This is a genomic window from Helcococcus ovis (genome assembly GCF_004524775.2).
GTDB lineage: Bacteria > Bacillota > Clostridia > Tissierellales > Peptoniphilaceae > Helcococcus > Helcococcus ovis.
Window position 1 is genome coordinate 1,211,099 of the sequence record NZ_CP119081.1, and the last position, 57,671, is coordinate 1,268,769.

A 57,671-nucleotide genomic window follows, 5' to 3' on the forward strand; every position below is an offset into this window, starting at 1 on the left:
TGATAAAATCTCTTGTGATATATTTTTTAATTCGCTTAATTTACTAATTTCCTTTAAATCTTTTCTTTCAGAATTATCTATCTGATTTATTTGTTCACTTAATAATATTTTTCTTGAATTTAATGAGTCATTTTTATTTTCTAAAATTTTTATTTGTTCTTCAATAGCTGCAATTTGTTCAATTTTTAAATTTTTTAATAAAATTTCTTTTTCATTTTTTATATTTTTGATATTTTCATTTAAACTATTTATTTTTTTATCTATCTCATAAATATTGTCATTGTTCTCTAAATTTAACTTTTGATTTTCTAAACTTTTAATTTCATCATTTAATAAAGAAATTTTATTATCAAAATTAATTTTATTTGAGTTATAATTTGATAAATACCTATTTACAATACTATAGTAATAAATTTGCGATTTATCAAATTTATTAACTCCATTTTCTATATTTTTCTGCACTTTTCTTAAATTTGTTATTTCAAAATTATTTTTTTCATTTTCATTTTTAAGAGTATTTACTTCAGATTTATGTTGAGATTTAGTATTTTCAACACTATTATCTTTATTATTTTTTATACTTAGTTCCAATAACTTCTTTTTATTAATAAATTCATCATAATATTTATTATTTTTATACTCGTCTAATGAATTTATATCTCCATTTAAATATTTTTCATAGGCTTTTAATATTTCCAATCTCTTTTCGATATCATCTCCTATACTTTTTCTATCATTAATATTTTTATCAATAGAAGATGAATCTAATGCAATTAAAACATTTCCTTTTTTTACATATTTTCCTTCTGACATATCAACTTTAACAACTTTTCCACTTATTTCACTACTTAACTCTGTTTGCTCAACACTACTTCTAAAAATTCCATTTGCCTTTACAACTACATCTATTTTTAAGAAATACATCCATCCAAATGCTATTAAAATCATAAGCAATACGAAATAAATAAAATATATTAGAAAAGGATTTGGTTTTGAATTATAAACCTCTGTACTATCTGACATTTTATCCATATCAATTATTATAGGTTTCATTATAAATCCTCCTCTCTTCCTTCAAGCTCTAAAGACTGTTGTTTAGATAATTCAGAATATTTTCCACCAAGTTTTATTAGTTCTTCATGAGTTCCTCTCTCAATTATTTTTCCTTTTTCAAATACATATATCATATCACTATCTTTTATAGTGCTTAATCTATGAGCAATAAAAATTGTTGTAATATCTTTTGCAAACTCATGAATTGTCCTATCCAGTGCTTTTTCTGTAATAGAATCTAGATTACTTGTAGCCTCATCTAAAATTAATATATCAGGATTTTTTAACATAGCTCTAGCTATTGCAAGTCTTTGCCTTTGTCCTCCAGATAAATTAGAGCCATTTTCTTCAAGTCTAGTTTCATATCTAAGTGGTAACTCATTTATAAAATCATGAGCTTGTGCCATTTTTGATGCCTTATATATATCTTCTAATGTATAAGTGTCTAATCCTAATGCAAGGTTTTCTAAAATACTTCCACTGAATAAAAATGTTTCTTGTGGTATATAGGCTATTTTTTCTCTTAATTTTTCTAACTGTATATCCTTTATATTATTTCCATTTATTAAAATATCTCCTGATTCAGACTCATATAAATTTAATAATAATTTAGACAAAGTAGTTTTTCCTGAACCACTTTCTCCAACAAATGCAATCTTTTGTCCTTTTTTAATATCAATATTTATATTTTCTAATACTAACTTTCTTGTGCCATATCTAAAATTAACATTTTTTATTTCTATATCTCCAGATAAACTATCAGGTTTTAACTTTTTATATTCTTTTTCTGTTTTTTCAGCTTCCAAATCTAATATTTCCCCAAGTCTATCAGCAGCAACTACAGCAGTTTGCATTTGTGGTTGTAGATTAACTAAATTTTTCACAGGATCTAAAAAATATACTAAAAGTGAGTTAAATGTAATCAATGAACCTATTGTCATTTCCCCATTAATTACACTAATTCCTCCAACCCAAATAATAACAACTCCACCTATTAATTCAACAAATGTTTTTAATGATGTTTGAAAATTACTTACCCAGCTTAAGTTAAATACACTTTTTAATAACTTAATAAATTTAGTTTCTGTTTCTTGCTTAACTTTTCTTTCAGAATTATATGCTTTTACAGTTTGAATACCATTTAACGACTCTACCATATACGATGTAAGCTGTGCATTATCTTCCATCTGATTTCTGTTTAATTTTTCATACCATTTATTAAATAGAACTACAATAATAACATATAAAATAATCATAATTATAGTAATGAAAAATAGCTTAGAATTTTGATTAAATAATATAATAGCTCCGGCAATAGCCATCAAGGTATCAATCATAATTGTAAGGGTAGCTCCGGATATTGCATCTCTTACTTTTCCCGCATCATTAAACCTGGATATAATTTCCCCTACCTTTCTAGTTCCAAAAAAGTTCATAGGTAAATCAATTACATGTCTGTAGTATCCTAAGAGTAATGCTATATCTAATTTTTGACTTAAATATAATAATAAATGTGTCCTAAAAGTATTTAATAATACCTTAAATATATTTAGCAAAATAACACCTATAGATAATGTCATAAGTGTTTTATATAATGCATTCGGTAATACATTATCTAACAATTCTTTAAAATAAAAAGCTCCTAATATACCTAAAAATGTATATATAAGTGATGCAATAAAAATATTAAAAATTAAGGCTTTTTGTGGTATTAACAAGCTAAAAAATCTCGAAAATAATCCTTTTGTTTCATCTCCCTTTTTAAAATTTTCACTTTTTACAAGTAATATTAAAACGCCAGTCCATTGATATTTAGGTGGTTTCCCATTTTCATAAACCTCACCAAAAAATTCTTCCGGTCTAAGTTTAACTATACCACTACCAGGGTCTGCAATTATTACTTGTTTTTTTGTTATTTTGTGAATAACAACATAATGCAGTAAACTTCCATTTACTACTACATGAGCAATACATGGGAGTGGAAACTCTGTAAAGAAAGCTTCTTTATTTCCTTTAACTCCCTTAGCACTAAAACCTAATTGTTCAGCTGCTTTTATAATTCCATATGCATTTGTACCTTGTTTATCAGTGCCTGCAACTTCTCTTATTTTTGTAATTCCAATTTTATATCCATTTTGTTTACTGATTGTTGCCAAACATGCTGCTCCACAATCAGTTATATCATGTTGTTTAATACAGTAATATTTCATTCATAATCTCCCGGAAATAAAATAGCCCTCACCAAAGTAGGGGCTATATTTTAGTAAAAAGTTGACTTAATATGAATATTTTATAAACCAATATCTGCGTCAATTTTCTTGTGATACTTCAAATATGATATAGCTGATAATTCTAATTATACTGCCCATAAAAATATAGCATATTATCCATTTGAATTACTAATAAACTATCTAAAAAACAATATAAAATTAAATACTTACTTGTTTTTTTTGTATTTGTTAATTAATAACAAGACAATTGTTGCGAATAATGGAGGAACCAAAAAACTAAAATCTGTCATAATAACGCTAAATCCTAAAAGTGAAATAATTTTAAATACTATAATATTAATCACAAATAACGAAATAAATAGCAATACAATTTTAAAAACTCTAAGTATTTCTGTTTTCATTTATTTTCCTCTACAAGTATGCTGAATTGTAATTGTAAATTATTTTTTAATTTATTTTTGACCAAATCCAATCACCAACTTTTTTCACTGCTTTACCAGATACATAAACAGTTGTGGCTGTTCCAGCAACAATTCCTACAGCCTTTGTAATTCCCCAAGCTAAAGCTAAAGCACCAGATATGGATCCACCTTCTATCTCTATTAATTCAAAGTTGTTTAAATCTTGAAAATTCTTATTCATCTCTACCTCTCTTCCTAGTTTGTTGCTAATGCACCAAATCCTAACGCTACACCTGCTGACAATGCATGACCAACTAAAACTTTAGTTCCCCAAATTGTAAATAAAACCGGTCCGAAAAAACCGCCATCTATTTCCATCATTTCATTATCTTCAAGAGCATTAAAAACTCCCATATTCAAATTCATTTCCATAATATTCCTTCCTTTTTTTATATTTTATATATTTTATATTAAACAATAAATTATGTCGACCTAATCTATTGAGTTTAATACCATAATAAATTTTTATTTATATTGAAGTTTTATACTTTTTCAACCTCAACATATATGTCTATTTCTACTTTTTCTAACTCATCTATCGTTTTTATTTTACTAAAATCTGTTATTGTTACTGTATATACTGGTGTTTTTTGTATAAATCCATTTTCTTCAATATAATTTTTTAGTTTATTAAATGCATCTTGACTTTTATTTGGATTTCCTACCATTTTATATTTTAGTGCATTTTCTAAAGTAAACTCTTCGATAAAATTATAGTTATCTCTTACATCTATTTTTCTATCTACCGAAACAAATACTTCCATATCTATAATCGAACTATCAAATAAATATACAGTAGAAAATTTATGCCCTATCTCTTGTAAGTTATTTTTTTTTATGTAATTTTGTAATTCTAATATTTTATTATTAAAATCATCAACTGTCATTTTTGCCCTAAAACTCAAAACATTAGTTGCCTGAAATTTTTGATTTTCTAAAATCATATGTCTTTACTTTAATTTAAATTTGTTGTCACATATATTCTGATTCATTAAATATGGAATAAATATAATTTTTTTATTTTATAATTGTATGATAGATGATTATTTTTCTTTTGTCAATACTTGGGATGGTACTTGTTTGTCCCATTTTAAATTTTATGATATCTATTTTTTTGTATTATAATAGCCTCACTTTTATATGAGGCTATTATGTATAAATTATTATTTATTTTATAATTTATATATTTGCAAAAACTTTTCTAAAATATATCCAAACTTATATAAAATAACGCAATTATTAATCACCAACTATCTTAATATAATTAGACTGTGATTTTATAAATTTCTTCATTGATTAAATCAAAATATATCTCTTTAATCTATCTTTTTACAAAAATATTCTTCAAAAATTTAAAATATCCTTTATAACTTAGACTTTCTATTTCCTCTAAATTTGTCTTTTTTATTTCATATCTATACAAAAATAAAATAATTCCCATTATTCCTCCTATATATAAATATATATCCTTTACATCAATAATATATCTAAAGAATAAAATAAAATCTAAGCTTCCACCCCAAAATATTTTATCGAATAAAGAGCATATTGTAGCTGCAATTACAAGAATCATACAAAATTTTATTGAGAAATTTAACGCATTATTCTTCAGTATGTATATATAATATGTTGTTAAAAATAATAATATAATAAAATTTATCAAAATTAAAATTTCTATACTTAAATTCAAATTTAAGTCATGATTAAACATAGACATATATTTTTTATTTAAATAAACATAAAACCCTAAATTCTCATTAAATATATTAAATTTCACATCATAAAAAAATTTATTTATAATAATTTTTGTCAATTGTTCAAAAAAAACTAAAACTATTATAATTAAACTGCTTTTCTTTATTTTCTCCATAATCTACTAATCGGTTGCCAAATATAAGGATAAAAGACATCTCTACCAAACTGATTTCCCCACTCCCATGGACTAATCTTTCCAAAATCAATTTTAATATCTAATCCTCCTCCATTAATAATTTGCTTTTCATCTTTAGTTAATTCTATAAATTCTTTTTCCATTTTATTTAAATCCTTCTAAAATTTATTTCTTAAATTTATTTGTATCCTTTTTCGCTATCTTTTGCTGCACAACCTCGTACTCCACCTAAAATAAAAGACCCAACAACAATAAATCCAATCACAACTCCTACACCAATTCCTCCATCTACATCTAATAATTCATTTTCTTTTAATTCTACAAACTTATTATTTTCCATTATATTAATTTCCTTTCAATTATATTTTTATATTAAGCAATTAATCATGTCGACCTGAACAACTGCATTTAATACCATAATAAAATTTTATAAATGTTGTAGTTTTAATTTTTTCTTTCAACCTCAACATATATGTCTATTTCTACTTTTTCTAACTCATCTATCGTTTTTATTTTACTTAAATCTGTTATTGTTACTGTATATACTGGTGTTTTTTGTATAAATCCGTTTTCTTCAATATAATTTTTTAGTTTATTTTCTAAAATTAATACTTAATTAAAATTTATAATTTAATATATACTATGTTAAATTATTATTTTTTTATTGTCAATAATTAGGCTGGTACTAGTTTGCCCCATTTATTTTTTATTATTCGGTTTATTTTAACTTTTATACATTATTTTTACTTGTATTTATATGTTATGTTATTATATAAGCTATTTTGTATTATAGAATTCTACAATAAATATCCATAGGGCATAGGTAGTGTTGGTGGATTAATTCACATTGTCAAAAAGCTTTGAAAAACTTTAAACGAAACAAAGATTGAAATGGTAAAAAACTTATTTTTTCTTGTATGAATACAAAAGAGAATTAGAATTTTTACACTCTAATTCTCTCTATGTGTTACTTTAATTATTTACCAACTCTACTTGTGTTTTATGAACATTTAACCAATAGCAAATATAATCAACAAATTCTTACTTATTGTTTTTCTCCAAATATTGTATTTGAAATTTCTAAAATAAATCCTTGCGGATCTCTAATCTGTATAGAAATCCATAATCCTTTTTCTTTTTCTAATATTGCTTTATGTTCTTTTTTAGTTAATAAATCAGAATTTTTATCAATTAAAATCTCTGTTACTCTCGGAATTCTATTATTTACTAAAGGTATCTTAAATAAAGATTTATCATCTATATTTTTTTTATATTTAATCTCTCCATTATTTAAACTATCGCTGGATATATTTATATCTGCATATACATTTTGATTTTCCGTATTAAAAGTTATATCATCTTTTTGTTCAATTCTAATTTTTAATTTATATGAATTATCATCCATATAATCTATCATGGCAACTATATTAGAATACTGTTTATCTTTAAGAGTTCCTTCAGCAAATAATGATTTTTTTTCTATTTTTTTTATCTCTGTATCTTTTATATTTTTAGTATTTATTTCTTTAACATCATTATTACCACATGATACAAATATTAAGGACAAAAATATAAATAAAATAAGCTTATGTTTTTTCATATTCGCTCTCCCCTAAAATATTACATATTAATTTTTAATTATAATGATTTATTTATACTATAATAAAATAATATAAATATCATGTCAACGTTTTCTAAATTTTTATAATAAAGTACTAAACCCATATATTTTATTCCCATTGAAAATTATTATTTATAAAATCTAAAAAAATGCTAAATTATAAGGAATATAAAATGATAGTCATTGCGACCAACAATAATCTCATAAATTAATTTTTAAAACTTGTATTAAAATTATTCTTACTAACTTGAATAAACGTTTACAAATAATGTTTTAAGTACTATAATATACGTGAATGTTCCTACTTACACTAAATATAAAAATTTGAGGGGGGATTTTAATGAAAAAATTAGAAGGTAAGGTTGCACTAATAACCGGTGCTGCATTAGGTTTAGGTGAAGGAATTGCACAGGTATATGCGAAATATGGTGCAAAATTAATAATGGTTGACTTAGATCCGATTGTCGAAGAAACAGCCGAAAAAATCAGAGAAACATACAATACAGAAATAGTTACATATATAGGAAACGTTGCTGATAAAGCTCAAATGATTGAAGCAGCTAAAAATGGGGTTGAAAAATTTGGAAAATTGGATATAGCATGCTGTAATGCAGGAGTATGTAGATTAGCTCCATTTGAAGAATTTACTGACGAAATGAGAGATTTTCATATCGATGTAAATATTAAAGGTGTATGGAACACATGCCAAGCAGTTATTCCATATATGTTAAAACAAGGAAAAGGGGCAATAGTTATAGCCTCCTCTGTAACAGGAGATATCGTTGCAGACGCAGGTGAAGCAGCGTATGCCATGACAAAATCAGCATTAGTTGGATTAACAAAATGTTTAGCGATAGAATATGCAAACAGAAATATAAGAGTTAACTGCTCACAATTGGGTTATGCAAGAACTCCCATGGTTGAAAAAATGGCTGTTGAATCAAATCCTGAAAATCCAGAAGCAGCAATTAATGATATAGCAGTAGGCGTACCAATGAAACGTTTAGCTAGACCTACAGAAGTTGGTGAATTATTTGCATTCTTAGGTAGTGACGAGGCCTCATATATAACCGGAGAACAAATTGTAATTGATGGAGGTGCAACACTTCCTGAAACAATGTCAATCGGCACAAATTAAAATTGGTAAATTTTTTATAAAAAAGAGAATTACTAAAGGTAGCATTTTAATTGAAATTAGTACTAGCTTTTTTCTATATCCAAAGTTAGATAGGCCATAAAAAGTATAAAAAACAATAATTCGCCCTAGCTTTTTTTATATTCAAAATTAGCTAGGGCTATTTTTATCTACATTTTTTCATTGTGCCCCCTGCTTTTTTCCATATCCGAAATTTGCTAGGGCTATACTTCAATTTTCCAACAAAATTCGGCCCATCCTTTTTTCCATATCCGAAATTTGCTAGGGCTATTCTTCAATTTTCCAACAAAATTCGACCCCTTCTTTTTTCAATATCCGAAATTTGCTAGGGCTATTCTTCAATTTTCCAACAAAATTCGACCCCTGCTTTTTTCAATATCCGAAATTTGCTAGGGCTATTCTTCAATTTTCCAACAAAATTCGACCCCTTCTTTTTTCAATATCCGAAATTTGCTAGGGCTATTCTTCAATTTTCCAACAAAATTCGACCCCTGCTTTTTTCAATATCCGAAATTTGCTAGGGCTATACTTCAATTTTCCAACAAAATTTGGCCCCTCCTTTTTTCCATATCCGAAATTTGCTAGGGCTATACTTCAATTTTCCAACAAAATTTCACCTCAGCTTTTTACCACTTTCTTATTTCCTTAAAACCACCTATTACTTCATTATTTAAATTAAATCCCAACTTTTCTACGTTTCTATCTTTTTATAGGGCATTTACAAAATAAAATTAGAGAAAAATATAATACAAAATATATAGCTAATTCTTTCTTCTAAAAATTCAAAAGGAATTACGTAAAGCAATATATTTTTGTAATTTTGTTTTATATTTTTTTTAATCTCGCTAATTTAGCATTTAATCTTTTTAGTCCGTTATTATCAAAGCTTACTAAAAGTTCGTCGCCATCATGTTTTGGAGTCACAGATATAACCATTCCATTTCCAAATTTTTTATGAGATACTTTATCTCCAATATTAAAATTCATATTTAATGAATCATCAAATTGTTGTTTTTTGTCCAAAACTTCTCGTTTAATTCGCTCTCTTTTTTCTTCAAATGTTCCATAAAAGTTAGCATAATTAAAGCCTTTTGGTTGATCATCAAAAGATTTTGGGGTTTCTTCGTCTAAATGAGATTTTATTTCATCAATAAATCTGGATTTTTTAGAATATTGAGATCTGCCAAATACCATTCTTGTTGAGGCTGATGAAATAAATAGACGTTCTTTGGCTCTGGTAATTGCTACATAGGCAAGTCTTCTTTCCTCTTCTAATCCACCTTCTTCTACTGTTCTTAAACTTGGAAATATCCCCTCTTCCATACCGCTTAAAAATACTACATCATATTCAAGCCCTTTAGCTGCATGAATGGTCATTAAACTCACTCCGTCTTCATCATTGGTTTTATCAATATCTGAAAGCAAGTTAACACTTTGTAAGTAATCGTGTAATTTAGCAGACTGATTTTTACTTTCAAATTCAGCAACGGCGGTTGCAAGTTGAGAGATATTTTCTATTCTGGCTCTATCCTCTATTTTTATAGAAGATTCCAACATTTTCTTATATCCGGTTTTTACATAAACATCTTCAACTAAATCCGTTATCAAATAATCATCGACTAGATTTATAAATGACAACATTTCATCAGCAAAACTTCTCAATTTTGTAACAGATGCTTTTGAAATCTCTTTTTCTAACTGTTCAGAATAAATTGCATCAAAGATGCTTTGATTTGTTTTCTTTGCAAAAATATCTAATTTAGAAATTGTAGTAGCTCCTATTCCTCTTTTAGGAATGTTTACTATCCTCTTAAATGACAAGTCATCATCAGGATTTGCTATAAATGCCAAATACGAAAGTATATCTTTAACTTCACGTCTATCATAGAATTTAAGCCCACCGACAACTTTATTAGGTATGCGTTCAGCCATCAATTTTTCTTCCAACACACGAGATTGGGAGTTAGTTCTATAAAGTATCGCCATATCTTTATAGTTATATCCGGCACTATACATTTGATGTATTTTCATTACAATATCATCCGCTTCATCATATTCGGATGAAGAATTTCTATATACTATGCTGTGCCCATCATGATTTTCAGACCATAATATTTTCTCTTTTCTCTCAGTATTATTTTTAATTAAATCATTAGCCGTATTCAAAATATTTTTTGTAGATCTGTAATTTTGCTCCAATAATATAACCGAAGCATTTTTAAAATCTTTTTCAAAATTAAGAATATTTGTAATATCTGCCCCTCTCCATGAATAAATGGATTGGTCACTATCGCCTACAACGCAAATATTTTGATACTTTCCGGCAAATAATTTAATCAGTTCATACTGAGATTTATTTGTGTCTTGATATTCATCTACAAATACATACTTAAATTTTTCAGCATAATAATCTCTTGTTTCTTGATCTTTTTTTAGTAAACTGACAGTTTTTAGAATTAAGTCATCAAAATCCAAAGCATTATTTGATTTTTTTCTTCTTTCATAAATCTTATAAATTTCTCCAATATTACGCTGTCTTTCGTATATTGCTTTATCAATGACTTCTTCCGGCGTTTTAAATTTATTTTTATAATCTGAAATAGCCGAAATAATTGAATTTATCGGATTATATTTTTCATCAATATTTAATTCCTTCATTATTTCTTTAATTAAAGCTTTTGTTTCTGAGGTATCATAAATGCTAAAATTACTTTTGTAGCCTATTTTATCAATATTTCTTCTTAAAATTCTCGAACAAATGCTATGAAATGTACCAATCCACATATGGCTAATGTCCTTGCTCAACTCTTTTCCAATTCTTTCTTTCATTTCATTAGCAGCTTTATTTGTAAATGTGAATGCTAAAATATTAAATTCACTAATATTTTTTTCTTCTATTAAATATGCTATTTTTCTGGTAAGAACGGTAGTCTTTCCTGAACCGGCTCCGGCAACTATCAAAATAGGTCCATTAGTTGTAAGAACAGCTTCTTTTTGTCTATCGTTTAAATTTTTAAGTAAATTAGTCATTGTTCTCCTTTTCTAAACCTAAATTCGGAATTACATTAACTCTTAAATTATCAGCACCATATTTTAGATAATTATAATATCCCGCAGATGCAATCATTGCCGCATTATCAGTACATAATTTTAATGATGGATAATATAATTTAACATTCATTTCAGATAGTTGTGATTTTAAATTTTCTCTTAAGTCTTTATTTGCCGCAACCCCACCTGATAACACAAATTTATCTCTTCGAGTTTCTCTTAAAAGTCTTAGCGATTTTTCAACTAAAACATCATTAACAGCTTTTTGAAAACTTGCTGCAACATCATAAGGATTTATATCATTTCCTGCCATTTTTTCTTGATTTAAATAATTTAAGACAGAGGTTTTTAATCCACTAAAACTAAAATCGTAAGAATCTTTTTCTAACATTACTCTTGGAAAAAATATTGCATCCTTATTACCTTTATAGCTTGCATTTTGTATAGCAGGTCCTCCGGGATATCCAAATCCCAAAGCTCTTGAAACCTTGTCAAAACTCTCTCCCGCTGCATCATCTCTAGTCTTTCCTATAACTTTATAATCTGTATATGATAACACATCTACTAAATAAGTGTGCCCTCCTGAAACAACTAAAGAAATAAACGGCGGCTCTAAATCAGGAAATTCTAAATAATTGGCACAAATATGCCCTTGCATATGATTCACACCGATTAAAGGTTTATCGAGTGCTAAGGATAATCCTTTCGCATATGAAATACCTACCAATAATGCTCCTACTAAACCGGGGCCTTTTGTAACCGCAATCAAATCAATATCTTCAAATCCTAATTTTGCTTCTTCCAAAGCTTGCTTTGCAACATAACTAATCGCTTTAATATGCTCTCTTGATGCAATTTCCGGTACAACTCCACCATATACCTTATGAGTATCTATTTGAGTAAAAATCACATTTGATAAAATTTTTCTTCCATCTTCAATTATTGAAATACTTGTTTCATCGCATGATGACTCGATTCCCATAATTCTCATAATTCTTCCTTTCTATCTCTTTGCATAATATATGCATCTTGTCCATCAGTGTAATAATTTTTTCTGGTATTAATAATTTCTAATCCAAATTTTTTATATAGATTTATAGCAGCGATATTGTCAGTTCTTACTTCTAAATAAATTAATTGTTTTTTATTTATTCTCTTTAACAACTCTTGCATTATTTCACTGGCATAGCCTTTTTTTCTATATTTTGTATCAATAACAAAATGATTTATATTTACTTCATCTAGATACTCACTATAAAACATATATCCAACTAAAATGCCGTCAATACACAGCCCGATTGATTTAGTAAATTCATTTTCCATTTCCAAGAAAAACCCTTCTAATGGCCAAGGATTTTGAAAATCTTTTTCCATTTCTACTAAAAAATCTATGTATTTTTCATCTATTTCTACAAATTCTCTATTACTCAAAACTTCCTCTTATTTATTAATCAAATTAACTTCTGCTTGAGATTTTCTCAAGTAATTTGGTGCAATATCAAAATAACTTTCAATTTCTCCAGATTTAAACCTTTGCTTTGCAATTACACATAAATTTCTCCCTATTGCATTATTTAAACTGGCAGGTGCTAAAACTACCTTTTCGCTATTTTTAAGTATATCCGGCAATTTTCCAATAGCTTCACCAACAATGGTTATTTTTTCATTTTCTTCAACAATTTGCATTAACTTATTTTCTTGAATTATGTCTTCAAAATAACAAACTAATTTTCCATTAACATATTGATAAAGTCCGGTAAAATATCTCTTTCCTCTAGCATCTATAATAGATAATATTTTATTATCATTTAATATTGAAAATGCCATAGCTTCTAATGTTGAAATTCCTATAATTGGCTTATCAAAAACTTGAGCCATTGCTTTTATTGAAGCAACCCCAATTCTCAATCCTGTAAATGAACCCGGTCCTTTAGCAACAGCATAAACATCAATTTCGGATAAATTAATCTTCAAATCTTCAAGCATTCTTTTAACTAATGGTACAAGCATTTCTGAATGAGTTTCTTCTTGACTAATACTAAAATCTCCAATTATTCTATTATCTTCCATGATAGTTATTGATGACATCATAGTTGATGTATCAATCGCCAAAATCTTCATTTAATTTTTCTCCAATTTCTTTAGCTCTAATATTATTTTCTTCTATATAAATAATTCTCTTATTCAATCCTATTTCTATTGAAATTTCAATCATATCTTCAGGTAGATAATATTCCCCTTTTTCCGCCCATTCAATAAAAGTAATGCCCTCAGGATAGAAATAATTTTCAAAATCTATTTGTTCCAATTCTTCCGGATCTTCCAATCTATATAAATCCATATGATAAATTTTTTGTTGTCCCTCATATATATTTACGATAGAAAATGTTGGAGATGTAACATAATCCTCAACACCTAATTCCTTTGCAACAAATTGAACCAGTGTAGTTTTACCTGCTCCCAAATCACCTTTTAAGGATATGACATCCCCAAATTTTAATTCTTTTGCTAATTTTTTTCCAAAATTTTCTAATTCTCTTAAATCTTTTATTTCTCTTTTCATAACTTCCTATTTTTAAAAATATATTTTTCTCTCAAAAATTCTATTAAGTCTTTCATTATAACATATAAAATTGCCCTATTTTCAAATTCATTTCTTGTTTTAGGCAAATCATTACTCTTAAATTCACTAATTAACAATTTAGCTTTAGTAATCAATCCAACAACAGTATTTTGCTCATCAAAATCATCAATAATTTCTAAAATAAACTCTGAAATTACATGTGTTTGTTCAAAATTTGAATCTAATCTTTTTGACTCAAAATATATTTTAGTCAAAATATTTATCTGTTTTTTTCTCATCTGTAAATATTCTATATCATAAACATCATTGTTAAATAGCGTATTTTCAAAATTTCTAATAGTTTTAATTTCTAAATCGTTTATAAATTCATTTATAATTTTAATTTCTTTATCTATATACATTTGATATATTTCTCGATCAATAACTTTACTATTTATCATATATGACTGTTTTAATAAATCAGATATATAAAGCAGTAACTTTTTGACATGATTATCTAATTTATTTCTATCAGTATTACTATCTTTTTTAGTTATTGGAATTATTAAGTTTACAGCAATCGCCATTGTTAAACCAATTAAATAGATAGCTAATTCATTAATTATGAAATTAAATTCGGTACTCATCTTCACATAAAAATGGCCTGCCATAACAACATTTGGTGCAAGTCCAACAGAGATATTAAAAAAAGAATTCAGTATCGCAAATACAAATACAAATAACCCAAATGAATACAAATTATACCCTATGAAATTAAAAAATATTAATATCAAAGCCAACATCAAAAAAAATCCAAATACTCTTTTTATAGCAATAACTATTGTTTGTTTTTTTGTTATTTGAATTGAAAGTAAAGTTATCACTCCTGCTGTAATTGAATTTTCCAGATTAAAAAATTGAGAAAATATTATAGATAAACTGAAGGCGATTGCTATTTGTACATTTAATATTAAATCAAACTTCTTAAATCTTTCCATATTTCCTCAATCTAAATTGTTTTTTCTTCCAATTCATCTAACATATCTTTTTTATTTTCAGGTAATAAGCCCCATTTTTTGAAATAGGGATATTGAAACTTCATAGAAACTCCCAATATTGGAGAAAAAATCACCAACGCAATAATGGTTCCTTCCCTTATTATATATTGAGAATTAAATATAAATGACAACAGCAAGCACATCACAACCGCAAAAACGTCAAATGCCCATCTATACTTGAGAAAATCTCCATGGGTTCTTAATGCTAAAGCATCTAAAAATCCTTCAAGAGCTGTATAAACTACATTTATGTTCATAATAGCTCCTACCGCAAATCCGCATATAGCCGTAGCTAAAACAAATAATAATACTCTATTAAAATATGATGTTACTTCAAAAGTAAATACATTATAATAAAAAATATTAATTACATATCCCAATACAAATATTACAACTAATTGTAAATACTGTAATTTATTAAACTTTTTCCCTAAAAGCAATATCTGTAATAAAATACACATGCCGTTTATAATAATAGTTATAGTGCCGACTTTTATGAGTGAAATATTAGATAATGTCGTAGACAATGCATCATACGGTCCTAATCCTATTCCTGCTTTTATCGACAATGCAATTGCCATCCCTATAACACAAATACAAACTAACATAGCTAAAAATCTTTTAAACATCTATCTCTCCTATCTATTAAATTATATCAAAAAAGAAATTGTAATACCACTTTAACGCTGTAATCTTAATCATTTCTAAGCAACTTTCGATAGGTAGTTTCTATCCCAATAGCTCCAACGGGTGCCGTAATTAAAATCCCCAATACTGCAATAGATAAAATTAATGTGCCATTAGGTAGCCCCAGTGATAGCGGTATTGCCCCAATAGCGGCTTGTACCGTTGCTTTTGGCAAATACGAAATCATACAAAACATTCTTTCTTTAAGGTTTAGATTTGTACCAATCAAACAAATATTTACTGCCAAGGTTCTAAACACAAGCGTAGCAAAAATTAATAATAATCCTAACGCACCCGCTCCAAGAGTATATCTTATATCAACCTGTGCTCCGATCAATACAAATAATAACACCTCGAATCCACTCCATATTCCACTAAATCCATTTTTAAGAGAATAGATAACATCATTTTCAGATTTTAGTGAATATACAAGTGCAAGAGTCATAACGCTCAACATTTCTGAAAAAGCAAATAACTTCCCTATTTCATTTTTAAGTCCAACGAGTAATATAGATGTGGAAAAAATAAATAAAACTTTAATATTATTAGTTAATTCTATCTTTGATAAAACGATACTTAATACATATCCTATAATAGCACCTATAAAAATTCCGCTAACTATAGAAATGGGAATATCCAATAATTTATATACCGAAAAATTCCCTCCCGTACTAAAACCAATCAAACTTGAAAAAATAGCCAATACAAATACATCATCCAATGAGGCACCGGCTAAAACTAATTGACCTATTCCTTTTTTGTTTCCATAACCTTTTTCTATAACATTTATCATTCCCGGGACTACAACCGCAGGCGAAACAGCTGATAAAATCGCTCCCATAATAGCAGCACTTAACACATCAATTCCAAATATAAATTTTGCTAAAAATGTATATGCCAAAATTTCAAATGTTGCCGGTAAAAACGACATAAGTAACGCAGGGCGTCCCACCTCTACCACTTTCTTAAAATCTAAAGTCAATCCCGCTCTTATCAAAATTACAACTAAAGCAATTTTTCTAAGATCTGATGAAATCCTTAAAACACTTAAGTCAATTAAATTAAAAACAAAAGGCCCAATCAAAATCCCAGCTATAAGCATACCTAGCAATCTAGGTAACTTAAATATTTCTGAAATCTTAGCAAAAATTAGACCACATAAAAAAATAATTGCTAATGATATAATCATAATATCCTCCATAAGCATTATTATACTATATATTATCTTAAAAAATGTACAAAAATGACAACATAAAAATGTACAAATTTGATTATATAAGAATGTACACTATTCCTCCATCATATATTATTTCTCTTCTGTATTTTGGTGAAAATACTATATGGTACTTACAATTCTAACTTGTATGTGATAAACTGTTATTATTCATATGATAACTCCTTTTGTGTTATTGTGCAGTTTGGTAGACTACATATTATAACATTAGGAGTTTTTTACTTGGAGATTAGACTAATAATTTTCCCGATATCCGGCAGTTTTATTGTGGTCAACCCACAACTAAACAAATTTTGTTTTCGCAGGTTTTAATAAAATCACAATAATTTTCATTTATATTTTAAAAAAATTAAATTGTATTTCAAAATTTTAATTATTTTTTAATCTCTTATATGATAAAATTATTGTAAATAAATTTTCGGAGGATATATGAAATTATACGTTGCAGGCTCACTTTTTAATGAAGCCGAAGTTGCTCAAAGAAAACTAGAAGGAAAATTGTTAAGGGAAAATTTTCCACAATTAGACATTTTTAACCCAATCGATCAACCATTTAATGAAAATAAGCAAAGCTTGCCAACCCCAATATCAATATTCGAAGGTGATACCAAAGCCGTAGAAGAAGCCGATATATTTATCGCTGATCTTACAAATGAAGATCCAGGGGTGATGGTGGAACTTGGAATTGCAATATATACTAACACAAAACTAATCATCGGAATTAATTCCGATATTAGACTTAGCTCTTCAAATAAATATGACATTCCCACATATGGTATGAACCACTATGTACTTGGAGCTATTTTAAAGCACGGACATTTTGTGAAAAATTTTGATGAGGCAATCGAGATTATAAAAAACTTTATAAATTAATACAATTATTTTTTATATTTGATAATTAAAAATTTTAGGTGTATTATTATATATTGTTAACAAAAGAAAGAGGAATGAAATGAAAGATAAATTGTACTACAAGAGAGCATTACAAATGGCATGGCCTTCTGTTTTAGAAAGTTTTTTCCTAGCAATGGCAGCTCTAATAGATACCATGATGGTTGCAACTCTTGGAAGTTATGCGATTGCTTCAGTAGGCTTAACAAATCAACCCAAATTTATAGCATATGCTATATTTTTCGCGATAAATACAGCAGTATCTGCTTTAATAGCCAGAAGAAAAGGTCAAAATGATAGAAAAGGTGCAAATAGAGTTTTCATAACAGCAATCTCTATAAGCATTATCTTGTGTATACTTATAACAATTGTTACGATTTATTTTTCAAATGATTTAATGATTTTCGCAGGAAGCAATTCCGACACACATATCCCGGCTAAAACTTATTTTGACATAATAATTGCCGGCATGTTTTTTAACATTATCGCAATGTGTATAAATGCAGCCCAAAGAGGTACAGGAAATACAAAAATAGCATTTTCAACAAATCTTACATCATCAATAATTAATGTGATTTTTAATTTTCTATTGATAAATGGTAATTTTGGATTTCCAAAATTAGGCATAAAAGGTGCAGCTTATGCAACAGTATTAGGCTCATTAGTCGCATGCTTCATGAGTATTTCCTCTATTTTTAAAATTATAAGTTTTGTAAATGTTAAATATATTATAAAGCATAAAATTAAACCAAAAATTGACGCTGCTAAATCAATTTTTAATTTAAGTATAAGTTTATTTATTGAAAACATATTTATGAGAATAGGTTTCTTAGCTACAGCAATCACAGCTGCCAAATTAGGTACTGCACCATTTGCAGCACACAACGCAGCTATGGGCTTATTATCAGTAAGCTTCTCATTTGGTGACGGAATGCAAGTTGCAGCAGTTGCACTATCAGGCAACGCATTAGGAAAAGAAGATAAAAATCTGGCATTCAAATTCGGCCATATATGTCAAAGAATCGGTTTTGCAATATCCATTATTTTATCAATAATACTATTTATTTTTTCACGAGAAATAATGATGAACTTTTTTAAAGAAGAAAATATAATTCAAATGGGCATAATGACCATCAGATTTATCATGATCATTCTTATTTTACAAATTTCTCAAATAATTTATGGCGGATGCCTAAGAGCAGGCGGAGATGTAAAATATACACTTATAACATCAATAATATCTGTTACTATAATTAGAACAGGTGCAACAATACTATTTACTTCTGTATTAGGCCTTGGCTTAATGGGAATTTGGATAGGTATAACATTCGACCAACTTTCAAGATACATCCTTTTAAGACACAGATTTAAGCAAGGTAAATGGGTAGATATTAAAATCTAGGCCATTAAGAGTAATTTAAAAATGAGCAAATACACTGATTTTCTATAAATGCGTAGATGTTAATGGTTAGGCTGTTAAAATGTGACTTTAAAATGGGCAGATACACTGATTTTCTATAAATGCTTAGATGTTAATGGTTAGACTGTTAAATGCTCAAAGGAAAAATTTTAAGGAATCATCTCTTAAAATATATAGCCAAAATATCATTTTATCTGTCTTGCTTAAAGATTGTGGTTTAGTAGTAATTTTAAGTAGTGGTTTTAGTAGTGGTTTTAGTAGTGGTTTTAGTCGTTTAAGAGCTCACATTACCTGTAAATCAAAGAAATATTCATTATACATGAACAAGGCGACTCACATTACCTGTAAATTGTAAAAATATTTGATATACATGAATTTGTGGAGCAGCCATTACCTGTAAATGAAAGAGATATTTCTAATACATGAATTGTCGAAGGCTGCCGAGCTCACATTACCTGTAAATTGTACAAATATTTGAGATACATGAATTTGCGGGGCAGCCATTACCTGTAAATTGTAAAAATATTTGAGATACATGAATTTGTGAGGCAGCCATTACCTGTAATATTAAAAAATAATCGCAGTACATGAATTGTAGAGCACTGCCGAGCTCGCATTACCTGTAAATTGTACAAATATTTGATATACATGAATTTGCGGGGCAGCCATTACCTGTAAATGAAAGAGAAATTTGCAGTACATGAATTGCCGAAGGCTGCCGAGCAGCCATTACCTGTAAATTGTACAAATATTTGATATACATGAATTTGCGGGGCAGCCATTACCTGTAAATGAAAGAGAAATTTGCAGTACATGAATTGCCGAAGGCTGCCGAGCTCACATTACCTGTAAATTGTAAAAATATTTGAGATACATGAATTTGTGAGGCAGCCATTACCTGTAAATCAAAGAAATATTCATTATACATGAACAAGGTGACTCGCATTACCTGTAAATTGTAAAAATATTTGAAATACATGAGCACCGTCCTCACATTACCTGTAAATCAAAAAAACATAAAAATTACATAATTTATTATTTTCGATTTCAAAATTAATATAGAATTTAATATAACATTGTTATTTTATCATTAACACCATAGTTAAATATTGCAATCATAATTACCGCTTATTTTGTGGTTATTATTATGGTAGATGGACAATAAAAGGTTCTACAACAAATAGTGCAAGAAAATTTTATACTCAACACTATTTGACAAAGAACCCAATAAAAACCAAAGACAGAGTTAAGGGTTATTTTCGGAGAACCGAATCCTTATCTCTGTCTTTGGTTTTTTCTTAAAATTTTGTATAAATGATTAAATCAAATCAATGTTTTTTACAAATTGCTTAATTGTGGAAACATATGTGGAAATTTTTTGTTTAAGAGATTTATTTTCTCTTGTAATTTCACTATTTGTTTCTTTTAATTTTACTATTTCGGCATTTTTTTCATCTAAAATGTTTTTGTAATATTTTCTTTCATTTTCAAAGTCTTCTACTAATTTTTTGATTTCTAGTAGATGATTACTTTTTTCTTCTGCTAATTTTTTCTCGAAATCAATGATTTCTAAGTTTAATTTATTTTTTTCCTCGGTTAATTTATTTACTTTTTTATTTAATAACTTAACTTCAGATTCTGATTCTTTGTTTTTTGCAATCATTGCTTCTAAGTCATTTTCTACTTCATTTAACTTAGAAATGACTTTTTCTAGTTCTAATGTTTTAGAGGATAATTCATTTCTTAAAATACTTAAATCATTTGATGATAGGTTTTCTGTATTTTCACTGAAAGATTTTATATCTTTTTTAAGTTTCTTATTTTCTGTTTCTAATTTTTTTATCTTTTGGTTAAGTTTTTCTTCTACATGATTATCTTGATTTGCAAGGAAATTTTTGTATTCTTTTTCTATATCATCAATAATTACTTGTAACTCTTTGACCTTATTATCTGATTCTTCTTTTTTCTTATTGATACTGTTTATTTCTTCATTTAATTGTTCTATTATTTCGTTTTCTTTTTGTTTTTCTAAGGAACTGTTTTTTTCAAATTTTTCCAATAATTGTGATGTTTCGGATAGATGTGCTTCCAAAACTTCCTTTTCTTTTAATAAATTATCTTTTTCTTCTAATAGTTCATTATATCTTTCGTCAAAACTATCTTTTTGATATTCTTTTTCATCAAGTAATACTTTTACATAATTTTTAACACTTTCTTTAGAGTATCCTTTTTTGAAATATACAGTTTCTAACTTATTTTCCAACAAATTATCTAAACTTCTGTTCTTAATTTTTTCAAAAATACTAATATTAGAAGCATTTGATTTTTTTTCTTCTTCATTAGTCAATTCCGAATCTAACTTTTCATCCTTATCAGACATAACACTTCTCCTTATCTCTCAATCTTTACAAACTCACCTATTCTAAAATATTTTCCCATTCCACTATTCAATTCTAATAAATGATGAGCTCCTTTTACCTTGGAACCGATTTTCCAAGGTTTCACCTCTTCTATATATAAAACTTTATAATTTTCGTCAAAATAAATAACATCTATTGTAAATCTCATAAAACATGTATGAATTCTATTAACTTTTTCAAAAAATATTCCTTCTTCATCTTTGATACTTTTTTTCAACATCAAACCCTTAAATCTTGAAAAGAAACTATCAGCTAAAAATATAGGACCTTCTAATTTTTTAGTATTGCTGTAAACATTAACTATCATATACTTGTTCCTGACAAAGTACCTAAAACTGATGTGATTGCAGGATATAGCAATACTACAAATATTATTGGAAATATGAAAAACAACATTGGAAACAGTATTTTTACCGGAAGCTTTTGAACTTCTTCTTCAATTTTTTGTTTTCTTGTTTCTCTTGCATTATATGACTGAGCATTTAAAATCTTCTTTAGTGAAATTCCCATTTCGTCAGCTTGAATAACTGCTGAGTTAAATGTTTTTAACTGTTCAAATGTTGCTCTTTTTTGTAATTCAAGCAATGCGTTTTTTCTTGTACTACCTAAAGAAATATCTCTTACAACGGTCTTAAACTCGTCGGATAACTCTGATTTATACTCTTTTACAACATATTGTACCGCTTGGTCAAATCCTAATCCCGATTCAATACAAACACATAATAAATCTAAAAACTCCGGAAATTGCTTTTCCATATTTTCTTGTCTTATTCTTAATCTTCTTTGTAATAAATAAACCATTATTATATATCCGAAAAGTGTACCACCGATAAATCCTAGGATATTTTTAAATATATTAACTCCACCGTTAAATGAAAAAAATACTGATCCAAATACACCAAATAATAAGGAAACTAATATTTTCATTATATTATATTCTCTCGCAGGCATTTTAATCCCCGCTTGGAATAAAGTTTCTTGTAATTGATTTTGTTCATTTTCGCCCTTAGGAAATATATTTGATATCGCCTTGATTATTTCTTCAGCAATAGGTTTTATAATTCTCTCAGAAAAAGGCAAATCTTCATCAAAATCATCTTTTCTGTCTACACTTACTTTTCTATATTTATCTATTCTATCTTTTAACATCTGTGTTCTGTAAGACTTTTTCCCAAGTAATATAATTACTAGGGAATAAGCCAAAACACCCATTAAAAACACTATTATATATAACATCCGTACTCCTAATATTCTATATCTACCATTTTATTAATAACAATAAATCCTAAAATTTCCCAAATTACTGAAAATATCAAAATTGCTATTCCTCCTGCGGTATTAAAAAACGGACTCAAATACTGCGGATTTATAAAACTTAATGCCAAAGCGATGAATGGAGGTATCATTGCTATAACAATTCCACCTACTCTACCTTGAGCTGTAAGAGCTCTTATTTTTTTCTTCATATTAATTCTATCTGAAATTGTCTTAGATACTTTATCTAAAATTTCAGCAAGGTTACCACCTGATCTTTGTTGGATAGAAACGGCAGATGTAACCATGTCAAGCTCTCTACTTTCCATTTTTTCCGCTAATTCTCTAAGAGATTTTTCTAAATTTACCCCATAGTTAACTTCTCTTATAACTCTTTTTAATTCTTCTCCTATAGGATCAGGCAAATCTTCTGAAACTCTTGCTATAGCATGTCTAAAGGTAAAACCACTTCTCAAAGAGTTGGCGATAATCATCAAAGCATCATTAAGTTGATTGTTAAACGCCTGTTTTCTCTTCTTTTTAGAAATTTTTGTCCAAAATGGTACTACAAAAAAACCTAAAATTCCAAATATTACGGAAATTACACTAAATCCATTTAATAATGAATGTAGTAAAATCGGTAAAACAGTAAATGCAACCCATATAGCAACATACTCTTCCGCTTTTAGCTTAATACCTGAAGCTCTCAAATCTTTTTTGAAATCATTTGAAACTAATATAAACGAAAGTATGCTTTTTTTGTTTTTTGATGCATCTGCCTTATTGTTCAAACTTGAAATTTTTGCTAATCTTTTTTTTAGGAAAGCTTTTTTTGAGTCCCTACCGTTAAATAAAGCAACAATGATAAAATATAAGGATAATCCCATTAAAAACATTATTATTAAATTAAATAAATTCATATCATCTCCTATACTTTAAACCAATCATCGTTAATTACTACTCCTTCATCAGCAAGTCTTTCTAAAATTTTAGGTCTAATTCCTGTTGATACAAATTTTCCTTTAATATTACCATTTGTATCGTAACCGTCTTGATTAAATACAAATATATCCTGTAAGATAATCGTATCGGATTCCATACCTAAAATTTCGGAGATTTTCATTATCTTTCTACTACCGTCTCTCAATCTTGATTGATGAACTATAATGTGAAATGCAGATGAAATTTGCTCTCTGATGGCTCTTGATGGAAGTCCCATACCAGCCATAAGTACCATTGTTTCCAAACGGCTTAATAAATCTCTTGTTGTATTTGCGTGGGCAGTTGTCAATGACCCGTCGTGTCCTGTATTCATAGCCTGAAGCATGTCTAATGCCTCCCCTGCACGTACTTCCCCTACAACAATTCTGTCGGGTCTCATACGAAGTGAGTTTTTTACTAAATCACGAATCGTAATAGCACCTGTACCTTCTACATTTTCAGGTCTACTTTCCAATGTTATAGTATGTGGCTGCTTCAATTGTAATTCGGCAGCATCTTCTATTGTAACTATACGTTCATTTTCAGGAATGAAACCGGATAAAGTATTTAACAATGTTGTCTTACCACTACCTGTACCACCAAATACCATGATGTTTGCCTTCCCTATAACGCAAGCTTCCAAAAATGAAGCCATTTGATATGAAAGAGAATTGTATTTTATTAAATCGGCAATTGACAATGGTGTCTTTGAAAACTTTCTTATAGTAATTGAAGGTCCTACCAATGATACCGGAGGAATTATCGCATTCACACGAGAACCATCCTGTAGTCTGGCATCTACCATCGGTGTGCTTTCATCACATCTTCTACCGATTGGGGAGATAATTCTATCTATAATATTTAATACGTGATTATTATCTCTAAATTTTATAGGAGTAAGCTCAAGCTTACCTTTTCTTTCTACATAAATTTGATCCGGTCCATTAACCATTATTTCAGAAATTGAATCATCCTTTAATAATACTTCCAATGGTCCAAGTCCGATTGTTTCATCATAAATTTGTTCTATTAATTTTTTTCTAATTGTATTTGGTATATTTTCTCCCAAAAGATCCGATATATCTTTAATATTTTCAAGAATTTCTTGCTTGTCATCAGCATTTATAATACTTCCAAGTGTGATTCTTGATAAAATCTCTTTATGAACATTATTTTTAAAATCAACATATTCATCAAGATAAATATCCTGAGTATTGCTATTTAATCTTCTTAAGCTATTAACATCAGATTTTGAAACTCTTCTGGCTTGTTCTAATCTTTCTTGTAATGAAGGCATTATTTCTTACCTCCAAATTTAAATTTACTAAAATTCAACTTTGAAAATATCGAGTTTTTGCTTTCTTCATCTTCTTTTACTTCTGAACTGTTAAATGAATCGGCGATTTCAATTATATCTTTAGCAACTTGTAATTTTGAATTTGATGTTACTATAGGCACACCTTCATTTAAGGCTTTTACAGATTCTTCATAATCTTCACTAATAGAAGCAAACACCGGTTTGTTCATTATATTTTCTACGTCTTCTTTTGTAATATCGCCCTTGATTGACTTACCGATTACAAGTTTAACTTTTTCACTAACATTTATTGAATTCATGTACATTAAACCTTTTTTAGAATTATTTAATATCGAAATATCTAATCCTGTAAAGTATAGGATGGTACTTGACTCTTCTAAAATTAAAACATTTAAATCGGAGAATCCTACATTTGTATCAATTACGATATAATCAAAATGTGTTCTCAATGCGTTGATTATAGGTTCAATCAATACTCCGGAAACTGAATCGGAATATTCCGGACTTGACGGTGCACATAGCAATTGTAATCCTGATGAATGGGATACAAAATAGCTTCTAATACTGTCAATAGTAGGTATCTTTCTTTCCTGTAACAACTCTACGATAGTTTCCTTAGCTTCCAATCCTAAATAAGTGTGGGCATCACCAAACATTAAATCCAAATCTAAAAACGCAACTTTAGCTTTTTTCTTAGATAATTCAACTGCTAAATTTACAGCTAGGGCTGTTTTACCCATACCACCTTTAGTACCGAATACGGTTATTATCTCTGCATTTCTTTTTAATGATGAATTATCAACTATCATTTTTCTTCTTGATTTTTCATTGAAATAAACTTTCTTTAACTCTTCATTAAATTTGTCAACCGGTTCCGATAATGAAATGTAAGCTGTCGCACCTGCATCAATAGATTTTTTTACAATGTCGTATGATTTTTCATCTGATACCATTACTGTTACAACACTTGGGTGTAAAAGATAAATTTTTTGACATGCTCTAAATACCCAACTCAAATCTGAGCAGGACATTATAACTACATCAGGATTATTTTGAAATATTTCATCTGAAATATTTGATAAATCCATCGATGCTCCTACAATTTCAAAACTATCATCTACTAACTTTTTACTTATTTTTTCAAGTTCATCGATTTTTTCTCCAACTAATAATACTTTTATAGCCATTTCCCCCCCTTTTAACGCTCAAACTCTTGCTTAATCGACTTAATCAACTTAGCCTTATCAATTATATTATCCAATAACATATCTGTTGCATCTACTTTTTTGTGGTCACCTTCAGGTCTCAATCCCAACCATACATCACCACTCTTAATTGCCAATGTTAATTTTAAAAACTCTTCAGGTTTTAATTCAAGTGTAACTGTTTTATATGCAGTAGGTTTTGCATCTTTTTTATCTGATGTTTTTTCTATTGCTGTTTCCAAACCGATTATTTTAACATCTTGTAAAAGTATTGTCGAATATTGTTTTGTTAGTTTAGAATCATTTTCCGAACCATTTTTACCAACTACGTGATAATCAAATTTTCCGATATGAAATACATCGATATAGTTTCCTACTTTTAAGAAGTTTGATACCCCTTCAGGTAGCCCTACAGCGATACTCATACCTCTTTTACCTTCAGATATAACATATGCCAAACCGTAATTTGGAGCTTTTTCTTCCTTGTTTATAACTCTTTCTTTTATTATAGGTTCATTTTCATATAAAGTATCTTTAGCCATTTTGCCTACGATATCCTTTGTATCCTTGATAGCATTTTTATTTACACTATTTTTTGCTACCTTGATTTTCTTCAATGATTCCCCATTTACAATTGTATTAGCTACAATGTTTTTATTAGGAACGATTATTTCCACTAAATTTTCATTATTCTTTTTATTTGTCAATCCTGATATATATATCCATGTAAACAGCATAAATAACACTGCTGATACTATTGCTATAATTTTTACTTTCTTCATTTTTACCACCTTTTAATTTAATTTGTTTTTTGCCCATTTTCGTATGTTGCTGTATATTTTATCCAATCGTAGCCTTTAGGTTTCCATATATTATCTCTATCTTTATGACCGGAGCCTTTTATAACTAATTTTATAGGGACATATTTTATACCTATAAATTTTAATACACTGGTTTCTACTTCTTCATAAAATTCCATATTAATATCGAATTTTCTTTTATTATAATCATATTGAGTTTTTGTTTCATCATAGGTAACTGTAAGTTTTCCCGTAAATCCATTTTTTGTAGCATAATCACTAAAAGCATTTGCGTATTCTTCTCCAGGTTTATCACTATTCATGAAAAACTCCTGTCCTTTTGTAAAACGTGTCCTTCTCATGACATTTCCGATTTCGTATATGCGTGCTCTTCGTGCATATAATATGGCGACATCTGTAGACAGTGCTATGATCATGATAAGTACGGTAAACATAACGGCAAATATAACTAAGATATCTCCTCGCTCTTCTTTTCTTAATCTTTTTATCACTATCCCTCCTAATTATTTTCCATTTACAGCCTTTGATTCTAAAAGTCTTAACTTATCCAATTTTTTGGTTAAAGGTAAATTACTTCCCATAAACATCTTTCCAACGGGCGTAATCAAAGGAACTTCTTTTGTCATATTACCTTTTATTTCCATATAGTATTTTCTTTCTTGTTCCTTACGTCCATTAATTTCAACTACATTCTCAATTTTAGTATTAAAAGTTATGGTTGCATCTTTAATCTCTATCCCTGAAGTACTTAAACCGTTTTCTTTTAGTTTGTCATAAATTAATTCTTTTACTTCATAGCCAAACAAACCTCTTGGATTTTCTTCTTCATTACTATAATTAGGTCTAAGCTCCCAAGATGCTACCCTATAAGTGTAATCAAAGGAAATGTAATTATATGCTATCCAGCCTACTTCTATTATAAAAAGACAAATAAATATGAACATAGGAAATACAAGTGCAAACTCTACCATGCCCTGTCCTTTTTCCGATTTCTTAAATTTAAATAATTTATCTAGCATTATTTTCTCCTTCGGATAATCTGGTTGTAATCTCTGATGAAACTTTTGCCGTATCTCCACCATAGAATACTCTTGTTAACGGCATCCAGAAATCTACATCATAGGTTACTTTTATTGAAGCATCTCTATAGTTTTTGGTGATTTCTTTTGTTTGATCTTGTCCATATCTATTTCTTTTAAAAAAACGACTATTGTTATCTACATGATATGTGAATGTTTCTTTAATTTCATCTTTTAGCAAAGAAACGGTTACATGCCTTTTTTTTCTGTCAAGTCTATTGCCATATTGTTTGTCAATCAATTCATTTAAATTTTGTTTTAATTCAAGTTCTTTATTTCTTAATTTATATACATCATCTTTTTCTGCTAAATGTATGGCACATTCTGATGCAACTGATTGTAATAAAAGTTTAGTGTCATATACTCGCCATACGTCCACCACCATACTTAATAAAATTATTAAAATAGGCAGTATTAAAGCAAACTCAACTAATGATTGTCCGCTTTCATTCTTTATTAAATCTTTTTTTAATTTATTTTTCAAAGTCCCTCCTTTTACTTATTTTAATAATGTTATTAAATATACTTGTTTGTTTTTCTCTTTTTGCTCTTGCGGGGTTATTATCTTCTATTTTGTGTTGCTTCTTGTAGTTTTGTAGAAATTTTTCCAAAAATTTCATTTAATTTCCCACCTACTAATGTCAATGCTGCTATTACAGCTACTGAGATTAAGGCTAAGATTTTCTAAATCTTTACTACCTTATCCCCACTCCTTTTTCTCTTTTTGCTCTTGCGGGGTTATCTTCCTTGTGGTTTTGCTGCTGTACCTAATTTATCAGAAATTTGTTTGAAAATTTCATTTAACTTTTCTCCCATTAATGTCAATACAACTATTACAGCTACTGAGATTAATGCTAAGATTTTTCAAACCTTACCTATCTTCTCCCCACTCCTTTTTCTCTTTTTGCTCTTGCGGGGTTTATTATGGTTGTATTTGCTCTGTTTTACCTAATTGCCCTAAAATTTGCTTGAAAATATCTCCTAACTTTTGACCAATCCCTGTTAACAATGCTATTACCACTACTGAGATTAATGCTAAGATTTTCTAGCCTTTCCTATCTTCTCCCCACACTCTTTTTTCTCTTTTTGCTCTTGCGGGGTTATTATTGTGGTTGTTTATTCGCTCCAGTTAGTGACGTTAATACCTTATTAAATGTAATCTTTAATTCATTTCCTACTTTTGTTAAAATCAATATTACCACTACTGAGATTAATGCTAAGATTATCCAACCTTACCTATCTTCTCCCACACTCTTTTCTCTTTTTGCTCTTGCGGGGTTATTGCAATGTTGCTTTTCCTTGTAATCCATCTAACACTTCTTGGAATTTTTTTAATAACTCTTTACCAATTCCTTTTAAAAGTGCTATAACTACTACTGAGATTAATGCTAAGATTACCTAGCCTTTCCTATCTCTCCACACGCTCTTTTCTCTTTTTGCTCTTGCGGGGTTATGATCTTTGTCCGTTTCCTTGTAATGCTTTTAACACTTCTCCAAATTTTACTTTTAATTGTCCACCTATACTTGTTAACAATGCTATTACCACTACTGAGATTAATGCTAAGATTTTCTAACCTTACCTATCTTCTCCCACTCACTTTTCTCTTTTTGCTCTTGCGGGGTTATTAGTGGTTTGTTCCATTTCCCTTTAATGCTTCTAATACTGAATTAAATTTTTCCTTTAATTGAGTTCCAATACCTGTTAAAATCAATATTACCACTACTGAGATTAATGCTAAGATTTTCCAAGCCTTGCCTTTCTTCTCCCACTCACTTTTTTCTTTTTGCTCTTGCGGGGTTTATTGATTTGCTTTTTCTGCTGCACCCTTTAATTGATCAGAAATTTTTGTGAAAATTTCTTTTAAATTTCCACCCATCGTTGTTAATATTACTATTACAGCTACTGAGATTAATGCTAAGATTATCCCAAGCCTTGCCTATCTTCCCCCACACTCTTTTCTCTTTTTGCTCTTGCGGGGTTATGAGTTTAATTTATTTTCTGCTGCACCTTCTAATTTTCCAGAAATTTGTTTGAAAATTTCTTTTAATTTGTCTCCTATTTGTGTTAATGCAAAAATTACCACTACTGATACTGAGATTAATGCTAAGATTTTCTAGCCTTGCCTATCTTCTCCCCACTCACTTTTTCTCTTTTTGCTCTTGCGGGGTTATGCTGTTGGTACTTTTTCTGCTTCTTGTAATTTATTAAAAATACTTTGGAAAATATCTTTTAATTTTCCTCCCATTAAGCCTAATACTACTATTACAGCTACTGAGATTAATGCTAAGATTTTCCAAGCCTTGCCTATCTTCTCCCCACTCACTTTTTCTCTTTTTGCTCTTGCGGGGTTATGCTGTTGGTACTTTTTCTGCTTCTTGTAATTTATTAAAAATACTTTGGAAAATATCTTTTAATTTTCCTCCCATTAAGCCTAATACTACTATTACAGCTACTGAGATTAATGCTAAGATTATCTAGCCTTGCCTTTCTTCTCCCACACACCCTTTTTCTCTTTTTGCTCTTGCGGGGTTATTGTTTTGGTGCATTTTCTGCTGCACCTTGTAAATCTCCAGAAATTCTTTGGAAAATTCCATTTAAATTTTTACCTATTTGCGTCAATACCACTATTACCACTACTGAGATTAATGCTAAGATTATCTAGCCTTGCCTTTCTTCTCCCACACACCCTTTTTCTCTTTTTGCTCTTGCGGGGTTATTGTTTTGGTGCATTTTCTGCTGCACCTTGTAAATCTCCAGAAATTCTTTGGAAAATTCCATTTAAATTTTTACCTATTTGCGTCAATACCACTATTACCACTACTGAGATTAATGCTAAGATTACCTAGCCTTTCCTATCTCTCCACACGCTCTTTTCTCTTTTTGCTCTTGCGGGGTTATGATCTTTGTCCGTTTCCTTGTAATGCTTTTAACACTTCTCCAAATTTTACTTTTAATTGTCCACCTATACTTGTTAACAATGCTATTACCACTACTGAGATTAATGCTAAGATTAATCCATATTCTACCATTCCTTGTCCGCTTTCTTCCTTCATAAACCAATTCATTATGTTTTTCATTTCTTTTGTTCTTTATGATTATTGGAGTGTTTAGATAAAAGCCTCAAAGTATCGCTTAGGTAAACCTGTTTAGCCGGCGATTTACGAGTTATTTTTGTTCGCTAACATCATATACCTTAGCTACATTCATTTGATTTATTTTATAATCTTCTTTTAATTGATTTTTTACATATAGATGTATTTTGCTTTCGTCTCGTCGGGACGTGTCAACATAATATCCTCTGCACCAAAAACTTCTATCTTTATACGCATATCTTAAATTTTCTTTTCTTTCAAATATTAATAGGCTGCTTTTACCTTTTAAATATCCGATTATATGAGAAACGCTATATTTAGGAGGAATTTCTATCAGCATATAAATATAATTTGAGCACAATTCCGCCTCTATTATTTTTATGCCTTTTTTTGTTAATAAATTCCTTATAATCCTGCCTATATCTTCTTTTATTTCTTTATACATACGAAGTTTTTCATATTTTGGCGTAAATACAATATAATAATTGCAATTCCAAACCGTATGTGACGAACCGTTTGCACGCATATTAATACCTCTATTTATGTTTTATTGCATTTTACGAATTAAAATAATTTTTTATTTATGAATATAATCTTTTCTCTATCAAATTTGTTTTGTTTAGGATTTTTCCCTCCCGGCAAAGCCGGTAGGGAGAGTCCTTACAAAAATCAAAGTATCGAAAAGTTTTTCGATACTTTGATTTATTCTAAAATATACTTGTTTGTTTTTCTCTTTTTGCTCTTGCGGGGTTATTATCTTCTATTTTGTGTTGCTTCTTGTAGTTTTGTAGAAATTTTTCCAAAAATTTCATTTAATTTCCCACCTACTAATGTCAATGCTGCTATTACAGCTACTGAGATTAAGGCTAAGATTAATCCATATTCTACCATTCCTTGTCCGCTTTCTTCCTTCATAAACCAATTCATTATGTTTTTCATTTCTTTTGTTCTCCTTGTTTTTTTATATATTTTTTTTTTTTTTTGAAAATGTGAATTATCTTCTGATAATTAATAAATTATATTTTTCCAAGAAATGCATTTTTAATTTTTGTAAAAACACCTTCCTGATATAGAGATTTGAGATTGCCACTTAGGGCTAAAAGTCCGATAAATCCGACAATTACAATCAAAGCAAGTATAATCCCGTACTCGACCATTGATTGACCTTTCTCTTCTTGTGTAATAAATTTATAAGTATCTACGATAGTAACCTTAAAATCTTTTCTAATAGCATCCATAAATTAACTCCTTTATTTATAAGTCCTGTTACAATTCCTATCATAATAAATCCAGCTAGTGGAATATATGACTTCATGGTTAGATAATGTGTCATCAAACCATAAACTATGTAAGCCAACATGACACTCATAGTAATAAAGATACCAAATATTAAATCAGGATAGCCCAATAAAAAAGACATGACCATCATTAGCTTCAAGTCTCCGGCTCCTCCGGGCACAGTCTTAAATAAAAACTTGCCAAAGATTAAGAAACTTCCCACTAATAATATAAATATCCCTATTGATGAAGCTATACTATTTAATAAATAAATTATACCGCCATCAATAAGTCTAAATGGTATACTTATTACAACCATTAATATTATCATTTCATTTGCAATAATTCTTACTTTATTATCCACTAAGGTTCCAACACATGCAATAAATGAAAATATTAATAGAAATATAAATTTCCAAAGCGGAAAATATATAAGTCCTAAATAAGATACCAATATCCCAACAGTGAATGATAAAAAGTAACCGAATATTTTCGAACTGTGCATATGACTATAAGGTTTTCCATTTTTATTTTCTTTGTACTCTATGAGCTTGTCTGTACATATAGGTACGAAGTAAACAAAAATGAATCCAATCACTATAGGGATAATATAATTTAATAACCCTTCCAAATAATTCTCCTTTTTCGTTTTTTAGTCATAACTGACTTTTTTATTTTACATCTCTGAACTTTTTTGTCAATTTCTAACGCAAATTTTTTTCGTTTTGCCTCCAGAACAAATGAACATTCATTCAAAAATTTTAAATTAATATTCAAAAAAACTTGAATATTTTTATATATTTTTGCTCAAATTTAATTTTTTATAAATTTTTTTGTATACAGAATAAATGTTACATTTTTTTAATAAATGTATATTTACTCTATGTTTATTAATTTTAAATTTTCTATTAAAAGCTACCCCCCCCCCCTCAAATTTTGGCTTATTTACAGGTTTTAGTGAAAAATTGTATTTTTTCACTGAAAAATTTTTGTCATAAAATAAACAAAAATATTATTTTTAACGTTTATATATTAATTAATTTTATAACAAAAAAGTTATATAACATTATTGTTATAAAATTATTATTCACTTTTTTCACTTTTTTACACTTTTTTGCGAAATGCGTATTTTTACACGTTTATAGCATATACTGAAAATATGAGTTTTATAATATAAAATTAAATATTTATGCCTCATTTTAAAAAAAATCCTTTTTAAATTTAAAGTTTTTGTGTAAATATAGCTATTTCATACAATATTAACCACTACATATAGTGTAACTACTCAAATAATGATTTAATAGTAAAAAATTCTTTTTATAGATATATTAGTTATTTTTTCATATTTTATTTTCATTTTTTGTAAATTTTTTCTAAAATATAATAAAATTTTTGACGAAAAATGCCTATTTTTACAAAAAAGTTATATAAATACAGTTGAAATGAATATTGATTTTATAAAAATATAATTTAATGGAAGTTTTTTATATGAAAATGCCGGCGAGCTCGTTTCGTGATGACTTACGAAAGGAGCTCGCCGGTGGGTTTTCTTGAAAAATGTATTTTATTATTCTATTTTTGATTTAAATGCTTTTATTAAATTCATTTTATTTCCATAATTTAGTGTCCCCTGTCTATATATCTTAATGGAAATTATTGACATAATCGCTGTAGTTACTATCAATATAATGAAACTCAAAGCAATTTGATATAAGGCTACATTACTTCCTAATGATCTTGTAAGCATTGAAGTCGGCGATGAAAATGGCACAAATGATGCAACTTTCAATATAGTTGAATCAGGTTTTGTCATTAATCCCATAGGTATAAACGTTGCAAACATCACTAAAATCATTACCGGAGATAATGCTTGATTTAATTCATCCAATCTTGAAACAAGTGAGCCGAGAGCAGCAAATATATAGAAATACATTGTCACACCGACTACGGTAAATAACACTAAAACTAATACATCTGTTGTTTTTATTTCTGATATGATTGTCTTTATAGTATTTGACACTTCAGGTTTATCGTGTAAATTTATCATTAATCCCACTACGGCAGATAAAATAGTTAAAATTAAATTAACAAAACTTGTAAACACTCCGGAAAATACTTTTCCATGTATCAAAGCTGACGATTTAACATTTGTAATTAATATTTCCATTGTCCTTGTTTCTTTTTCTTTCGCTACATTTGTGGCAATTTGTGAACCGTGTAGCATTATTATCATATATAAAAACATAACACTGAAATATGACAAGATAGTGCCCGACATTGGGTTTCTCCCAAATGATTCAATTTCAATTTTTGGAGTGACAGAATCAATTTCTATAATTTTATTAACATCAATGCCCAGCTTCTTATATTCTATATTGTATTTGTAATTTTCCTTTAGTATATCTTCTATTAAATACGCCCTAATAGTACCTATACTGCTTTTACTAATTTCTGAAATTTTATTTGAGCTTTTATAAAGTTTCGCACTTATATTATCTTTTAATAAAATCCCCTCCGCAACTTCTTCATTTTTAACTTTTTCTTTTAATTCATTCTCATTATTTACCTTTATTAAATTATATCTTTTTGAAAGTGTATCAATAACGGACTTATCAACTCCCGCTTTAGCAAAATATGCCAAATCTTTTTTACTATCATTTGGCAATGATTTTTCATTTATTTCAAACTTTGAATTTGAAGCTTTTCCTGAATCCATATAATTTGTAATTTTAGGTATAAATGTTATACCAAAAAATATCGCACACGATATTAAAAGAGAAATTAAAAATGTTTTTTCCTTAAATTTTTGTTTTGTTTCAAATAAAAATACTGTCAATATATCTCTCATATTACACTTCCTTATCTAATTCAATAAATATTTCTTCCAAACTAGGCTTGTATGGTTCAAACCTCAAAATTTCAATATTATTTTCAATAATTTCTTGTAAAATTTGATTTGTGTCCATATCCTCATTTAATCCAAATATATATCCGGATTTTATTTCATCCAATATAGATATCGACCTTATTTTACTTAATTTTTCAAATAATTCACTTGAATTTGATTCAATCAAATATTTTCCATTTCCCTTGTCAGCCTTTATTCTTTCCAAATTATCAGACAAAATTATTTTGCCTTGTTTTATAAATGTAACATCATCACAAAATTCCTCCACATAACTCATTTGATGTGATGAAAAAATAACTATCCTGTTTTTTCTAATAAATTCTGAAATAATATCCTTTAATACCATTGAATTTACCGGATCCAAACCGCTAAATGGCTCATCAAATACTACAATATCCGGGTCATTAATTATCGCTTGTAAAATCTGAACTTTTTGCTGATTTCCCTTAGACAATGTTTCAAGTTTCTTATTAGCATATTCACTAAGCTCTACTTTCTCCAATAATTGTAATGCAGATTTTCTAGCCTCTTTAGATTTCATCCCTTTTAATTCCCCAAAATATACAAGTTGGTCAATTATATTAATTTTTTGATACATACCTCTTTCTTCAGGCAAATATCCAATCTTATATTTTCTTCTATCAAATGCCTCTCCATCTAATAAAAATTCTCCGCTATCCGGCTTAAATACATTCATAAGCGTCCTGATAGTAGTCGTCTTTCCTGCACCATTCCTACCTAAAAATCCCATAGCCTTACCACTTTCAATCGTAAAGCTCACATTATGTAAAATTTGTTTTTTATTAAAACTTTTATTTATATTTTTTAGTTCTAATCTCATGTAACCTCTCCTTTAATACTTTTTACTATAATATATGTATGAAATAATATATATCAAATAAATCGCACCAATAATAACAAGCAACGATTCTCTTAATGAAAAATCTATATTAAATGTTGCAAATACTATGCTCATAAACGACAATATTATTAAAATTATTATCAATGTTGTTTCTGAAGTTTTTTTACCAATATATTTTATTCTTTCATCATTTAATTTAGCATATAATTTTTTTAATTTTTCTTCACTTCTCAATGCTTGTATATTTCTTAAAATATAGAATATAAACACCAAAATCATTCCTGTAAAAAATCCCCTTACAGATTCCATATTAGTGTTTTTACCTGAATAAACTATACTAAACACAAGCATAATTACAGCAAAAAACAATATTACAGAAGTAATAATTGTCTTATTTTTTATCTTTTTTCTAAATTTTTCTAACATATTACTCCTCCACTTTTGATATCTGCATTTGTTTATAAAATGTACCTCTTAAATTTTTACAACTTATTGCTCCTCCACTTTTGATATCCTGCATTTATTTATCAAATGAACCTCTTAAATTTTTACAACTTGTTGCTCCTTCACTTTTGATATCCTGCATTTATTTATCAAATGAACCTCTTAAATTTTTACAACTTGTTGCTACTCTACTTCGCTAAAATCAAAAACTTCTTCAATGGTTAAGCCGAAATATTTTGCAATCTTATACGCCAAAACTAGCGAAGCCGTATATTTTCCATTTTCTAATGAAATAATTGTCTGCCTCGTAGTGCCGAGCTCATTCGCCAACTCTTCCTGAGTAAGTTTTCTACTCTTCCTTAATTCTGAAATTCTATTTTTCAAATCCTCCCTCCTTATTTTTTATCTGCGTAGTTTTGTATTTCTTAACCTTAATCTATTTTATGTGCGAGGTTTTTTGTTTCTAAAATCAAATAAAAATGTTAAGCTAATTTTACAAAATAAGTATAGTAAACTTTACATTTAAAGTCAAGTTTATTTTACATTATATATTGATTTTAAAATCTAAAAATAGCAAATCATGTAATTTGTATGTTTTTTTGATTTACAGGTAATGCCTGTCCCGCAAATTCATGTATCTCAAATATTTTTACAATTTACAGGTAATCTGAGATCCGCAGCACTCGGCAATTCATGTATTGAGATTATTTTTTAATATTACAGGTAATGCCTGTCCCATAAATTAATGTATTTCAAATATTTTTGCAATTTACAGGTAATGCTATCCGCCTTGCTCATGTATAATGAATATTTCTTTGATTTACAGGTAATGCCTGCCCCGCAAATTCATGTATATCATATATTTTTACAATTTACAGGTAATCTGAACTCGGCAGCCTTCGACAATTCATGTACTGCGATTATTTTTTAATATTACAGGTAATGGCTGCCTCACAAATTCATGTATATCAAATATTTTTACATTTTACAGGTAATGCGAGCTCGGCAACACTCGACAATTCATGTACTGCAATTATTTTTTTATATTACAGGTAATGGCTGCCTCACAAATTCATGTATTTCAAATATTTTTACAATTTACAGGTAATCTGAACTCGGCAGCCTTCGACAATTCATGTACTGCGATTATTTTTTAATATTACAGGTAATGGCTGCCTCACAAATTCATGTATATCAAATATTTTTACATTTTACAGGTAATGCGAGCTCGGCAACACTCGACAATTCATGTACTGCAATTATTTTTTTATATTACAGGTAATGGCTGCCTCACAAATTCATGTATTTCAAATATTTTTACAATTTACAGGTAATCTGAGCTCGGCAGCCTTCGACAATTCATGTACTACGATTATTTTTTAATATTACAGGTAATGGCTGCCTCGCAAATTCATGTATATCAAATATTTGTACAATTTACAGGTAATCTGAGCTCGGCAACACTCGGCAATTCATGTATAATAAAATTCTCTTTCATTTACAGGTAAGATTATTAAATTTTAAAATTTTTTTATTTAAATTTTACCTATAAATAAAAAATTTATCGAAATTGCATGAGTAGAATAAAAATTTTTACCTGTAAATAATAAAATTAAAATGTATACAGGTAAATATAAAAATATTGTAATAATAATGACAGTATACTCTAGTGTATTTTATGTAATAATAGGTATATGGAGGTATTTATGAAATTAACAAAAAAATATATTAATGATTTAATTACAAAATATACAATTATTAGTGAACAAATCAGAAAATTCAAGTTGCCTAATATTGCTGGCACGTTGCAAACTTACTTATCTAAAGGATGTTATCAATATTATATTAGAATAAAAAATCCGGAATCTAATAAATTCAAAAGAATATACTTAAATAAATCGGATAAAAATAAAATACAAATTTTGGCACAAAAAGAATATCTATATAAGGCTAATAAAATTGTAAAAAAAAATTTAAAGGCTTTAGAATATTTTAATAAAAATTTTGATGATGCAGCTCTTGATAATTTATATGAAAATACGCTTAAACCTAAACAAAATTTTATATCGCCAATAACTATGACAAAAAATCAAATTTTTAAGAAATGGAGAAATATAACTTATACTCCAAAACCAATTACTGATGAATTTATAATTATTGCTAAAAATGGCGAAAGGGTTAGATCAAAAAGTGAAAAGATATTAGCCGATATATTTTATGATAACAGATTAGAATACAAATATGAAAAACCGTTAAATTTAAAGAATTTAAGCATTAATCCGGATTTTACTTTTTTAGATAAAGATACTTGTAAGGAAATTTATTGGGAACATTTTGGTATGATGGATAACTTAAATTATGTTTCAAGTGTTATCGATAAAATAGAATCCTATCAAATGAATAATATATATCTTGGAGAAAGATTAATTATAACCTTTGAATCTTCAAATAAAAATTTAAATTATTTATTAGTTAAAAATTTAATCAATAAGTACAATTTTCTCAAACGATAAAAACAAATATACATGTACGAGACAGACTGGCAGTACTTGTATATTCAAAAGATATTTGTTTCACATGTACAAGGCGGGCCACATTACCTGTAAATTGTACAAATATTTGAAATACATGAATTTGTGGGACAGCCATTACCTGTAATATAAAAAAATAATTGCAGTACATGAATTGTCGAGGGATGCCAAACTCAGATTACCTGTAAATTGTACAAATATATGAGATACATGAAATTGTAAGGGTGACATTACCTGTAATATTAAAAAATAATCGCAGTACATGAATTGTCGAGGGATGCCAAACTCAGATTACCTGTAAATTGTACAAATATATGAGATACATGAAATTGTAAGGGTGACATTACCTGTAATATTAAAAAATAATCGCAGTACATGAATTGTCGAAGGCTGCCGAGCTCACATTACCTGTAAATTGTACAAATATTTGATATACATGAATTTGTGGGACAGGCTTTACCTGTAAATCAAAGAAATATTCATTATACATGAGCACGGCGACCCACATTACCTATAAAGAATATCCTTAGATATATAACAACAAGCCGTGCAAGTTTTGGTTGATAAGTTCCAAGCCCTGCACGGCTTAATTTACAATAGCCCATAAAATATTTTATAAAAACGGTTCTTGCCAAGCCGTGCAAGTTTTGGTTGATAAGTTCCAAGCCCTGCACGGCTTAATTTTTAATTAAAATCCGTTATTTTCAACTAATTTCTTATACCAATGGCCGGATTTTTTGATTGTTCTTTCTCCGGTTTCAAGGTTTAATTCAACTAATCCGTATCTGTTTTTATATGAATTTAGCCATGACCAACAATCGATGAAGGTCCAAACATGGTAACCTATACAATTTGCTCCTTCTTCTATCGCTTTGTGTAGATATGTTAGGTGTTCTTTGATAAATTCTATTCTGTAATCATCTTGAATTTGACCATTAACCTTGAATTTTTCTTCACCTTCGACCCCCATGCCATTTTCGGACATTATCCATTCTATATTGTTATAATTATCCTTAATATACATGGCTATATTGTAGACAACTGAAGGGTCTATTTCCCAACCTCTGTGGGGATTGATTCTTCTGCCCGGCATTTCATAGGGTTCGTAGAAGTTTGTTGGGAAAAATATTGCATCTTTTTTAATTTCATATTGAACAGCTTTTACTCTTAGTGGTTGATAGTAATTTACGCCTAAGAAATCAATTGTATTATTTTTGATGATTTTTAAATCCTGTTTATCGACTGTTGGTAATAAATTGTATTGTCTTAAAAGGTCAATCAATTCGGGTTGAAATGTGCCTTTGATGGAAGGATCTAAAAATGATCTTATTGCAAACATTTCTGCATATTTTGCTGCTTCTAGATCTTTTGGATGTTGTGATCTGGGAATAGCAGGTGTTAAATTTAATACAATACCGATTTTAGATGTTAAATTTAGTTTTTTAAATTCTTCAATTGCTCTTGCACTTGCAAGTTGTGTATGAAATCCAACTAATATTGCTTTTTCAGGACTAACTTCCAGGGGATAGTGATATTGCAACAAATAGCCACATTCAACATGGACAATTGGTTCATTAAATGTAAACCATCTATCAACGTATTCTCCAAATAGCTCAAATGCAGTTTTTGCAAAATTTGCATAATGTTCAACAACATCTCTGTTTTCCCATCCACCAATATTTTGTAATTCTACCGGCATATCAAAATGATATAAATTTATAAATAGTGTCAAGCCCTCATCTTTAATTCTCTTAAATACGTCCTTGTAAAATTCAACAGATTTTTGATTAATTTCCCCATATCCTTTTGGAAAAAGTCTGGACCAACTTATGGATGTACGGAATGAATTTTGTCCTGTAGCCTTTAATAATTTTATATCTTCTTTATAATTTTCATAAAAAGAGCTTGTTTTTGATGGACCGATTTGATTGTGAAATTTATATGATTCTTTTTCAAACCACAAATCCCAAATATTATCTCCTTTTCCATCACCTTCAACTCTTCCTTCACTTTGTGTAGCTGATGTAGCCGACCCAAAGTAAAATCCTTCAGGAAATTTAATCATTATTTCCTCCATTAAAATTATTTAGTCCATTTTTTGCAGCACCCACCAATCCGGCATCATCGCCAAATTTTGCAACTTCAATAAATATTCTATTTTTTAAGCCTTCATAAACTTTATTTTTTGTAGCCTCTATTACCTTATCAATCAAAAATTGATTTTTTGTGATTACCGAACCCCCTAAATAGAAAATTTCAGGTTCAATTATTTGTAATAAATTAGCTATAGCTCTTGAAAAATATTCTGTCCATTGTTCTATAATTTCAATTGCCTTTTCATCATTTTCAGCATATTTTTCAAATAATTCTTTTGTAGAAATATCTGTTTTATATACTTGTGTAGCTTTTTTTGATAATGCAGTACCGGAGCATAGGCTTTCTAATGTCCCCGCATATAATTGACTATGATTTCTATCATCATCAGAAATTATCATCAATCCAAATTCACCGGCATATACTTTTTTCCCTTCCATAAGCTCACCTTTATAAACTATGCCTCCACCTACTCCGGTGCTTACTGTCATGAAAACTATAGTTTCTCTATTATCTCCTACCGCTTGTGCCATTGCCGCAGCATTGGCATCATTTGTTAAAAATGCTTTTCTATTTGTTTTTTCTTCTATTAGTCTTAAAAATGGCTTGTTTCTCCATTTTGGTAAATTGGGAGCATCCAAAATCATACCTAAATCTTTGTCTAAAGGTCCGGGAGAACAAATCCCTACAACTTTTGTTAAACGGTCAGGGTCAACTTTATTAATCATTTCAGATATTTCATCTATAATATCATCAAATTCCTTGTCACCTGTCTGTGTAATTTGTTTTGAAATAATATTAAAATTTTCATCAAACAGTGCAACTCTGGCACTTGTTCCACCAATATCTACACCTATTGATTTCATAATCTTACTCCTTTTTCTATTGATTTTAATAAGTTTGAATATGCTCCATATAAATTATTGTCATTATAAAATGTTACCGGTCTGATATTTATGTCGGCTAAATTAAATGGCTCTTGTCGTAAAAATTTTTTAAGTTCTCTTATGTATTTTTCAGATTGTGAAATACCGCCGCCAATATATATAACCTGAGGGTCATATATATATTGAATATTGTACAATCCCATACACATATATTGAAACATATTTTTAACTTCACTATAAAATGGTTCTACTTTATTAAAATATTTTTCTAATACAATATGAGGTTTTTCAACTATATTATATTTTTCTTTAATCCTAGATACTACATTTGGAATTGTAGCAAGCCTGGAAAAATTTGTATATTCTCCTTCTATATTTTTTAATAACATATAGCCAAATTCTCCGGCTTCAAGTCTACGCCCTCTAATAATCTGTTTATTTTTTATAATTGCTCCGCCAATTCCTGTTCCCACAATTACAAATGCAATATCTTTTTCTTTTGGTTCATCCATAAACATTTGAGCTAATGCAGCACAATTTGCATCATTTTCTATCGCCACAGGCAATTTAAACTTATCTTGTATATGCTTTGCAAAATTATATTTATGAATATAATCTATAGCACTCAAACCATAAATATTACCTGTTTTTGAATCAACTGTTCCGGGACTGCTAAATCCGACTCCTTTTATATTATATGTGCTAATATTTTTTTCCACTTGTTCTTCAAGCATTGATAAAAATTCCTTAAGAGTTTCTTTTCTCTCAATAGAATACTTTTTTATTATTTCTTTGTCTTTTATAATTCCTATTTTAGTAGACGACCCACCAATATCAAATATTAAATACATAAAATTCTCCTACATTTTTTTCTTATGCTATGATATAATTATACTTGTATACGATTAATTGTACTCATAATGAGGTGATAAAATGAATAAATCATATAAGTTTATAAAAAATCTTATTTCAAAAAAATCCATTAAACTTTCCCATTTAGAACAAGAATTTCTTGATAGACTTGGAGAAAGTAATATTGAAATTTTTGATTCTTATATAAGCGAATTATCTAAAACATTCTACATTTCAAATTCTACAATCACTAGATTTGCTAAAAAACTAGGTTTTGATGGTTTTAATGAGCTTAAATTTGCTCTTCAAAATATTCAAGAACCCGAAAAATATCAAACACAGAAAATTTATACCTCTGTAATTAATGATATTAAAGAATTTGATAAAAATGTTGTAGAATTAATTCATAATTTAGATAAATTCCACAGAATAGTAATAGTCGGCATAGGCTCTAGCGGTTTAATTGCAAATGAAATGATGTTTAAATTAGGCGAAATCGGATTAAACAATCTTGACTACGCTAAAGAACCATATGGAATTAACATTCTTTCAAATAATTTATCCGAAAATGACTTATTAATATGTATTTCACTTTCCGGTGAAAATACTCACATATTAGAAGCTTGTGAAAATGCAAAAAATCGCAATGCTACAATTTTCTCCATATCCGGAAATGTTAATTCTTCATTAAAAAATTATTCTGATTATTTACTTAAAACCCCGGGATATTCTACTTATGAATATTCCATATCTAAAATGTTACCAATATTAATATACATTGATATAATTTGTGAAATATATACTAAAAGGGATTAAACCCTTTTAGTATTTTTTATTTCTTTATTTTCTAATAATCTTTTTGCCCAAATATGTTAAAATCGCTTCACAAAACATTGAATTTGACCATGAGAACCACTCTCTTGTAAACTTAAACGGATCATCTACATCAAATCCTTCATGTAACAGATTTGTATCTGCATCAGTTGTCTCAAACCATCTTAATATTTGTTCAATTTCTTCTTTATCTGTTGATGTCATTAATTGAATTGATAAAGCAATATGCCAAATGTATCTTTCCGGTGTATGTGGTGAACCCACGCCTTTGGCAGCTTTTCCTTCATAAAAATATGGATTCAATTCTGAAAGTACAGCTTTTCTTGTATTTAGATATATGTCATCATTTTTTGATATATATCCTAAATAAGGTAATGACAATAAACTCGGAACATTAGCATCATCCATAAATAATTGATTTCCAAGACCGTCGACTTCATAAGCAAATATTTCACCAAATTTTTCATTTTTCATCATGCCATATTTTTTGATGCCATCATTAATTTCACTCGAAAGCTTTTTCATTTTCTCAATTAATTCAGTATTTTCAAAATTAATTTCTTCCAACATTTCTACCGTCTTATTTAATGAAACAACTGTAAATGCATTAGCAGGAATTAAATACTGTAATTCGCATGAATCATCACTTGGTCTAAATCCTGACCATGACATGCCTGTAAATCCTACCGGCGTACCCATATTTGATTTTCTTAATGAATCACTTGGAGCCCATGGATTTGGTCTTTCAAATCTGTATGGCGAATTTTCATGATTTTGTTCGAGTATTAATTGATCCACTAAAACTTCCATCCATTTTGCTATGTGATTATCAATAATAGATGCATCTTTTGTTTTTTCATAATACATGTGAAGTAATTGGAACATATATGCTATCGAATCCAATTCGTACTTTCTTTCCCATACCCACGGGCTATCAAAATCGGTTATATCATCATGTGTCCATTTTGAATCATCACCCGTTTCATTAAAAGCATTTGCATATGTGTCTTTTTCAATGCAGAACCATTGTCTTTTTATTACTTTTTTAATCAGTTCATCAGCTTCGTTAGATTCAATATAAAACAAAGGTCTGATTTGTGCACTTGAATCCCTAAGCCACATAGCAGGTATATCTCCTGTTAAAACAAAGGCATCTTCTCTATCTGTAATTTTAATGGTAGTTGTGAATGTATTTTGAATTGCATTTTTAAACATTGCTTTAAGTTTGGTACTCAAAGTGGAGTTTTCAACAAATTCTATCAATTCATTTACAATATTTTTCATTAATCCTCCCATTTAATTGTTCTAATCTCATATGGATTTAAGAAACTGTTATTTAAGGATTCATCGTTTAACGACTTACGTCCTAAAATATCACATATTTCACCATTTTGAACATACAGTCTATGTGTTATCTTATCAGGATTGTAAACTCTTAAAATCCTTTCTCCTTTTTCATTTCTGTACAATGTAGAGAAAATATTTGAACCTAAATTCATATCATAAGCTGTATTTGCTTCGATTTTACCTTCATTTTTAGCAATTTGTGTTGTAAAGTAAGGCACTCTATTTCCCAATGCCCTTTGCCATGAAGATACATAATCCTTTACAAAGAAATCTAAATGAAATTCAAATCTTAAAAACTCTTGACATTGTGCATCAGGTGTTGGGAAGTATCCCCAGTCCCCCATTTCTCCAACAGCTCTAAACAAGGTCAATGCTAAACCATCTTCTGTTTGCTCATATTCTTGAACACCAACTGAAGATATTGTAAATCCGCCATCTTTATCGTGCATTTCCACAAATCTGTTAAAGTTTTGAGTAAAATCCGGATTTTCCCATGTTTTTGGAGGATAAGCATCTCTTGAAACAACTTCAAATATAGACTCAGCATTTACTTTGTCCGTATCTAAATTGTGATCAATTAAGATTCTCATTCTATGATCTTTAGCTGTATTTTCAAATTTTATTTTAGCTGTAATTGTTGACTTTAGCTTATCTATTTTAATTTTCTTATATACTAAGATGTCTACATATTCATCACAACGTGGAGCTGTTCTATTTTCTACTGAAATTACCAATTTTTGTTCATCTAATAATTGTTGTGATGCACTTTTTGGCACAGAGATTCTTTCAGTCATCTTTATTTCATAAAGTTTAGTTGTCAACTCTTCAACTGAGTAGTCAACTAAGGTTGAACTCTTAATTACCTTTTTATCTCCGGATTGTCTATAAATATATTCATTTCCGATATCTCCGCTATCTTCAATCATGAATACATTTTTATATACTTTATTGTTTCGCTTGTCAGTTATTGTTAATGTTGCATTATCTTCAATCTTCAAATTCAAAATATTTGTATCAACTTCTCTAGTGTCAATCATATTTGGTTTTCCAATATAATCTTCCTTAGGTACCAATCTGAATATTCTTCTTTCAAAAGGATCTAACTCCGTAACAAACTTAACTTGAATCTTTCTTGTAAAATAACCTCTTCTAAATTGATTATCCGGTAATTCATAATCAAATAACACGCCCAAATCTTTTACATATGTGTCATATTCGACATAATCATCAACAACTCTTAAATTAGGGATTCTTTCTTTTTTCATTTCTTGAGTAAATTTCAAATATTCAAATCCTGAAAAATATCTCTTAGCATATTCTATTTCGATAGTTGCTTCTTTTCTTTGATGATAAGGTGTAGTATTTATAACTGTAAACACATGTTCTTCCTTATAATCATTTTTAATATTTTCACTCAAATATTTCTTTGCCTGATTTTCAAGATAATCCAAGCCTTCAACACAAGTCTTAAATCTTCTTATATTTCCATCATGCACAGAATCTACCGAGCAACCACAAATGCTATCATGTGGATGATTTGTAAATAATGTCCTATAAACATAATCTATTTTATCTACAGGATATTTTTCTTTATCAAATAACATTGTATAAAGTGGTTGAACAACCTCTTCCAATCTCATTTCAATAATTTTATTGTAATTTTTTAATCTATATCTTGATGATGAGGTGCCTTGTAATGTCCCCCACCCATTTGTAGTTTGAGATCTTAATTCTCCCTTGATGACTGACAGTTTTGAACCGTCTACCTCAGACGCAACCGATTCATAATAATTATCTAAGTTTGAATGTATGAATTCATAATCTTCATATAATGTATTTGCTTTTTCGATAATTTCCCCAATATTTTTTTGTACCGGAGAATGATCGCAACCATTCATCAATAATAAATGTCTTGTTGAGGCATATTTTTCCATATCCTCAATTTTCTTATCGAGATATTTTTTCATCAATTCAGTTTCATAAGGAATATCCACTCCATTACAATACCAGTTCGCAAATAATATGCCTAAAACTTTTGACCCATCCGGTGATTGCCAATACATTTCAGAACTACTTGATGTATAATCTTCAAAAACTACATTAGCAAAACCGGTAGCTTTTACACCTCTACCAAAATATGCATTGTTAATGCCTGCTTTTTTCAAAATTTGTGGTGCTTGACCTATATTTCCAAATGTATCCGGGAAATATCCAATTTTTGCAGGCACGCCCAGTTCTTCAGACTTTTTCATACCAATTTCAAGGTTTCTAACATTTGATTCTCCGGAGGTTAAAAATGAATCTTGAAGAATGTACCAAGGTCCAATTATAATCTTGCCTTCTTTTATTAATCTATAGACAACATCTCTATTTTCCGGTCTAATCGCTAAATAGTCTTCTATTGGTAAATAATGTCCATCCATTTGAAATGAGATAAATTTATTGTCTTTCGAAGCTTCTATAATCCCGTCAATAAGATCTACAAGCCTCATCTGATGGCTAACTAGGGGCATATACCATTCTCTATCCCAGTGAGAATGTGATACCACATGAACTATTTTTTTCATCTATCCTCCTAAACTAAATATATCTTTATCTAATATAATTTTACAATCAAAACTATCTAAACACAAGTATTTAACAATAATGACTGGATATTTAATAGTTACAGCTTACATACAATTTTTTTGAAAATAAGTTCAATTCTGATATATGTTTTTATCAATAAAAATATTGGAAGTATTCTTAAAAATCACCGCTTTTTCTTTTTCAATTTCAAATTTATTATTTATTATTTTTATATTTTTATGAATAGATACTTCTTTGTTTTCATTTTTCAATATCGGCTCTATCCAAATTGATTTAGTATCATTTAATTTCAAAAATTCTTTATTATATTTAAAAACATTATTTTCTATAATCATATTTTCAATTTTTCCCGATTCATACCATTCATTAGCATCATTTGATAAGTATATTGAAGCCATAGTAATATTTTCAAATATATTGTTTCTTATTACTGTTTTTTTTCTGGTAGTACATAGTAAAGCTCTGGATGGAACATTTGAAAATTTATTATTTTCTATTAAAACCTCCGGAGTATAAGTTATATTTTCTGCTACATATTTACCTTCATTATCAATTTTATCATTTAAATAATCAGGTAAGTCTTTATCAAAATAAACTTCCATATATTGCAAATTATTTGAATATTCTCCGGGATTAGTTACATCAATAACTCTATAGGACTTATTTTCAACTTTTTCTAAGGTTTCCCTGTTAAAAAATTCCACTTCATTTCCAACAAAAAATTGCTTAAATCCCCCTTGTTGATGGTGTACATATCTCATAATAGCTTTGTTTTTTTCAACCTCTTCCACTCTCACATATGTACCATGTATATTGATTGAATCATCTAGGGACGAATCAAAAATACAATTTTTAATTTCAATTTTACCTTTTAATCCCGAAACGTGAATGGAATCAGCAAAACTTGATACAATATGTTTTTCATTTCCCATAAATTTACAATTTTCAAAAATCACATTTTCTGACATTTGAATTAAAAGCCCAAAACCATGTAAATAATTGAAACTAACATTTTCAAATTTTATATTTTTTGATTCTATAATTGAAAAACCGGCATTATTTCTATCATAAGACTCATTTAAGCATATCATATAATCTTTTTTTACAGATTTTGGTATCTTTTTGTAAAAAACTCTTACACCGTCACTAAGTTTTTCAATTGAAATATGATTAATTAAAGGTCCGTCATTTATATCCATTCTTTTACAATATTTATTTTTTAGATCAAAAATTGTTACCGCATATGATTTAAATTGATTTTTCCCCATCCAATAATAGTGATTCTCATTTTTTTCTGAAGTCCAAATTATATCATTTTCTTCTAAATAATAATTAAATGCTTTAGGAATAATAAAATCAACATAGTTTAACTCTTCATTTATATTTTTAACATATAGCTCTATTGATGTAGGATTATAATAATCAATAGTTAAATTTTTTATTGTTATATCGCAACAATTTTTAATTAAAAATGTATTTACATCGCCATGAAAAACTAATTCGGCTTCATTTCCATCTATTGTGTATCTATTTTTATTTTCTACATTCAGCATTATATGCTTATATGGATTTTCAATTGTATTTGTATTTGAAAAATGAAGATTTATATATTCTGAATCTTCTTTAAAAAAATCATATTTTGAATTTTTGAATTTGATATAATCATCTCGATTTTCAATTATATTTTTTATTTCATTTATTTTCATATCTTCTCCAAAGAAAAAAGGATGGGAAATACCCCATCCTCTAATATTTTTCAAATCTTATTTATGATTTTTTGCATACCAAGCATCAAATTCAGCTTTTAATTCTTTAACAACTTCATCTGCTCCGGCAGCTTTAACACGTTTTACAAACTCATCATAAACATTCATTCTACCATTTTGTAGATCAACAATACCGTCTCTTGCAGCTAAAACATTGTCAATTTTTGTTTGTAGACCTTCACTTGGGTTAAATCCTAAGTCAACAGAAGGCACAATTGGTTTTACATATGCATCTATCTTTGCTTTTAACTCAGGTGAATTAATATCTGCACCTGTTGGTTCTGGGATTCTTACGTCATTTGACCATTGATTCCTCCATGGGTTCCATCCTTCTTGTTTATCAACAGGAACTGCTCTACCGTCTTTAACGTTGTAGTGTGTACCTTCAATACCCCATGCCAATAGGTTTTGGATTTTTTCATCAAATCTTGCTAATTCTATAAAGTTTACTGCTTCTGCTGCATGATTTGTATGTGCATAAACAGATGTTAATTTACCTTGTATATTGTCATTGTATAAGATATTATCTTCTGCAATTGGAACTGCTACTACAGGTGTTTTATTTTGATCTGTCCATGTTGCTTCTGAACCAGGTTCTCCTTCACCTCTTGATACTAACCATTGATCTGGTTGTTTTTGTGTTTCTTTTAATGGATTATTTTCTGTACCTGATTCTTTTCCTAAGTATCCTGCATCTCTATATTTTGCAACTAATTCAAATTTTGCTTTTAACTCAGGTGATGTTAAGTAATTTTCTACTGTATATGTGCCGTCTGATTTTGTTCTGATGAAGTTATTTAATCTTCTTTCTGCCCATACGTCACCTCTCATTGGTGTTTTTTCTGGGAATTTTTCTTTATAAGCTTTTAATATAGGTTCTAATCCTTTAACGTCAGTAATATTCTTTACATCTTCCGGTTTCTTACCTATTTTTTCTAATTCTTTTACATTCCAAATAAACATATCTCTTGCCATTGGAGCTTTATCAATAATTGTTTGGATACCATATAATTTTCCATCAATTGAAGCCCCTGCTTTTTGAGCAGCTGTTAAAGATTTTGCCAGTTTTGGAGCATTTTTTTCTAAATATGGATTTAAATCCAATAATGTTTTATCAGCAACCAATGTTTTGAAAGGTCCTAACCATGAAGCTGTTGTAGCTAAATCAAATTTTTCTTTATCAGCACCTCTAGCTAATAAACCAATCTTTGTTTCATAGTCTCCCCATGAAAATGCCATAAATTTAATTTTGTAATTAGCTTTTAATTCTGCTAATCTTTCGTTAATTTTTTGAGCAACTTTATCCTTGTCTTTTCCTGAAGCGTGTACCAAATATGTAATAGTTGGTTTTTCTTTCTTTTCTCCCTGCTTAGTTTCTTTCTTCTTTTGGCCACATGCTACCAAACCAAAAACTAAAACTAAAGCTAATAATGAAGCTATAATTTTTTTCATATATATTTTCCTCCTAATATATAAAATATATTTATCTTGTTTAGAAGAGTGTTAACTCTTACTTACAAATATATTCTACTATGAAAACTATCTTTTGACAACGAATTCATATATAAAGATTAAGTTTTCTTTTTTAAATCTTTTTTTTATAAAAAAATGATTATATTTTCATAATGTAACTTTTATGTAACCAGTGTATAAGCTAACTAAACTTCTTAAACTCAAGTATTATACGGGATATCTCATATTCAAATTTTTTTTATAAATTATAATTATTACAATTTCTTAAAATCTTTTTTGTAATTAATTCATTTAAGCATTTTTTATAAATTTATTTTTCAGAAAATAAAAAATGTGAAATCATATTCTTAATACGATTTCACATATAAAATTTTATATAATTATTCTTTAACTGCTCCTAATGTTAATCCTTGTACAAAGTATCTTTGGAAGAATGGATATGATAAAGCTATTGGGAATGTAGTTACTACAACTATCGCCATTCTAATACCGTCAGTCGGTAATGATTTCAATGCTTCCATAGCAGCAGGTCCCATGTGTGAGCTTTTTAATATAACAACTTCCAGTGTTCTCTGAATTTTAATTAACATATATTGTAATGTTGAATATGGTGAAAATGTATCATCTAAATAAATCATAGCATTAAACCAATCATTCCAGTATGCTAATGTTAAGAATAGTGATATTGTAGCGATACCGGGTAATGAAATAGGTAAAACAATTTTGAAGAAAATATCAAACTCATTTGCCCCATCAACCATTGCTGCTTCAATCAAAGCAAATGGAACACTTGTTTGGAAAAATGTTCTCATAATTACCAAATAGAAAGTATTAAATAATAGTGGTAATAAAAGTGCTAATGGTGTATTTTTTAATCCTAAAATATTTACCATAACAATGTAGCTGGCAACCATACCACCACCAAATAACATAGGAATAAATGCAATTGTATTGAAAAATCTTCTATACAAGAAGTCATTTCTTGACATCGCATAAGCATAAGTAATTATTGTAAATGTACCTAAGATTGTACCAACTATTGTTAATATTACCGAATTCTTAAATGCATTTAATATAGAACTACCATTTCCAAGAATTTGTTTATATGAAGCCAATGAAATTTCCTTAGGAATAATTTGATAACCATATTGTGCAATTGATTCTTTTGTACTTATAGATATTGAAAATACATATAGTAACGGGAAGATACACATAGCTGCAATCAGGAATAATAAAATATTAAATAAAATATTTGTTCCACCAGAAATAGCTATACTTGATTTTAATTTCTTTTTTGCCATTTTGTCCTCCTCCTTCTAATAAATTGCTCTTTCAGGGTCAAATCTCTTAACAATCTTATTAGCTGTAAATACTAAAATAAATCCTATTACGGATTGGAAAAATCCTATAGCCGACGATTGTTTTATGTTTTGGCTGTTCATCAGTAATTTATATATATAAGTATCGATAACTTCTGAAACATTTCTTAATGAAGCAGCTCCACCACCACTGTTTGGTATGTGGAAGAATAGCCCGAAGTCTGATCTGAAGATACCACCTAATGATAATATAAATATAATAATTATAACAGGTCTTAATAAAGGTATAGTAATATGCTTTGCTTGTTGCAATTTACTTGCACCGTCAATTGAAGCAGCTTCATATAAAGATTTATCAATTCCTGATAATGCCGCTAAATATATAACCGTATTATATCCCAGCCCTTTCCACGTATGTAAGAATATATAGAAGAAAGGCCAATATCCCGGCTGTCTATACCAATCAATTCCTTCAAGTCCAAACATTCTTCGTATTTGGTTAAATAGCCCTGTATCATTTTGTAACATTGCATATACTGAATAGGATATAACTATCCATGATAAAAAGTATGGTAAAAATGTTGCAGTTTGATAGGCTTTTGCCATTCTCTTATTTAAAAGTTCGTGTAACATTATAGCTACGATTAAAGGAACAACAATATTCAATGTAATAAATACCATGTTGTACATCAATGTATTTTTTGTAACTAGCCATGCATCACTTGTTTTAAAGAAAAATTCAAAGTTCTTTAATGTCCATTCACTCTTAAATAGACTTGTAAAGAAATTTCCGTCATAATTTTTGTAATCCTTAAATGCAACTACTAAACCAAACATTGGTAAATAGCAGAATACAATTAACCAAATCAAACCAGGGACTGTAAACCACGCTAATTGTAAACTTCTCTTACGAGAATCTTTATTTATTTTATTGTTCTTTTTCATTTTTCCCTCTTATTTTTTATTTAATTTACTTAGAATTAACTTATGAATATAAGCTAATATTAATGAATATATCGGAATACCAATCGCTATTATTTTAAATGGATATTTTGGAAAATGATATGCCATCCAAATAAAAATAAATACCATAGCTACCGTAATTATTCCATACATTGCCGAAAGCAAAAATGAATTATTTATTGTTTCTCTTATTGACTTTGTTTCATATAATGCAAATTGTATAGTCGAGTAAATTATATTAGGTAGTATCATCATTATAATCAATGCAAATAATATCCAAAACATAGTATTTACTTTTACTATCATGACATATGTACTATTAAGTCCAAAATATAATAGTGAAACTGCTACAAAATAGTAAAAATAATTTTTAATAAAATTTTCCCTTAATGATTTAAGAAAAAAAGGTTTATAATATAATTCATTTTTAAATATAATCTTATAAATTGCATATGTTAATGATTTTATTGCCATAAAATATAAAGTTACTAACGGAATAAATAAAATCGGAAACTTTATTATATTTCCTCCTTTTATAAATAGACCAACTAAAATCAAAGGCAAAGTCAAGATAAATGTATAAAATATATTTATCAAATATGCTAATATTTTTTCAGAAAAAGCATATAGCCATTCAAACATTCTATTATAATTCATTAAAATAAACTTTCCTCTGTTTCATCATCAAATAATGTAATCTTTGAAGCATCAACTTTAATATCATATTCTATTCTTGATTCATCAAATTTATCAACGTCAACATTAATCTTTGAAACAGCTTTTTGCCCGGAAATACTACCGTGTAAAATATATTCATGTCCAAGTAATTCTGAAACTTCTACATGCATCTTCATGTGTGCAGTTTCTGTAAATTCTTCTTTATCAAAATCTACAAGTCTTAACTCTTCAGGTCTGATACCTAATGTAACTGATTTGCCTTCGTATTTTTTAATTACATCTTCATGTCCCTTTGGTAAATATACGTCTAAATCATTTGCAACAAATCTTCCATTTTCAATCTTACCACTAAAGAAGTTCATAGCAGGTGATCCTATAAAGCTGGCAACAAATTTATTTGCCGGTTTACTATATATTTCTTTTGGTGTACCAATTTGTTGAACGTAACCTTTACTCATAACAACAATTCTTGATGCCATTGTCATAGCTTCAGTTTGGTCGTGTGTTACATAAATTGTTGTTGTTTCCATTCTTCTATGCAATTTTATCAACTCGGATCTCATTTGAATTCTCAATTTAGCATCTAAGTTTGATAATGGTTCATCCATTAAAAATACATCTGCTTTTCTTACAATAGCTCTTCCCAAAGCTACCCTTTGTCTTTGTCCACCGGATAATTGCTTTGGTTTTCTATCTAATAATTCTTCAATTTCAAGAATCCTTGCAGCCTCTTTAACCATTCTATCTATATCATTTTTAGGTATTTTCTTTAGTTTTAACCCAAATGCTAAATTGTCATAAACTGACATATGTGGATATAAAGCATATGATTGAAATACCATCGCAATATTTCTATCTTTTGGCGGCATATTATTTACAAGTCTATCATTAATATATAACTCTCCAGCAGAAATATCCTCCAATCCTGCTATCATACGTAATGTTGTTGATTTTCCGCAACCGGATGGTCCAACAAATACAATAAATTCCTTATCTGCAATATCTAAATTAAAATTGTGTACCGCTTGGAATCCATTATCATACACTTTATCAATATTTTTTAAATTAAGTGTTGCCATAGTTCCTCCTAAATTTTTCACTTTCATATATATTCTATTACAAAAAATAAATTTTGACAACGATAGCAAATTTTTGAAGATATATTCATAAAACAGTAAAGATGAAATTATTTTATGAAAATAATTTCATCTTTATAATTTAGCTATTTAAGAGTTTTTGTCAAAAATTCAACAATTTGAGCAATGTTTTTATCAATTCTGTAAGTGCCTGACACCGCCTTTAAATTTTTAGCAGGAAACTCTGATGTTTTTGTAAATACTTCATACTTTTTGCTATCTTTCAGTAATTTCTTACCTATTTCAAATTTTTCTTTTGCTTTTTCTAATTCATTCTTTTTGATTAATTCTATTGCAAAAATAAAATTAAATGCAGCTTTTGATTTATCCCTTAAATTCAATACATAAGGCTTAATTTGAACTGCTAATTTTGAATTTGAGAAATTTTTGTAATATTTTTCTATAGATTCATATATATTAAAATATTCTCTCTTTAATTTATATAAATTATATCTGTATTCAAAAATATTATCGGATTCAAATGTTTCTTCAAAGTTTTCGATAAATGTTTTTAATTCTTCTGATTCTTCTAAATTAGATATACCACCGTTATCAGAATTTGTGCCTGATGCATCTGTATTTGACATGTGCTTGCAAATTTCATAAAGTTCATCTGAAACATTTTCATCAATATACTTAAATGACGCCTCCCATGATTTTTGTGCATAAAAATCTTCTGTATTCCAAGAATAGTCAGCTATTGCAAATAATGCAACAAGTGATGCGTACCCTTCTTCTAATGGATTTGTAAGTGAACCTACAAGTCCTTTTGTGCCGGGTTCAAGCATTTCTCCTTTACCCATAAATAATCTTCTATATGAGGTTCTATCAATATCATTTACCGGCCAATTTAACCAAAATAGAGGATCTCTTCTTTCTCCACGCTTTATTTCTCTATTTTTAAAATCTATAACTGATTTTTGTGTAATTGGTGCACAAGTATTATCTCCTGTAAACATTATTTGGACATTATCAGGAAACTCACTTGAATACAAATCCAGTTCATCAGGTCTAAATCCCCAATCAGCTAATACATAACCTTCCGGAACAAATACAAAATCATAAATTTTATCTTTTTTGGACTTAGCCCATTCATTAACTCTGTTCATTACTTTAACAACAACTTCTTTAGGTAATGCTCCCACATCGTCACCTAAAACTCCAAATTGTCTTAAACCTATTTCATAAACCTGATCCAATTTTGCAAGTAATAATTTAATATTTTCTTCAAATGATTCCTCATTAATTGGATTGCATTCTTTTTTAAATGGTGAAATCGTCCAAACAAATCTTGTTTTAATTTTATTTCCCAATTCTCCCAACATTTTAAAATCTTCAAGTTCCTTTGCAGGATATGGTTCAAACCATTTTTCTCTGTGATATGGGTCATCTTTTGGAGCATATATAAATACATTTGCTTTTATTTTTGATGAAAATTCCATCACATCCTTACGAAGCTCTGTTGAATAAGGTATTCCATAGTACCCTTCAATTGTTCCTCTAATTTTTTGAGTAGCGTAATCATTTATATATAAATTTCTTACAAATTTAGAATTTTGTTCAAATATTTGTAAAAGTGTCATATATGAATAATACAATGCGTCATTACTTTGAGCGGAAATATTAATTATATTTTCTTCTATTTCAATTGTGTATTGATCAAATTTTTCTAAACTTTCATCTAATTTTAAGTTTACTTTTATTGATGAATCTTCTGTAACATCAAAATTTAATTCGTCTATAATCTCATTTAACTTTAATTTATTATAATCCGAGATACCTTCACCAAAGTTTAATTCAAATGTTTTATTCAAATAGGTCGATCTGTATCTGTATTCTAAATGTTTTGGTACAGGATAAATTTCATATCTTAATGTTTCTTCATTTTCTAATAGATATTCCCAATTAAATTCTCTATACATTATATCCATATCATTATGCATCAAGCTGTCACCACCCTCATACATAATCGCAAATTTATTACCAAATTTTTCCATTGATGAATACCAAAACATTCCAAATGAAATATATTTTGAATTTACAAAGTTAATTTCTCCAGTATCACTAACTTCCCCGATATATATTCTTCCATTAAATCTTTCGTTTGAATGAGCTGATGATGGCGATGAAACCAATACGTACTCTTTATCTTGATAATGTGTATGTACAACCGACAATTGACAATTTGATTGTGATTCAAAATTTACATCTACCAATTCGGA

56 protein-coding genes and 1 pseudogene (2 of these 57 running past the window's edge) are annotated in these 57,671 nt (G+C 28.4%); 5 read left to right on the forward strand and 52 right to left on the reverse strand.

Annotated elements, in window-relative coordinates; translation table 11 throughout:
• The 9 genes from EQF90_RS05645 to EQF90_RS05685 all read right to left on the reverse strand — a co-directional run.
• Window positions 1–1,053, reverse strand: partial view of an efflux RND transporter periplasmic adaptor subunit gene (locus tag EQF90_RS05645; protein ID WP_134711872.1) — the 5' portion only. The gene continues 498 nt to the left of window position 1, outside the view; the window shows 1,053 of its 1,551 coding nt (coding positions 1–1,053); its start codon is at window positions 1,051–1,053; its stop codon lies off the left edge, out of view.
• Window positions 1,053–3,263, reverse strand: a complete 2,211-nt coding sequence (locus tag EQF90_RS05650) for a peptidase domain-containing ABC transporter (protein ID WP_134711873.1) — start codon at window positions 3,261–3,263, stop codon at window positions 1,053–1,055. The genes EQF90_RS05645 and EQF90_RS05650 overlap by 1 nt, the downstream gene beginning before the upstream one ends.
• A 468-nt stretch (window positions 3,264–3,731) precedes the next feature.
• A complete protein-coding gene (locus tag EQF90_RS05655) occupies window positions 3,732–3,926 on the reverse strand; it encodes a hypothetical protein (protein WP_134711875.1) in 195 nt (64 codons plus the stop codon).
• 14 nt (window positions 3,927–3,940) lie between these two features.
• Complete coding sequence (locus tag EQF90_RS05660; RefSeq protein ID WP_134711876.1) at window positions 3,941–4,117, reverse strand: class IIb bacteriocin, lactobin A/cerein 7B family; 177 nt, start codon at window positions 4,115–4,117, stop codon at window positions 3,941–3,943.
• Between the two features lie 110 nt (window positions 4,118–4,227).
• The gene (locus EQF90_RS05665; RefSeq protein WP_134711877.1) at window positions 4,228–4,689 is read right to left on the reverse strand and encodes a hypothetical protein; all 462 of its coding nucleotides are present in this window, start codon (window positions 4,687–4,689) and stop codon (window positions 4,228–4,230) included.
• 377 nt (window positions 4,690–5,066) lie between these two features.
• A complete protein-coding gene (locus EQF90_RS05670; RefSeq protein WP_134711878.1) occupies window positions 5,067–5,615 on the reverse strand; it encodes a signal peptidase II in 549 nt (182 codons plus the stop codon).
• The gene (locus EQF90_RS05675) at window positions 5,603–5,779 is read right to left on the reverse strand and encodes a hypothetical protein (RefSeq protein WP_167604110.1); all 177 of its coding nucleotides are present in this window, start codon (window positions 5,777–5,779) and stop codon (window positions 5,603–5,605) included. Before EQF90_RS05675 ends, EQF90_RS05670 begins: the two co-directional genes overlap by 13 nt.
• A 35-nt stretch (window positions 5,780–5,814) precedes the next feature.
• The gene (locus EQF90_RS05680) at window positions 5,815–5,976 is read right to left on the reverse strand and encodes a class IIb bacteriocin, lactobin A/cerein 7B family (protein WP_134711879.1); all 162 of its coding nucleotides are present in this window, start codon (window positions 5,974–5,976) and stop codon (window positions 5,815–5,817) included.
• A gap of 705 nt (window positions 5,977–6,681) precedes the next feature.
• Complete coding sequence (locus EQF90_RS05685) at window positions 6,682–7,236, reverse strand: hypothetical protein (protein ID WP_134711880.1); 555 nt, start codon at window positions 7,234–7,236, stop codon at window positions 6,682–6,684.
• 361 nt (window positions 7,237–7,597) lie between these two features.
• On the opposite strand from EQF90_RS05685, the gene ucpA reads away from it, so the two are divergent.
• Window positions 7,598–8,395, forward strand: coding sequence for an SDR family oxidoreductase UcpA (gene ucpA / locus EQF90_RS05690; protein ID WP_134711881.1), 798 nt, complete (start codon window positions 7,598–7,600; stop codon window positions 8,393–8,395).
• A gap of 843 nt (window positions 8,396–9,238) precedes the next feature.
• On the opposite strand, the gene EQF90_RS05695 is transcribed toward ucpA, so the two are convergent.
• The 9 genes and pseudogenes from EQF90_RS05695 to EQF90_RS05735 all read right to left on the reverse strand — a co-directional run.
• Window positions 9,239–11,443 (reverse strand): ATP-dependent helicase, encoded by a 2,205-nt coding sequence (locus tag EQF90_RS05695; protein ID WP_134711882.1) that lies wholly within the window; start codon window positions 11,441–11,443, stop codon window positions 9,239–9,241.
• Window positions 11,436–12,455 (reverse strand): tRNA (adenosine(37)-N6)-threonylcarbamoyltransferase complex transferase subunit TsaD, encoded by a 1,020-nt coding sequence (tsaD, locus tag EQF90_RS05700; protein ID WP_134711883.1) that lies wholly within the window; start codon window positions 12,453–12,455, stop codon window positions 11,436–11,438. Before tsaD ends, EQF90_RS05695 begins: the two co-directional genes overlap by 8 nt.
• Window positions 12,452–12,895: a ribosomal protein S18-alanine N-acetyltransferase gene (rimI, locus tag EQF90_RS05705; protein WP_134711884.1), complete on the reverse strand. Its 444-nt coding sequence runs from the start codon at window positions 12,893–12,895 to the stop codon at window positions 12,452–12,454. Before rimI ends, tsaD begins: the two co-directional genes overlap by 4 nt.
• A 9-nt stretch (window positions 12,896–12,904) precedes the next feature.
• Window positions 12,905–13,585 carry a tRNA (adenosine(37)-N6)-threonylcarbamoyltransferase complex dimerization subunit type 1 TsaB gene (tsaB, locus tag EQF90_RS05710; protein WP_134711885.1) on the reverse strand — a complete coding sequence of 227 codons (681 nt, stop codon included), beginning with the start codon at window positions 13,583–13,585 and terminating at the stop codon, window positions 12,905–12,907.
• Complete coding sequence (gene tsaE, locus EQF90_RS05715) at window positions 13,566–14,027, reverse strand: tRNA (adenosine(37)-N6)-threonylcarbamoyltransferase complex ATPase subunit type 1 TsaE (protein WP_134711886.1); 462 nt, start codon at window positions 14,025–14,027, stop codon at window positions 13,566–13,568. The genes tsaB and tsaE overlap by 20 nt, the downstream gene beginning before the upstream one ends.
• On the reverse strand, window positions 14,024–15,025 hold the full coding sequence (locus EQF90_RS05720; protein WP_134711887.1) for an aromatic acid exporter family protein: 1,002 nt from the start codon (window positions 15,023–15,025) through the stop codon (window positions 14,024–14,026). Before EQF90_RS05720 ends, tsaE begins: the two co-directional genes overlap by 4 nt.
• A gap of 11 nt (window positions 15,026–15,036) precedes the next feature.
• Window positions 15,037–15,714 (reverse strand): YczE/YyaS/YitT family protein, encoded by a 678-nt coding sequence (locus tag EQF90_RS05725; protein ID WP_134711888.1) that lies wholly within the window; start codon window positions 15,712–15,714, stop codon window positions 15,037–15,039.
• Between the two features lie 65 nt (window positions 15,715–15,779).
• Window positions 15,780–16,961, reverse strand: coding sequence for a cation:proton antiporter (locus EQF90_RS05730; RefSeq protein ID WP_134711889.1), 1,182 nt, complete (start codon window positions 16,959–16,961; stop codon window positions 15,780–15,782).
• Window positions 16,962–17,073: 112 nt separating this feature from the next.
• Window positions 17,074–17,160, reverse strand: a pseudogene (locus EQF90_RS05735) (IS200/IS605 family transposase); the annotation flags it as partial.
• 275 nt (window positions 17,161–17,435) lie between these two features.
• Here EQF90_RS05735 and EQF90_RS05740 point away from each other — a divergent pair.
• Together EQF90_RS05740 and EQF90_RS05745 are read left to right on the forward strand one after the other, a co-directional pair.
• The gene (locus tag EQF90_RS05740; RefSeq protein WP_134711890.1) at window positions 17,436–17,879 is read left to right on the forward strand and encodes a nucleoside 2-deoxyribosyltransferase; all 444 of its coding nucleotides are present in this window, start codon (window positions 17,436–17,438) and stop codon (window positions 17,877–17,879) included.
• 79 nt (window positions 17,880–17,958) lie between these two features.
• Complete coding sequence (locus EQF90_RS05745) at window positions 17,959–19,299, forward strand: MATE family efflux transporter (protein WP_134711891.1); 1,341 nt, start codon at window positions 17,959–17,961, stop codon at window positions 19,297–19,299.
• Between the two features lie 1,336 nt (window positions 19,300–20,635).
• Here the strand turns inward: EQF90_RS05745 and EQF90_RS05750 are convergent.
• The 22 genes from EQF90_RS05750 to EQF90_RS05850 all read right to left on the reverse strand — a co-directional run bounded on the left by EQF90_RS05750 (window position 20,636) and on the right by EQF90_RS05850 (window position 37,364).
• Window positions 20,636–21,697, reverse strand: a complete 1,062-nt coding sequence (locus tag EQF90_RS05750; RefSeq protein WP_134711892.1) for a hypothetical protein — start codon at window positions 21,695–21,697, stop codon at window positions 20,636–20,638.
• An 11-nt stretch (window positions 21,698–21,708) separates the two neighbouring features.
• Entirely contained in the window at window positions 21,709–22,044 is a 336-nt protein-coding gene (locus tag EQF90_RS05755; protein WP_134711893.1) for a DUF192 domain-containing protein, read from the reverse strand.
• Window positions 22,041–22,973, reverse strand: a complete 933-nt coding sequence (locus EQF90_RS05760) for a type II secretion system F family protein (protein WP_134711894.1) — start codon at window positions 22,971–22,973, stop codon at window positions 22,041–22,043. The genes EQF90_RS05755 and EQF90_RS05760 overlap by 4 nt, the downstream gene beginning before the upstream one ends.
• An 8-nt stretch (window positions 22,974–22,981) precedes the next feature.
• Complete coding sequence (locus tag EQF90_RS05765) at window positions 22,982–23,911, reverse strand: type II secretion system F family protein (RefSeq protein WP_134711895.1); 930 nt, start codon at window positions 23,909–23,911, stop codon at window positions 22,982–22,984.
• A gap of 8 nt (window positions 23,912–23,919) precedes the next feature.
• Entirely contained in the window at window positions 23,920–25,269 is a 1,350-nt protein-coding gene (locus tag EQF90_RS05770; RefSeq protein WP_134711896.1) for a CpaF family protein, read from the reverse strand.
• Window positions 25,269–26,477, reverse strand: a complete 1,209-nt coding sequence (locus EQF90_RS05775; RefSeq protein WP_134711897.1) for an AAA family ATPase — start codon at window positions 26,475–26,477, stop codon at window positions 25,269–25,271. Before EQF90_RS05775 ends, EQF90_RS05770 begins: the two co-directional genes overlap by 1 nt.
• Before the next feature lie 11 nt (window positions 26,478–26,488).
• A complete protein-coding gene (gene cpaB / locus EQF90_RS05780) occupies window positions 26,489–27,277 on the reverse strand; it encodes a Flp pilus assembly protein CpaB (RefSeq protein WP_134711898.1) in 789 nt (262 codons plus the stop codon).
• Between the two features lie 17 nt (window positions 27,278–27,294).
• Complete coding sequence (locus EQF90_RS05785) at window positions 27,295–27,807, reverse strand: TadE/TadG family type IV pilus assembly protein (RefSeq protein ID WP_134711899.1); 513 nt, start codon at window positions 27,805–27,807, stop codon at window positions 27,295–27,297.
• Window positions 27,808–27,819: 12 nt separating this feature from the next.
• The gene (locus EQF90_RS05790) at window positions 27,820–28,335 is read right to left on the reverse strand and encodes a TadE/TadG family type IV pilus assembly protein (protein ID WP_167604112.1); all 516 of its coding nucleotides are present in this window, start codon (window positions 28,333–28,335) and stop codon (window positions 27,820–27,822) included.
• The gene (locus EQF90_RS05795) at window positions 28,325–28,879 is read right to left on the reverse strand and encodes a TadE/TadG family type IV pilus assembly protein (protein WP_134711901.1); all 555 of its coding nucleotides are present in this window, start codon (window positions 28,877–28,879) and stop codon (window positions 28,325–28,327) included. The genes EQF90_RS05790 and EQF90_RS05795 overlap by 11 nt, the downstream gene beginning before the upstream one ends.
• Window positions 28,869–29,015: a hypothetical protein gene (locus EQF90_RS05800; RefSeq protein WP_167604114.1), complete on the reverse strand. Its 147-nt coding sequence runs from the start codon at window positions 29,013–29,015 to the stop codon at window positions 28,869–28,871. The genes EQF90_RS05795 and EQF90_RS05800 overlap by 11 nt, the downstream gene beginning before the upstream one ends.
• Window positions 29,016–30,194: 1,179 nt before the next feature.
• Window positions 30,195–30,320 carry a Flp family type IVb pilin gene (locus EQF90_RS08375; protein WP_134711903.1) on the reverse strand — a complete coding sequence of 42 codons (126 nt, stop codon included), beginning with the start codon at window positions 30,318–30,320 and terminating at the stop codon, window positions 30,195–30,197.
• 243 nt (window positions 30,321–30,563) lie between these two features.
• Window positions 30,564–30,719 (reverse strand): Flp family type IVb pilin, encoded by a 156-nt coding sequence (locus EQF90_RS05805; protein ID WP_167604133.1) that lies wholly within the window; start codon window positions 30,717–30,719, stop codon window positions 30,564–30,566.
• A 571-nt stretch (window positions 30,720–31,290) separates the two neighbouring features.
• Window positions 31,291–31,473: a Flp family type IVb pilin gene (locus EQF90_RS05810; RefSeq protein WP_134712056.1), complete on the reverse strand. Its 183-nt coding sequence runs from the start codon at window positions 31,471–31,473 to the stop codon at window positions 31,291–31,293.
• Window positions 31,474–31,561: 88 nt separating this feature from the next.
• Window positions 31,562–32,014: an IS200/IS605 family transposase gene (gene tnpA, locus EQF90_RS05815; RefSeq protein ID WP_134712057.1), complete on the reverse strand. Its 453-nt coding sequence runs from the start codon at window positions 32,012–32,014 to the stop codon at window positions 31,562–31,564.
• Window positions 32,015–32,241: 227 nt separating this feature from the next.
• Window positions 32,242–32,427: a Flp family type IVb pilin gene (locus EQF90_RS05820; RefSeq protein WP_134712058.1), complete on the reverse strand. Its 186-nt coding sequence runs from the start codon at window positions 32,425–32,427 to the stop codon at window positions 32,242–32,244.
• Between the two features lie 77 nt (window positions 32,428–32,504).
• A complete protein-coding gene (locus EQF90_RS05825; RefSeq protein WP_134712059.1) occupies window positions 32,505–32,726 on the reverse strand; it encodes a Flp family type IVb pilin in 222 nt (73 codons plus the stop codon).
• Window positions 32,687–33,397 (reverse strand): prepilin peptidase, encoded by a 711-nt coding sequence (locus tag EQF90_RS05830; protein ID WP_134712060.1) that lies wholly within the window; start codon window positions 33,395–33,397, stop codon window positions 32,687–32,689. The genes EQF90_RS05825 and EQF90_RS05830 overlap by 40 nt, the downstream gene beginning before the upstream one ends.
• Before the next feature lie 936 nt (window positions 33,398–34,333).
• Entirely contained in the window at window positions 34,334–35,614 is a 1,281-nt protein-coding gene (locus EQF90_RS05835; protein ID WP_134712061.1) for an ABC transporter permease, read from the reverse strand.
• Between the two features lies 1 nt (window position 35,615).
• Window positions 35,616–36,515 (reverse strand): ABC transporter ATP-binding protein, encoded by a 900-nt coding sequence (locus tag EQF90_RS05840; RefSeq protein ID WP_134712062.1) that lies wholly within the window; start codon window positions 36,513–36,515, stop codon window positions 35,616–35,618.
• 12 nt (window positions 36,516–36,527) lie between these two features.
• Entirely contained in the window at window positions 36,528–36,962 is a 435-nt protein-coding gene (locus EQF90_RS05845; RefSeq protein ID WP_134712063.1) for a hypothetical protein, read from the reverse strand.
• A 201-nt stretch (window positions 36,963–37,163) separates the two neighbouring features.
• A complete protein-coding gene (locus EQF90_RS05850; RefSeq protein ID WP_134712064.1) occupies window positions 37,164–37,364 on the reverse strand; it encodes a helix-turn-helix transcriptional regulator in 201 nt (66 codons plus the stop codon).
• A gap of 1,322 nt (window positions 37,365–38,686) precedes the next feature.
• Here EQF90_RS05850 and EQF90_RS05855 point away from each other — a divergent pair.
• Window positions 38,687–39,493, forward strand: a complete 807-nt coding sequence (locus EQF90_RS05855) for a hypothetical protein (RefSeq protein WP_134712069.1) — start codon at window positions 38,687–38,689, stop codon at window positions 39,491–39,493.
• A gap of 706 nt (window positions 39,494–40,199) precedes the next feature.
• Here EQF90_RS05855 and EQF90_RS05860 read toward each other — a convergent pair.
• Genes EQF90_RS05860 through EQF90_RS05870 form a run of 3 tightly spaced genes read right to left on the reverse strand, consistent with a single transcriptional unit; the run spans window position 40,200 to window position 43,343 of the window.
• Window positions 40,200–41,576, reverse strand: a complete 1,377-nt coding sequence (locus EQF90_RS05860) for a glycoside hydrolase family 1 protein (protein WP_134711971.1) — start codon at window positions 41,574–41,576, stop codon at window positions 40,200–40,202.
• Complete coding sequence (locus EQF90_RS05865) at window positions 41,569–42,471, reverse strand: ROK family protein (protein WP_134711972.1); 903 nt, start codon at window positions 42,469–42,471, stop codon at window positions 41,569–41,571. Before EQF90_RS05865 ends, EQF90_RS05860 begins: the two co-directional genes overlap by 8 nt.
• The gene (locus EQF90_RS05870) at window positions 42,468–43,343 is read right to left on the reverse strand and encodes an ROK family protein (protein WP_134711973.1); all 876 of its coding nucleotides are present in this window, start codon (window positions 43,341–43,343) and stop codon (window positions 42,468–42,470) included. The genes EQF90_RS05865 and EQF90_RS05870 overlap by 4 nt, the downstream gene beginning before the upstream one ends.
• Before the next feature lie 82 nt (window positions 43,344–43,425).
• Between EQF90_RS05870 and EQF90_RS05875 the strand changes: the two genes are divergently transcribed.
• On the forward strand, window positions 43,426–44,160 hold the full coding sequence (locus EQF90_RS05875) for a MurR/RpiR family transcriptional regulator (RefSeq protein WP_134711974.1): 735 nt from the start codon (window positions 43,426–43,428) through the stop codon (window positions 44,158–44,160).
• A 24-nt stretch (window positions 44,161–44,184) separates the two neighbouring features.
• Here EQF90_RS05875 and EQF90_RS05880 read toward each other — a convergent pair whose 3' ends face one another.
• The 9 genes from EQF90_RS05880 to EQF90_RS05920 form a co-directional block, all read right to left on the reverse strand.
• Window positions 44,185–45,462, reverse strand: coding sequence for a glycoside hydrolase family 125 protein (locus EQF90_RS05880; protein WP_245152900.1), 1,278 nt, complete (start codon window positions 45,460–45,462; stop codon window positions 44,185–44,187).
• Complete coding sequence (locus EQF90_RS05885) at window positions 45,462–48,092, reverse strand: alpha-mannosidase (RefSeq protein WP_134711976.1); 2,631 nt, start codon at window positions 48,090–48,092, stop codon at window positions 45,462–45,464. The genes EQF90_RS05880 and EQF90_RS05885 overlap by 1 nt, the downstream gene beginning before the upstream one ends.
• A gap of 132 nt (window positions 48,093–48,224) precedes the next feature.
• Window positions 48,225–49,820, reverse strand: coding sequence for a right-handed parallel beta-helix repeat-containing protein (locus tag EQF90_RS05890; protein WP_134711977.1), 1,596 nt, complete (start codon window positions 49,818–49,820; stop codon window positions 48,225–48,227).
• Between the two features lie 57 nt (window positions 49,821–49,877).
• On the reverse strand, window positions 49,878–51,332 hold the full coding sequence (locus EQF90_RS05895) for a type 2 periplasmic-binding domain-containing protein (protein ID WP_134711978.1): 1,455 nt from the start codon (window positions 51,330–51,332) through the stop codon (window positions 49,878–49,880).
• A 401-nt stretch (window positions 51,333–51,733) separates the two neighbouring features.
• The gene (locus tag EQF90_RS05900; RefSeq protein WP_134711979.1) at window positions 51,734–52,654 is read right to left on the reverse strand and encodes a carbohydrate ABC transporter permease; all 921 of its coding nucleotides are present in this window, start codon (window positions 52,652–52,654) and stop codon (window positions 51,734–51,736) included.
• Window positions 52,655–52,669: 15 nt separating this feature from the next.
• Window positions 52,670–53,617, reverse strand: a complete 948-nt coding sequence (locus EQF90_RS05905) for an ABC transporter permease (RefSeq protein WP_134711980.1) — start codon at window positions 53,615–53,617, stop codon at window positions 52,670–52,672.
• A gap of 9 nt (window positions 53,618–53,626) precedes the next feature.
• The gene (locus tag EQF90_RS05910; RefSeq protein WP_134711981.1) at window positions 53,627–54,292 is read right to left on the reverse strand and encodes a hypothetical protein; all 666 of its coding nucleotides are present in this window, start codon (window positions 54,290–54,292) and stop codon (window positions 53,627–53,629) included.
• Window positions 54,292–55,392, reverse strand: coding sequence for an ABC transporter ATP-binding protein (locus tag EQF90_RS05915; protein WP_134711982.1), 1,101 nt, complete (start codon window positions 55,390–55,392; stop codon window positions 54,292–54,294). The genes EQF90_RS05910 and EQF90_RS05915 overlap by 1 nt, the downstream gene beginning before the upstream one ends.
• Before the next feature lie 143 nt (window positions 55,393–55,535).
• Window positions 55,536–57,671 carry the final stretch of a beta-N-acetylglucosaminidase domain-containing protein gene (locus EQF90_RS05920; RefSeq protein WP_134711983.1) on the reverse strand. It continues 2,844 nt past the right edge of the window, so 2,136 of the gene's 4,980 nt are visible here — the last part of the coding sequence; its start codon lies beyond the right edge, outside the window; its stop codon occupies window positions 55,536–55,538.

What these genes read in the sequence shown, in the direction of transcription:
- EQF90_RS05685 (WP_134711880.1), bottom strand. Translation starts at nt 7,236, where the DNA reads ATGAAAAAACATAAGCTTATTTTATTTATATTTTTGTCCTTAATATTT.
- EQF90_RS05810 (WP_134712056.1), bottom strand. Translation starts at nt 31,473, where the DNA reads ATGAAAAACATAATGAATTGGTTTATGAAGGAAGAAAGCGGACAAGGA.
- EQF90_RS05740 (WP_134711890.1), top strand. Translation starts at nt 17,436, where the DNA reads ATGAAATTATACGTTGCAGGCTCACTTTTTAATGAAGCCGAAGTTGCT.
- EQF90_RS05865 (WP_134711972.1), bottom strand. Translation starts at nt 42,471, where the DNA reads ATGAAATCAATAGGTGTAGATATTGGTGGAACAAGTGCCAGAGTTGCA.
- EQF90_RS05915 (WP_134711982.1), bottom strand. Translation starts at nt 55,392, where the DNA reads ATGGCAACACTTAATTTAAAAAATATTGATAAAGTGTATGATAATGGA.
- cpaB (WP_134711898.1), bottom strand. Translation starts at nt 27,277, where the DNA reads ATGAAGAAAGTAAAAATTATAGCAATAGTATCAGCAGTGTTATTTATG.
- EQF90_RS05660 (WP_134711876.1), bottom strand. Translation starts at nt 4,117, where the DNA reads ATGGAAATGAATTTGAATATGGGAGTTTTTAATGCTCTTGAAGATAAT.
- EQF90_RS05870 (WP_134711973.1), bottom strand. Translation starts at nt 43,343, where the DNA reads ATGTATTTAATATTTGATATTGGTGGGTCGTCTACTAAAATAGGAATT.
- EQF90_RS05695 (WP_134711882.1), bottom strand. Translation starts at nt 11,443, where the DNA reads ATGACTAATTTACTTAAAAATTTAAACGATAGACAAAAAGAAGCTGTT.
- EQF90_RS05675 (WP_167604110.1), bottom strand. Translation starts at nt 5,779, where the DNA reads ATGGAAAAAGAATTTATAGAATTAACTAAAGATGAAAAGCAAATTATT.
- EQF90_RS05665 (WP_134711877.1), bottom strand. Translation starts at nt 4,689, where the DNA reads ATGATTTTAGAAAATCAAAAATTTCAGGCAACTAATGTTTTGAGTTTT.
- EQF90_RS05880 (WP_245152900.1), bottom strand. Translation starts at nt 45,462, where the DNA reads ATGAAAAATATTGTAAATGAATTGATAGAATTTGTTGAAAACTCCACT.
- EQF90_RS05845 (WP_134712063.1), bottom strand. Translation starts at nt 36,962, where the DNA reads ATGTTAGAAAAATTTAGAAAAAAGATAAAAAATAAGACAATTATTACT.
- EQF90_RS05895 (WP_134711978.1), bottom strand. Translation starts at nt 51,332, where the DNA reads ATGAAAAAAATTATAGCTTCATTATTAGCTTTAGTTTTAGTTTTTGGT.
- EQF90_RS05670 (WP_134711878.1), bottom strand. Translation starts at nt 5,615, where the DNA reads ATGGAGAAAATAAAGAAAAGCAGTTTAATTATAATAGTTTTAGTTTTT.
- EQF90_RS05910 (WP_134711981.1), bottom strand. Translation starts at nt 54,292, where the DNA reads ATGAATTATAATAGAATGTTTGAATGGCTATATGCTTTTTCTGAAAAA.
- EQF90_RS05680 (WP_134711879.1), bottom strand. Translation starts at nt 5,976, where the DNA reads ATGGAAAATAATAAGTTTGTAGAATTAAAAGAAAATGAATTATTAGAT.
- EQF90_RS05790 (WP_167604112.1), bottom strand. Translation starts at nt 28,335, where the DNA reads ATGCTAGATAAATTATTTAAATTTAAGAAATCGGAAAAAGGACAGGGC.
- EQF90_RS05775 (WP_134711897.1), bottom strand. Translation starts at nt 26,477, where the DNA reads ATGGCTATAAAAGTATTATTAGTTGGAGAAAAAATCGATGAACTTGAA.
- EQF90_RS05835 (WP_134712061.1), bottom strand. Translation starts at nt 35,614, where the DNA reads ATGAGAGATATATTGACAGTATTTTTATTTGAAACAAAACAAAAATTT.
- EQF90_RS05720 (WP_134711887.1), bottom strand. Translation starts at nt 15,025, where the DNA reads ATGGAAAGATTTAAGAAGTTTGATTTAATATTAAATGTACAAATAGCA.
- EQF90_RS05755 (WP_134711893.1), bottom strand. Translation starts at nt 22,044, where the DNA reads ATGATAGTTAATGTTTACAGCAATACTAAAAAATTAGAAGGTCCTATA.
- EQF90_RS05890 (WP_134711977.1), bottom strand. Translation starts at nt 49,820, where the DNA reads ATGAAAATAAATGAAATAAAAAATATAATTGAAAATCGAGATGATTAT.
- EQF90_RS05650 (WP_134711873.1), bottom strand. Translation starts at nt 3,263, where the DNA reads ATGAAATATTACTGTATTAAACAACATGATATAACTGATTGTGGAGCA.
- tsaD (WP_134711883.1), bottom strand. Translation starts at nt 12,455, where the DNA reads ATGAGAATTATGGGAATCGAGTCATCATGCGATGAAACAAGTATTTCA.
- tnpA (WP_134712057.1), bottom strand. Translation starts at nt 32,014, where the DNA reads ATGCGTGCAAACGGTTCGTCACATACGGTTTGGAATTGCAATTATTAT.
- tsaE (WP_134711886.1), bottom strand. Translation starts at nt 14,027, where the DNA reads ATGAAAAGAGAAATAAAAGATTTAAGAGAATTAGAAAATTTTGGAAAA.
- EQF90_RS05840 (WP_134712062.1), bottom strand. Translation starts at nt 36,515, where the DNA reads ATGAGATTAGAACTAAAAAATATAAATAAAAGTTTTAATAAAAAACAA.
- ucpA (WP_134711881.1), top strand. Translation starts at nt 7,598, where the DNA reads ATGAAAAAATTAGAAGGTAAGGTTGCACTAATAACCGGTGCTGCATTA.
- EQF90_RS05820 (WP_134712058.1), bottom strand. Translation starts at nt 32,427, where the DNA reads ATGAAAAACATAATGAATTGGTTTATGAAGGAAGAAAGCGGACAAGGA.
- EQF90_RS05765 (WP_134711895.1), bottom strand. Translation starts at nt 23,911, where the DNA reads ATGAATTTATTTAATTTAATAATAATGTTTTTAATGGGATTATCCTTA.
- EQF90_RS05860 (WP_134711971.1), bottom strand. Translation starts at nt 41,576, where the DNA reads ATGATTAAATTTCCTGAAGGATTTTACTTTGGGTCGGCTACATCAGCT.
- EQF90_RS05800 (WP_167604114.1), bottom strand. Translation starts at nt 29,015, where the DNA reads ATGAAATTTTTGGAAAAATTTCTACAAAACTACAAGAAGCAACACAAA.
- EQF90_RS05745 (WP_134711891.1), top strand. Translation starts at nt 17,959, where the DNA reads ATGAAAGATAAATTGTACTACAAGAGAGCATTACAAATGGCATGGCCT.
- EQF90_RS05900 (WP_134711979.1), bottom strand. Translation starts at nt 52,654, where the DNA reads ATGGCAAAAAAGAAATTAAAATCAAGTATAGCTATTTCTGGTGGAACA.
- EQF90_RS05725 (WP_134711888.1), bottom strand. Translation starts at nt 15,714, where the DNA reads ATGTTTAAAAGATTTTTAGCTATGTTAGTTTGTATTTGTGTTATAGGG.
- EQF90_RS05875 (WP_134711974.1), top strand. Translation starts at nt 43,426, where the DNA reads ATGAATAAATCATATAAGTTTATAAAAAATCTTATTTCAAAAAAATCC.
- EQF90_RS05655 (WP_134711875.1), bottom strand. Translation starts at nt 3,926, where the DNA reads ATGAATAAGAATTTTCAAGATTTAAACAACTTTGAATTAATAGAGATA.
- EQF90_RS05760 (WP_134711894.1), bottom strand. Translation starts at nt 22,973, where the DNA reads ATGTTATATATAATAGTGTTTTTAATGGGTGTTTTGGCTTATTCCCTA.
- EQF90_RS05885 (WP_134711976.1), bottom strand. Translation starts at nt 48,092, where the DNA reads ATGAAAAAAATAGTTCATGTGGTATCACATTCTCACTGGGATAGAGAA.
- EQF90_RS05750 (WP_134711892.1), bottom strand. Translation starts at nt 21,697, where the DNA reads ATGTCTGATAAGGATGAAAAGTTAGATTCGGAATTGACTAATGAAGAA.
- tsaB (WP_134711885.1), bottom strand. Translation starts at nt 13,585, where the DNA reads ATGAAGATTTTGGCGATTGATACATCAACTATGATGTCATCAATAACT.
- EQF90_RS05730 (WP_134711889.1), bottom strand. Translation starts at nt 16,961, where the DNA reads ATGATTATATCATTAGCAATTATTTTTTTATGTGGTCTAATTTTTGCT.
- EQF90_RS05770 (WP_134711896.1), bottom strand. Translation starts at nt 25,269, where the DNA reads ATGCCTTCATTACAAGAAAGATTAGAACAAGCCAGAAGAGTTTCAAAA.
- EQF90_RS05905 (WP_134711980.1), bottom strand. Translation starts at nt 53,617, where the DNA reads ATGAAAAAGAACAATAAAATAAATAAAGATTCTCGTAAGAGAAGTTTA.
- EQF90_RS05825 (WP_134712059.1), bottom strand. Translation starts at nt 32,726, where the DNA reads ATGGATGCTATTAGAAAAGATTTTAAGGTTACTATCGTAGATACTTAT.
- EQF90_RS05855 (WP_134712069.1), top strand. Translation starts at nt 38,687, where the DNA reads ATGAAATTAACAAAAAAATATATTAATGATTTAATTACAAAATATACA.